This window comes from Frondihabitans sp. PhB161, assembly GCF_003814635.1.
In the GTDB taxonomy this organism is placed as follows: Bacteria; Actinomycetota; Actinomycetes; order Actinomycetales; family Microbacteriaceae; genus Frondihabitans.
The window spans coordinates 55,861-112,620 of the sequence record NZ_RKQW01000004.1 but is presented as its reverse complement, the minus strand read 5'-3'; the positions used below and the strand labels follow the sequence as shown (position 1 = coordinate 112,620).

Here is a 56,760-nt window from a genome sequence, read left to right as displayed (position 1 = left end):
GGCCTTCACGTAGAGGAAGTTCGCGTGGCCGCGGCCCGCGCCGCGACGGAGCTCACCGTAGGCGCCGAGCACGGCGTCGTTCTCGACCCGGACCGGCACGCCGAGGCGTCTCTGCAGTTCGTCGCGAGGTGCCAGCTCGACCCAGCTCGACAGGATCGTGGGTGATCTGACCCGGCCGGTGCGGGCGTCGAGGGGCCCGGGAATGCCAGCCACGACCGACCCGACGGCCTCGAGACCGGAGTCACGCACGATGCCGGCGAGCATCTCGGCGGCCAGGTCGAGGGCCTCGAAGGCGCGGAGGTCGACGTCGATCTCGCGCGACGCCTGACCGAGGAGCACGCCACGCTCATCGGCGACGGCGACGCGCACGTGATTGTGGCCGAAGTCGATGCCGGCGACCGGCGAGGACGAGGTGGTGGCCACGAGACGGGTGGCGGGGCGGCCGCTGCCGGATCCTGGGCCCTTCTCTCGCTGCACGGTCTCGTAGACCCGACCCTCGTCGAGAAGACGCCCCACGGCCTGATTGACGGTGCTGCGCGACATCTTCGTCACCGCCACCAGTTCGGGCCTGGTCGTGCCTCCCGACGAGCGGATGAGGCCGAGCAGATCGTCGCGCGTGCGATCGCGGACGGAGACGTGCTCACCCTGGCCGGACATGGCAGAACTCTAGAGCCAAAATGCCACGAACGGTTTTGTTCGCTCATCGATCAAAAAACGTGAATTATTCTTGAGTTTGTTCGTTGACAGGCCGAGAGCCTCGCGCATAGCGTCCTGAGTGTTCCGTCACAGGCGGACTCGTCAGATCACGCGGCAAGGACGCCGAGAGGCACGCACACAGGGGTGTTGCGCGGCTGTTCCGAGACGCGACGACTGTTGTCAGAGAGGACAACTCAATGCATCACGAAAGTTCTGTGCCTCAGGAGAGCGCGCCGCATCAGGCCGAACGGAGGCCCATCCGGGCCGCCTGCAAAGCCGCCATCGCTCTCGGCATCTCGGGAGCCCTCGTCATCGCCGGAGCGAATTTCGCTTCTGCGGCGACCACCAACCCGAACCAGGGGCCGCTCGAGAAGGCCAACGCCGCACTCAGCGAGAAGGCCGCCACGCAGGGCATGGTGCTTCTGCAGAACAACGACCAGGCGCTGCCGATGGCCAAGACCGGCACGGTTGCCGCGTTCGGTGTCGGAAGCTACGCCACCGTCAAGGGCGGGACGGGATCGGGCAACGTCAACAACCGCTACCAGATCTCGGTGCGTCAGGGGCTGGAGAACGCCGGGTACCAGGTCACGACCAGCCCGGCCTACTACGACGCCATGAAGTCGGCGTTCGATACGAAGTACGGAACCGCCAACGCCGGCGGCTTCGGCCCGTCGATCGACTATTCGTCGGTCGAGCAGCGTCTCACCCGCACCTCGGTTCAGCCGACCGCACCGACCGACACCGCGCTATTCGTCGTGTCGCGCAACTCGGGCGAGGGCTCGGACCGCTCGAAGGGGGCCGGCGACTACCAGCTGACCGACACCGAGAAGGACGACCTCCAGCTCATCGGGCAGACCTACAAGAAGGTCGTCGTCGTGCTCAACGTCGGCGGCATCGTCGACACGGCGTTCTTCGACGACATCAACAAAGCCGCAAACGACCCCGACGGCGGCAAGCCGCTCGACTCGATGCTGCTGATGAGCCAGGCCGGCCAGGAATCCGGCACCGCGCTCACCGAGGTGCTGAACGGAACGGTCACCCCGTCGGGAAAGCTCACCGACAGCTGGGCCTCGAAGTACTCGTACTACCCCGCGTCGGCGACGTTCGCCGGCAACGACGGCAACACCGCCGAGGAGCAGTACAGCGAGGGCATCTACGTCGGCTATCGCTACTTCGACTCGCAGTACAAGAAGGTCGACGCCACCGATCCGGCGAGCGTCGTCGAGTATCCCTTCGGCTACGGGCTGTCGTACACGCAGTTCCAGGTCGAGCCGAAGTCGGTCGCCGCCACGCCCACCTCGGTCACCGTCAAGGCCAAGGTGACCAACGTCGGCACGACCTACTCGGGCAAGGACGTCGTGCAGACGTACTTCTCGGCACCGCAGACGGGGCTCGACAAGCCCTACCAGCAGCTCTCCGGCTACGCGAAGACCGATTCTCTCGCGCCCGGCGCCTCGCAGACGGTGACCATTCGGTACAACACCACCGACATGGCCTCCTACGACGAGTCGAAGGCTGCCTACACGCTCGAAGCCGGCGACTACGCGATCCGCGTCGGCGACTCGTCGCGGAACACGCGCGTCGCAGCGAAGATCCGGCTCGACTCCACGGTCACCACCGAGCAGCTCGCCAACGAGCTGAACGATCAGAAGCCGACCTCGGAGCTCACCAGTGACCCGGCCGACTTCTACACCTACCCGGAGGAGAAGGCGCAGCTCGCCGACGCCCCCGTCGTCAATGTCGCTTCGTCGTCGTTCACCACCGTGAACAATGCGTCGGAGTTCGAACAGGACGTCCCGGTCGGAACCGACTCGCCGTACTACGCGATCGACAAAGACACCATCTCGTCGGTCACCGCCTACCTCAACAGGGCGACGACCGATTGGGAGGGCACCGGCGCACCGTATGCGGCAAAGACCGGTGAGACGACCGAAGCGGTCACCGTCGACCCCGCCGGAACCCTGTACGACGTCAAGTCGGGCAAGATCACGATGGAGCAGTTCGTCGCCGGTCTCAGCGCCACGCAGCTGGCGAACATCGTCGAAGGTGCCAGCGCCGCCGGAACGACGGCCACGGCCGTCGGAGCAGCGGGCTACACCACCGCGAAGTACGAGAACCTCGGCCTCCCCGGCTTGACACTCGCCGACGGCCCCGCAGGCCTGCGGATCACACAGAAGATCTCGTCCACTCCGGCGACCTACCAGTTCGGCACGGCGTGGCCGATCGGCACGCTCCTCGCCCAGACCTGGGATCCCGAGCTCGTCGCCCAGGTCGGCAACGCGGTCGGACAGGAGATGTCGGAGTACGGCGTCTCGCTTTGGCTCGCCCCCGGCATGAACATCCACCGCGACCCGCTGAACGGCCGCAACTTCGAGTACTACTCCGAGGACCCGCTGCTGAGCGGCCTGACCGCGGCGGCCATGACGGAGGGCGTGCAGAGCGTTCCCGGCGAGGGCGTCACGATCAAGCACTTCTACGGCAACAACCAAGAGAGCGCCCGCACGACGAGCAACGACGTCATCGGTGAGAGGGCCAGCCGCGAGATCTACCTGCGCGGCTTCGAGATCGCGGTCAAGAGTGCGCAGCCGATGGCGCTCATGACCTCGTACAACAAGATCAACGGCAGCTACGCATCGGGCGACTACGACCTCGACACCGACGTGCTCCGCGGTGAATGGGGCTTCAAAGGGCTCGTCATGACCGACTGGGGCGCAGGCCCCCGCACCGGAGCGACGGGTGTCATGTACGCCGGAAACGACCTGATCGAGCCCGGCGGAAACCCGAACGAGATCCTCAACGCCCTCAAGAAGATCACGCCGACGATCGACGTTTCGGGTCTCCCCGCCTACACCAAGACGGTCACCCCGACCCGCACCTCGTACTCGTGGCAGTTCGGCGGCCTCGTTCCGTCGGCCACGGGCACGCAGTCGATCCCGACGACTGTCAACGGCAGCACCGACCTCACGAAGGTGCCGGTGTCGGGCACGACGACCCGCGACGCGATCAACAACGAGACGTTCCAGGCCAACGCGCCCTACGCCTCGGTGCAGGCCGCGTACGCCGACGTGCAGTCGCTGCTCTCGGGCACGGCTCTGACGGCGGCCCAGAAGGCCGGCATCACCGTCACGGACGTCCTGCACCAGGATCCGTCCGACGCCGCTTCGGCCGTCGTCTCGTACACGGTCACCGTCAAGGGCGACTACCCGGCCACCGGCTACAACCTGCGTCTGGGAGACCTCCAGCGCAGCGCCAGCCGGGTGCTGTCCACCGCGATGCAGACGGCAGGCTTCGAGCAGCTCGCGGCAGCGCAGGGCGTCTCGGGCGTCAAAGTCGTTCCGTACACCGGCCAGTTCGACAACCTGACGAACTACCTCACGGCGACACGCGGCGCGGTTCTCTCGAACCAGACCGGCACGGGCCCCTCGGTCGCGATCGGCGCCACCACGGCTCCGAACGCGAAGGGTTGGTACTCGAAGGCGGTGGCGGTCACGGTGACCTCCACCGACGACGACGCACAGCTCTACGTGTCGGTCGACGACGGCGAACTGCTTCCTTACACGAAGCCGATCACCGTCACCGACGAGGGCGAGCACGCGATCCATGCCCTCGCCGTCGGAACCGACAGCTCGATCTCGAAGCTGGCCAAGGCCACGATCAAGATCGACACGACGGCTCCGACCACCTCGGTCACCAGCGCCGCGAAGGGCAAGCTCACGCTCGCCGCCACGGATGCGCTCTCCGGTGTCGCCTCGATCCAGTACTCGCTGGACGGGAAGACCTGGAAGACGTACTCCGGCACGGCAACGGTCTCGGGTGCGGTCAGCTACCGGGCCACCGATGTCGCGGGCAACGTCAGCGCGGTGAAGAAGGTGACGGTGGCGGCCGCTCCGGCGACCAAGCCCGTCATCACCAAGCAGCCGGCGGCGTCGGTCAAGGTGAAGTCGGGTGCCACGGCGACGATGTCGGCGGCGGCCTCCGGGTCACCGACCCCGACCGTCGTGTGGCAGCGGAGCACCAACGGCGGCAAGACGTGGGCGGCCATCGCGGGCGCCACATCGAAGACGTACTCCGTCAAGCCGACGTCGGTGTCGAACGGCCGCCTGTTCCGGGCCGTGTTCACCAACTCGGCCGGAAAGGCGACGACCACGTCGGTGAAGCTCACGGTCACTGCGGCGAAGTGATCTAGGGGTTTCTCCCCCAACGGCGAGACTCCAGGAGGTGCGGGTGCGACGGTTGTCGCCCCGCATCGACTGGAGTCTCGCCGTTTCGTGGTGGAGGCAGAGAGGGAGCGTGGGCGGCGGGCGGGTCAGCGCTTGGGCAGGCGCGGCACGGCAGCCAGCAGCTTCTGCGTGTACGGGTGCGCGGGCGCAGCCAGCAGCGACGCCGTCGGACCCTGCTCGACCACCCGGCCGCTCTCTAGCACGAGCGTCTCTTCGCAGAGCGCCGCCACCGTGCCGAGGTCGTGCGAGACGACGACGACAGTCAGCCCGTCGGCGGACAGCGACGACAGCAGGTCGACGATACGCACGCGCGTCGACAGGTCGAGGGCGCTGACCGGCTCGTCGGCGATGAGGAGGCGGGGCCGCGCCACGATGGCGCGGGCGATCGCGATGCGCTGGCGCTGACCCCCCGAGAACTCGTGGGGAAAGCGAGTCGCGGCATCGGCGGGAAGCCCGACCGACGTCAGAGCCGCGGCGACGCGCTCCCGGACGCCGGATGCCCGCGACTCCAACTTCAGCGACCGCAGGGGCTCGGAGACGATTCGCCCGACGTTCTGACGGGGGTCGAGCGACGAATACGGATCCTGAAAGACGGCCTGCGCGAACGTGCGGTGCGATCGAAGGGCTGCGCGATCGCCCGCATCGAACGGGACGCCGTTCGTCGACAGCGTGCCCGTCGTCGGCCGGGTCAGCCCGAGCAGCAATCGCAACAGCGTGGTCTTGCCCGCACCCGATTCTCCGACGATGCCGAGGTTGCGACCGGCCTCCACCGAGAAGCTGACGTCGGCGAGGGCAGGCGCGGCACCCCGGTACGAGAAGCCGAGATCGGTCGCCTGCACGAGAGGGGCGGTCATGACGGCCTCCCGGGCGCATCGAGGGCGTCGTCGAGCACGCGGGCGCCGGCGACGAGCTCGGCCGTGTAGTCGGAACCGGGGGCATCGATCAACACAGCGAGGGAGCCGCGGTCGACCACCCGGCCTTCCCGCAGCACCACGACGTCGTCGGCGACCCGCGAGACGACGGCGAGGTCGTGGCTGATGAACAGCAGCGCCATGCCCCGATCGGCGACGACGCGATCCAGCAGGGCGAGGATCTCCGCCTGGACGCTGACGTCGAGCGCCGTGGTGGGCTCGTCGGCGATCAGCAGCTTCGGTCGGGAGGCGAGAGCGAGGGCGATGGCCACCCGCTGGCGCTGACCGCCCGAGATCTCGTGGGGGTACGCCGATGCGATCCGATCAGGATCCGGGAGACTCATCTCCACGAGCGCCTCGCGTACGCGGTCGAGCACTTCTGCCCGGCTCAGCTTCTGGCCGCTTCGTGCGGCAGTCCGTCGCACCGGCTCGGCGAGCTGGCGTCCGACCCGCATCAGCGGGTCGAGCGACGTCAGCGGCTCCTGGAACACGATCGCGACCTCGCTCCCCCGCAGCGGCACGAGAGCGCGTTCGGCCGTGCCGATCACCTCATTGCCCGACAGCCTCACCGACCCGGTGCCGACGAGGGCCTCGGGCAGCAGGCCGAGCACGGCCAGCGCGGTGAGCGACTTGCCACTGCCCGACTCGCCGATGATGCCGAGTCGCCTGCCCGGAGCGATCGCGAACGACAGTTCGTCGACGAGCGCGACACCGGACGCCCCGCGGATGGTCAGGTCGGTCACGACCAGACCCGAAGGATCCGTCGCGGCCGTCGTTGACACAGCTGTAGCGCTCACGCGCGCCCCCTCCGAGTCGGGTCTCCGACGTCGCGCAACCCATCGGCCACGAGATTCACACCGATCACGAGCACGACGAGCAGGACGCCCGGTGCCACCGCTCCGATCGGAGCGACGAGAACGGTGCCCTGCGCCTCCTGCAGGATGCTCCCCCACGACGCATTGGGCGGCGGGCTACCGAGGCCGAGGTACGACAGGCTGGCCTCCGCGAGCACGGCGAGACCGAACTGCAGGGCGAGGTTCACCACGACCGTCGGCCAGATGTTCGGCAGAACGTGCTGGCGGATCAGGCCGGGCCAGCGGGTGCCCGACACTCGGGCGGCCGTGATGTAGTCGAGGGAGAGCACGCGTTTGGCCAGGATCCTCGTCAGTCGTGCCACGACCGCGCTCATCGCGAGGCCGATCGCGAGAATGGCCGAACCGAGCGACGCTCCACTCGCGGCGACCACGAGCATGGCGACGAGCAGTGTCGGAAAGGCGATCAGCACGTCGAGCACCGCCGACAGGCCGTCGTCGAGCCAGCGCTGGGCGAACGCTGTGGCAAGGCCCAGGGCGATGCCGAGCACGCCGCCGATCGCGACCGATCCGGCGCCGACCTGCAGGGCGATGCGGGCGCCGATCATCAGCTGCGTCAGCAGGTCGCGCCCGAGTTTGTCGGTGCCGGCCAGATGGGCGGCCGACGGAGGTGCGAGACGACCGCCGCCGATGTCGGACGGCGGGTACGGCAGCCAGAAGAACGAGACGACCGCGGTGGCGAGGATGATGCCGACGAGAACCGCACCGATCGCGAGGGTGATCGACCGGCGCCTCACGAGCGCACCACCCCGGGGTCGGTGGTACCCGGCAGGGCGGCGACCGGCACGGCTGTGCTCGCCGGGCCAATACCGCGACGGCGACCGCTACCGCCGCTGCCACCGCCGCGGTTACCACTCACGCTGGCACGTAGTCGCGGGTCGACGAGTCGCTGGGCGGTGTCGGCGAGGAACCCGACGATCAAGACGGCGAACGTGCTGACGAACAGCACACCCTGGATGTCGGGGTAGTCGTGCTGCGCGATCGACGTCAGGAGCATGCTGCCGAGCCCCGGCAGAGCGAACACGCTCTCGACGACGACCGCGCCGAGGAACGTCGTCGCCAGCTCGATGCCGAGGATCGAGATGACCGGCACCGACGCGTTACGGAGGCCGTGCCGCCACATCGCCTCGGCGAAGGAGGCGCCGAGAGCTCTCGACGACCGGAGGTAGTCGCTGCCGAGCACGTCGAGCACGGCGCTCCGCACATACCGGGTCACCGAGGCCGCCATGACGATCGCGACGGTGATGACCGGAAGGGCCAGGGAGCGAAGTGCTGCGGCAGGATCCTGCCAGTCGTCTTGCGGAAATCCGCCGGCGGGCAGGAGCTGCAGGCGAAGTGCGAAGAAGGTCACCAGGAGCACGCCGATCCAAAAGACCGGCACGGCGATTCCGAGCTGCGACACCGCCGACAGCGCGACGCCGTACCAGCGGTGCGACTTGTACGCCGCGACGAACCCGACCGGGACGGCGATGATCACCGCGAGCACGAAGGCCAGGAGTGTCAGCGGCACCGTGACGACGAGACGCTGGGCGATCTCGGGGCCCACCGGGAGCCCCGAGATGTACGACGTGCCGAGATCGAAGCGGGCGAGCTGCGAGAACCAGCGAACGAACTGCTCGATCACCGGCAGGTCGGCGCCGACGTCGGCCCGGGCCGACGCGATCTGCTCCTTGGTCGCCCCGACCGACAGCAACGCGTTCGCCGGGTCGCCCGGCAGCAGCCGGAGCAGCACGAACAGCACGATCGACGCCAGCACCAGGGTGACGACGAGGAACGCGAAGCGTCGGATGAGATACGAGACCATCGAGCGGGAAAGCCTACTTCTTCACGATGTCGTAGGCGTAGAACTGCGAGTTCAGCCCGTTGACCGGGTAGCCCGACAGCTTCGACGAGGCGACGACGATCTGCGGGTAGAGGTAGAGCCAGTCGGAGGCGGCGTCGTCGGCGATCTGCGTGTTGACCTTCTTCAGCAGAGCGGTCTGCTCGTCGGTCGTCGAGGCCTGCTCGGCCTGGTCGACCCAGCCGGTCACCTGCTTGTTGTCGTAGCCCCAGTAGAAGTCGGGGTTGCCGTAGAAGACGACGTCGCGGTCGTTGACGTGCTCCTGCATCGTCGCCTGGAAGTCGTGCTTCTGGTACACCTTCGAGTACCAGGTGTCAGGCGTGATGATGTTGATCTTCACGGTGATCCCGACCTTCGCCAGGTCGCTCTTGATGATCTGCGCCGCGGCGGGGTGCGGGTCGTAGTTCGGGGTGTCGAGCGTGAAGGTGAATCCGTCGGCGTAGCCGGCCGCGGCGAGCTCCTTCTTGGCGAGGGTGACGTCGTAGGGGTTCACGCCGGTGAGGTCTTCGTACCAGGGGTCGGTCGGCGGCACCATCGAGCCGATGAGGGTGCCGTAGTCACCCCAGATCGAGTTCAAAAGCTGCTTGTTGTCGATCGCCGAGGTGACGGCCTTGCGCACGCCGACCTTGTTGAACGGCGCCACCTTGTCGTTGAAGGCGAGCAGCAGCTTGGTGGTCGACTTGCCGTCGGTCACCTTGTACGACGAGTTGCCCGTGAACTGGGCGAGAGCATCGGGGCTCTGCTCGCTGGTGACGACGTCGACAGCGTTCGTCAGCAGCGCGTTGTTGAGCGCGGTCGCGTCGGAGTAGTAGTGGAACACGACTCCGGCGTTCTTCGCCGCGGTGCCCCAGTAGCCCTTGTACTTCGTGAGGCTGAGGGTGGAGCCGCGCTTCCAGGAGTCGAGCTGGTACGGGCCGGTGCCGTCTTCGCTGGTCTTCAGGTTCTTCGCCGCGCTGTCGATGATCCACACGTAGCTCAAGTTGTACGGGAGCGAGATGGAGCGGCTGGAGAGCTTGACGACGACGGTCGAGTCGTCGGGGGTCGACACGCTCGAGATCGGCGCGAGGCTCGACTTGCGGGCCGACTGCGAGTCATCGGCCAGCACCTTCTCGATGCTGTACTTCACGTCGGCGCTGGTCAGCTTCGCCCCCGAGTGGAAGGTCACCCCCGACTGCAGGTCGAACGTGTAGGTGAGGCCATCAGCCGACTTCTTGAAGCTCTTCGCGAGGAGGTTCTCGACCTTGCCGGTGTCGGTGAGGCGGAACAGGCCCTCATAGACGTTGCCGTTCAGCGCCTCGGTGACTCCCTGGCCACCGCCGGCGGTGTTGTCGAGGTTCTGCGGCTCGTAGACCGAGCCGATGTTGATGGTGGCGTCGGCGGGCTTGGTCGACGAGCTCGACGTGCCGGAGCACGCGGCCAGCGCCAAGGCCGAGACGAGCGCGATGCCGGTCGCGAGACCGAGTTTCTTCTTCACGGGAGGGACTCCTGGGTGGGGCTGTGGTGGGGGTGAGGACTGTGGGCTGTGCCGGGGTGCGTGCTGGTGAGGGTGTCAGTGCTGGTGGATGTCGAAGCCGTCGCGCAGCACGAGGTCGCGCTCACCGGCCAGCACGGGCCTGGCGAACCGGTTCTGCTTCGGCGGCAGCGGGCAGTTGTACTGCTCCGAGAAACCGCACGGCGGCACGAAGGCCTGGTTGAAGTCGAGCACGACCGGGCCGGCGTCGGCGAATCCGGCGTCGCCCGACGGGCGCTGCACGAACAGGAAGCGGCCTGACCCGTAGGTCGAGATCGACGAGTCGGAGCTGCCGTTCGTGGCGTCACCGAACACGAGCAGCAACACGCCGCCGTCGTCGAAGGCGCTCAGCCGGTAGTCGACGCCGTCACGGCGGAACGTGATGTCGCCGGGTACGACGAGGTCGCGCGACGAGCCGTTGTCACGGATGTGCTCGAAAGGGACGACTCGGTCGCCCGATACCGGCGTGAACTCGGCTTCGATCACCCAGTCGGGGTCGAACGGGAAGAGCGAGATCGTGTCGAAGTGCTCGATCGCGGGCGACGCGGAATCCCAGAGACGGATGCCGTGCTCGGGGCGTCCGGTGTCGAGGTCGGCTCGCGTGAGCCTGGTGACGGTGACCGTGCTCGGCTGACCGTCGAGAGCCTCGGCGTCGGTGATCTCGGTGCCCTCGCTGAGCCAGCGGGTCTCGATGAGCGCCAGGTTGCCCTGCGGCGACGTCACACCGGCGAGGCGACCTTCGCGCCAGGAGTCTCGTCCGCTCTCGGCGGTGGCTGCTGCGGTATCGAGGGTGTCGGGCACTGGTCGATCGTTCCGTTTCTCGCTCGGGGTGTCCAGTCACGGTTACTCCCCGTGACGGGCGGAGGCGCACCTGCGCCTCCCCTGCCAACAACCGGCCACCGCTCGGAAATTCCCCACGGGTGTCGCAAATCGCACTCGGGCCGTCTGCGGCGAGGAAGATGGGGAGGGTGACTGATCCGCGCACCCTCCACTACTCACACTTCTACGGCCTCGACGAGCCGGAAGACACGGGCCCGGTCGCCCTGGTGGTCGGTAACTGCCAGGCGGAATCGACCAGGATCCTGCTCTCCGGCCCCGACCTCACCACGATTCGCATGCCCGCCGTGCACGAGCTCACCGCATCCGACCTCCCGCACCTCGATCGGTGGGTCGCCCGCGCCTCGTTCCTGATCAGTCAGCCCGTTCGCGACGACTACCACGGCCTCCCCCTCGGCGTGCGTCAGCTCACAGCGCGCATGCCTCATGGCCGCACGGTGACCGTGCCGGTGATCCGCTTCGCCGGGCTGTACCCGACCCACGCGATCGTCCGCCCGCCGAGTGACGCGTCTCTCGTGCCGCCACTCGTGGAGTACCACGACCTGCTGCTGCTCGCCGAGGCGGCCGGGGCACCCGTCGCGCCCCCGTCTGTTGCGGTCGTCCGCGCGGTCGCCGCCCAGTCGATCGCGGAGCTCACGCGGCGCGAGGAGGCGCACGACACGATCACCGTCTCGGACCTCTTCGCAAACCCCTCGTCGTTCGACCTCATGCGGACCATCAACCACCCCGGCAACGCCGTGTTCGAGGCCCTCGCGGGCCGGGTGCGCGCGCGGCTCGGGCTGTCTGAGCGGGTCGCGGATCCTGGGCGGCCGCTCCTGAACCGCGTGCACGCGCCGCGCCTGCCCGTCGTCGTCGAGGCGTTCGGGCTGCCCGACGCGCCTCGAGACCACTGGGTCGTCGACGGTGCTGACGTCTCTGCCGATCTCGTTCGCCGGGAGCACCTCGAGTGGTACGCCGCGAACCCCGACATCGTCGCTGCCGGCGTTGCTCGTCACGCCCCGACGCTGGCGCTCTTCGCACGACGGTGAGTGGGCTGCCGGGTTGCTGCCGGCACGGGGCTGCCCTTCCGCCCCGTCAGGCTCGACGGCGAGACTCCAGTAGTTGCTGATGCGGGCGCCCGGCACCCGCAACTACTGGAGTCTCGCCGCCAGTCGGGGGCGAACCGGCTACGGGACGATCACAGCCCGGCCGCGAATCGTGCTCGCAGCCAGGTCGGCGTAAGCACGAGCGCCGTCGTCGAGGGAGTACTCCTGCACCTCGACGTCGATCTTGCCGGCGCGCGCTAGATCGAGCACCTCGATGAGCTCGCTCCGCGACCCCCAGTAAGGCACCCGCACGGCGGCGTCGTAGGCGATGGTGCCGAAGCCGAAGTTCACGTCGCCGCCTCCGATGCCGACGATCGTGACGTCGGAGTCGATCCCCGCGACCGACACAGCCAACGGGATGGTGGGCTTTGCGCCGACGAAGTCGAACACCGCGTTCGCACCGAGACCGCCGGTGATCTCGCGGATCTTCTCGACCGCAGAGGCGTCGCTGATCAGTGTGACGTCGGCACCGACGTGCTTGGCCAGCTCGAGCTTCTCGTCGCTGACGTCGAGCGCGATGACGGTCGCCCCGGACAGCGCCTTCAGGATCTGGATGCCCACGTGACCGAGACCGCCGGTTCCGATCACCACGGCGAATGTGCCGGCGCCGAGCTTCGGCAGGCTCCGCTTGATTGCGTGGTACGGCGTCAGACCGGCGTCGGTGAGCGAGACGTTCTTGATCGGGTCGAGGTCACCGAGCGGTACGAGGTGACGGGCATCGTCGACGAGCATGTACTCGGCCATCGAGCCGTCTGTTCCGAGCCCCGGAGGCGTGATGCCGAGTGCGGCGGCGTTGGTGCAGTAGTTCTCGTGACCCTGTGAGCAGTTGTGGCAGTAGCCGCAACCCCAGGGGCCGTACACGGCGACCGCGTCGCCGACCTTGACGGTTTCGACGCCCTCGCCGAGCTCGTGAACGACGCCCGCGCCCTCGTGACCGAGAGTCATCGGCAACGGGTAGCCCGCGCCGGTGTATTCCTCTTCGCTGAGTCCCATGACGTAGTCGTCGGAGTGGCAGACACCGCCCGCGGTGACCTTGAGCAGGATCTGCCCGGGGCCCGGTGTCGGAACGGGAATGTCGACGACCTCCGGAGCCTGGCCGATGGCGGTGTATCTAAGTGCCTTCATGAGTGGTTCTCCTCTTCCGCGAGAGCGCTGCCGGAGGTCGTTCTCCGACACCTGTCGCGGATCCTGCTCCCAGTATGCTCCGGCCGCCTGCGCGTTTCGGCGAGACTCCAGAAATGGCCCATCCGCGTCGGTGCGGATGGGCCATTCGGGGAGTCTCACCACTCGGCAGAGGGGTGAGAACGAGCCGTGCGAGCTAGTGCGCGCGGCGATCGCCGGGCTTGGGGTGACCGGGGATCGAATCGCCCGAGAGGTTGAGCTCCGACTCGTCGACTTCGATGTCGCCGCCGTCGTCGGGGCCGCCGGTGCCGGGCAGCGCCTTTACCGCGTCGACGTCGGTGTCGCCGTCCACGGCGGGCGAATCCGTGATGTCGGTGTTCTGCAGCTCCCCCGTGGCCTCCTCCGATCGGGGGCTGTCGAAGGTCGGGTCGTCGCTGTCGCGTCGGTCGGGTGCGCCGTTGATGGTGTCCATGAGGTTCTCCTATCGGTAGTGCTCCGTGAACGATAGGCACCGCGCCTGTACGCCGCGCAGGTTCGGGCCGGCGCCGCGCAGGTTCAGGCCCACATCGCGCAGGATCCGGCAATCGCCGCACAAAGACGACGAAGCCGGGCCGCTCCCAGTGGAGCGACCCGGCCTCGATGGCGTCTGCGAACTACTTGCGCAGCGCGAGGTACTTCTCGATGAGCGCCTTCGTCGACGAGTCTTGAGCCGCGAGGGCTTCGGCGTCGCCGCCGACGGCCGGCGTCACCTGGAGGGCGAGCTGCTTGCCGAGCTCGACGCCCCACTGGTCGAACGAGTCGATGCCCCAGATGGTGCCCTCGACGAACACGATGTGCTCGTACAGTGCGATCAGCTGGCCGACGACGCTCGGGGTAAGTGCCGGGGCGAGGATCGACGAGGTCGGACGGTTGCCGCTGAATTCGCGGGCCGGAACGACCGACTCGGCCGTGCCCTCGGCGCGCACCTCGTCAGCGGTCTTGCCGAATGCCAGCGCCTTCGTCTGAGCGAAGAAGTTCGCCATGAAGAGCTCGTGCACATCCTGGCCGGGCTCCACTCCGGCGCCGTCTCCGGTCTCGTCTTTCAGCGGGTGGCCGGGGTTGGCCACGGCGATGAAGTCGGCGGGGATCAGACGCGTGCCCTGGTGGATCAGCTGGTAGAACGCGTGCTGGCCATTGGTGCCGGGCTCACCCCAGAAGACCTCGCCGGTGTCGGTCGTGACGGGCGAGCCGTCCCAACGGACACTCTTGCCGTTCGACTCCATGGTGAGCTGCTGCAGGTAGGCCGGGAAGCGGCTGAGGTACTGCGCGTACGGAAGCACCGCGTGGCTCTGCGCGCCGAGGAAGTTCGAGTACCAGACGTTGAGCAGGCCCATGAGCACGGGCACGTTCTGCTCGAGCGGCGTGGTGCGCATGTGCTCGTCGAGGGCGTGGAAGCCGGCAAGGAACTCGCGCCAGTTGTCGGGGCCGATCGCGATGACGACGGAGGTGCCGATGGCCGAGTCGACCGAGTAACGGCCTCCCACCCAGTCCCAGAAGCCGAAGGCGTTCTCGGGGTCGATGCCGAACGCGGCGACCTTGTCGAGGGCGGTCGAGACGGCGACAAAGTGCTTCGCGACGGCGTCTTTGCGGGCGTCATCGCTGTCGGCGAGGACGCCGGCATCGGCCAGCTTCTTCCAGAGCCACTCGCGGGCGAGGCGGGCGTTGGTCAGGGTCTCGAGCGTGCCGAAGGTCTTCGACGCGACGATGAACAGCGTGGTCTCGGGGTCGAGGTCGGCGGTCTTCTCATACACGTCGGTCGGGTCGATGTTCGACACGAAGCGAGCCTCGAGTCCGGCCTGCACGTAGGGCTTGAGGGCCTCGTAGACCATGACGGGACCGAGGTCGGAGCCGCCGATGCCGATGTTGACGACCGTCTCGATGCGCTTGCCGGTGACGCCGACCCATTCGCCCGAGCGGACCTTGTCGGCGAACGCGAACACCTTGTCGAGGGTGGCGTGCACGTCTTTGTCGATGTCTTGGCCATCGACGACGAAGCCCTTCCCGGGAACGAGGCCGGCGCCGTCTTTCGGGCGGCGGAGGGCGGTGTGCAGCACGGCGCGGTCTTCGGTGGCGTTGATGTGCTCACCCGAGATCATGGCCTGGTAGCGGTCGGCGACGCCGGTGTCTTCGGCGAGCTTCAGCAGGTGGCCGAGGATCTCCTCCGTCACGAGGCCCTTCGACAGGTCGACGGTGAGATCGGCGGCCTGGAAGGTGTAGCGGTCGGCCCGGCTGGCGTCGGCGTCGAACCAGCCGCGGAGGTCGGGGGTGAAGCCGTCGGCGATGCCGGCGAGCTGCTTCCACGCGTCGGTCGAAGTGGGGTCGACGGGGGCGGATTCGGTCAAGGGGTCCTCCTGGATACCGGAACAGTACGTGGCCCGCGGCTCAGGCAGCATTGCGAGGCGGGCCGCCATCAACTCTATTGCCGCGGGGCGTTCGAGGTTCACCGGGCTTCGCCGAGCTCGCGTCAGCGCCTCGACCGCCAGAGCAGCCAGACGAAGTACGGAGTGCCGATGAGCGCCGTCAAGAGCCCGGCGCCGAGCTGCGCGGGCGCGATGACGGTGCGGCCGGCGACGTCGGCGAGACCGACGAGGATCGCCCCGAGGAGCACGGCGACGGGGATAACCCGCGTGTGGCGGCGCCCGACCAGTGCCCGCGCGGCGTGGGGCGCCACCAGGCCGACGAACCCGATGGCCCCGACCGAGGCGATGGAGGTGCCGGTGAGCAGCACGCTCACCGCGAGGAAGACCAGCCGGGTCGACGACAGCCGGAGCCCGAGCAGGCGCGGCGTGTCTTCGTCGAGCCCCACGAGGTCGAGCTCGCGGTGGCCGAGCCCCGAGACGACGAGACCGACCGCGAGTGCGATCGCGACCGGCGCGACATCGGGCAGAGTGCGTCCGTACGTCGATCCCGACAGCCAGGTCAGGGCTTTCGCGGCGTTATAGGGGTCGGTGAGGACGATGAGCAGACTGATGAGCGCGGTGGTGGCGGCCGAGACGCCGACGCCGACGAGCACGAGGCGGTTCTGCTGAAAACCACCGCGAGCCGACAGACCGAACACGATCAGCGCGGCGATCGCGGCGCCGACGAACGCGGCTCCCGCCACTCCCCAGGTGGCGGCCGCGGGCACGGTTGTGACCAGCAGAACAGCACCGAGGCCGGCTCCGCCGGAGACACCGAGGATCCCTGGCTCCGCCAGCGGATTGCGGGTGACGGCCTGGACCATCGTGCCGGCCAACGCGAGCGCGGCACCCGCCACCACGGCCGCCAGCACGCGTGGCGCCCGGGTGTCGAGAACGTAGGTCACGACCTGCCCCGATCGGCCCTGGATCCAGTTGGCGACGTCGCCGAGCAGCAGCTTCGCGTCACCCAGGAGGGCAGAGGCGATGACAACGGCAAGGAAGACCAGCGCGAGGATCGCGATCGTCGTGGCGACTCGGATCCTCGACCTGACCGGGTGACCGTCGGTCGCGACGACTCCCCCGGAGTCGCGGGACCGGAACGCCAGGACGACGAGGAAGACCGCGCCGACGAAAGCGGTGACGACCCCGGTCGGCACGCGCACAGACGCGTCGGCACCGATCACGAGCCGGAGCAGCACGTCGGAGGCGAGGACGACCACGGCACCGGCGAGCCCCGCGATGGGAAAGAAGGCTCGGGAGCGGACGAGACCCGGGACAACACGGATCAGGGGGCGGACGAGCGCGGGCGCGGCGAGCCCGACGAACCCGATCGGGCCGGCCAGAGTCACGGCAACCGCGGCGAGGAGCACGGCGAAGACGACAGCGGCGGTCCGGGTCGAGCGCACCCCGACGCCGAGGCTCCGTGCCGCGTCGTCGCCGAGGCCGAGCGCATCGATCCGGCGGCCGAGGGCGAGGAGGCCGAGCACTCCGACGACCGCCACCGGCAGCATTTGCAGCACGCCCTCCGGGCCGCTCTGGCCGATGCTGCCCTCGCCCCACTGATACAGACCGATCGTGCGCTCGGGGAACAGCAAGATCAGGGCGCTCGTCACCGAACCGACGCCGAGTGCCAGGGCACTGCCGGCGAGGACCAAGCGCACGGTGCCGCTTCCGAGACCGGACAGGGCGAGCACGACGGCTGCAGCCACGAGGCCGCCGACGAACGCGATGCCGCTCGACGCGAGCAGCGGCAGCGAGAAACCGGTGACCGCGGCGACAGCGAGGGCGCAGTACGCACCGGCATTGACCGCGAGCGTGTCGGGCGATGCCAGGACGTTGCGGCTGATGGCCTGGAGTGCGGCGCCCGAGATTCCCAGGGCGAGACCGACGAGGATCCCGGCCTCCATCCTCGGCAGCCGCGACGACAGGATCACGGCCGAACCACTCTCGCTCGCCCGTCCGGTGAGGGCCTGCCAGAGTTCCGCCGGTCCGACCGCGGCCGTGCCCTGCGCGATGTCGATCAGGCCGAGCACGACCACGAGCGCCAGGAGGAGGACCGCCACCGCGGTGAGTCGGAGGCGCGGGAGCGGCTGATCGCTCGGGGCGGCGGGCCGGATCCTCGTCGCTGTCGTCTCTGTCGTCTCAGCGGTCTTCTCGGCGGTGGCGGTCACGGTGCTACTTCACGAGGGCGGCGACGACCGCGTCAGCGTAGGCCTCCATCGACTCCGGGCCACCGAACATCCAGATGCCGTCGGGCAGGCGGTGCACCTGGTCGTCTTCGACGAACGGGAGCGACTTCCACACCGCGTTCGACGCGAGCGTCTTCGCGAAGGGATCGTCGCCGTCCACCTTGTTGGTCGCGTAGAGGAACTGAACGTCGCCGAGCTTCGTCAGACCCTCGACGTCGGTGGCGGCGAGACCGTAGTCGGCGTCGCCCTTCAGCTTCCAGGCGGTCTCGAGACCGAGCTCGCTGCTCACCTCGCCGATCAGCGACGTCGCCGTGTACGGGCGAATGCTCACCTGGTTGGCGTCGACGTAGCCATCGGCGAAGGTGTATTTCGCGCCGTCCAGGCCAGCGTCGGCGAGAGCCTTCTTGCTGTCGGCGATCGTGGTGTCGAACGACTTCTTGAGCTCGGCGGCCTTGTCTTCGGTGCCGGTGGCCTTGGCGATGAGGTCGACGTTCTCGAACATCTGGTCGATCTGGCCGGTGCCGTTCGCGCTGCGGACCTCCAGCACGGGAGCGATCTTGCGCAGCTGCTTCAGCGAGGCCGTGGTCAGATCGGTCGTCGCCACAATGAGATCGGGAGCGAGGGTGGCGATCGTGTCGAGACTGGGCTCGCCGCGGGTGCCGATGTCTTTCGTGTTGGCGGCCACCGGAACGGTGGAATCCCAGGCGTTGTAGCCCTTCACATCGGCGACCCCGACCGGAGCGACGCCGAGCGACTGCAGGCTCTCGACGACGTTCCACTCCGTTCCGACGACCTTCGTGGCCGGTCCATCGAGGGTGATCTTCGTGCCGCTCGCGTCGGTCAGAGAGATCTTCGCCGCGGCCGCCTTCGTCTCGGGGGCCGCAGCCTCGGTGGTGCCGCACGCGCTGAGCGCGAGCGCGGCGGAGGTGGCGAGGGCGGCGGTCAGTAGGAGTCGTCGTCTCATCATGAGGAGGTGTGGAGCCTTTCTCTGCGGGTGTGGTGGCGGCCGATGGCGCGGGTGCGCACACGGCCTGTGGCGGGGTCGGTGTCGACATCGATGCGGATGCCGTAGACCCGGGTCAGAAGGTCGGAGGTGAGCACGTCGGAGGGTGCGCCGGTCGCGACCACGCGGCCCGCGTCCAGGAGCACGACGCTGTCGGCGACCGCGGCCGCCTGGTCGAGGTCGTGGAGCACGACTCCGACTGCGATGCCCTTGTCGTCGGCGAGATCGCGGATGAGGTCGAGCAGTTCGACCTGGTAGCGGAGGTCGAGGTACGTCGTCGGCTCATCGAGCAGCACGACACCCGTCTCTTGTGCGAGACAGCTCGCCAGCCACACACGCTGCAGCTGACCGCCCGAGAGGTGCTCGACGCTTCGCTCGGCGAACGCCGTCATGCCGGTGACCTCGAGCGCGTGGTCGATCGCTGCCGTTCCCCCGGCATCAGACCGACCCCAGCGGCTGCGGTGCGGGTGACGACCGAAGTCGACCACGTCGCGAACGGTGAGCCCGCCCGGCGTGGGGCGCCCCTGAGTGAGCAGCGCGACCCGCTTCGCGAAGTCTCGAATCGAGAGCGAGAGGGCGTCGGAGTCGCGAAGACGGAGGTCGCCGGCCGCGGGCTTCTGCAGCCGCGCCATGGTGCGGAGCAGTGACGACTTGCCGCTGCCGTTGGGGCCGACGAGAGCCGTGACCCGGCCGGTCTCGAACGCAAGGTCGGCACCGCGGACAACGGGAACGCCGTCGTAGGCGACGTCTATCGACTGGGCCGAGAGGTCGTCGCCCACAGTCGGGAGGAGGGAGTTCGGATCCTGAAAGGTCACGTAGTTAGGTTAGCCTAACCAACCTTTCTCTAGCCACTGCCGTCGCCGAGGGCCGGCGAAAGTACGCAAATGAGCCTCCGTGCGAGGCAGCAGGGCCCATTTGCGGACTCTCGACCAACGCGACGAGCAGACACGCAGTAGCCAGCACCCGGCTAGCGCGCCTGCGCCACCAGCTCCGCCCGCGACCGCGCACCGGCCTTGCGCAGCAGGTTCGACACATGGAACTTGACCGTGTTGTCGCTGATGCCGAGCTTCTGAGCGACGTCGTGGTTGCGCGCACCCGACGCCACGAGCCGCAGCACCTCGCGCTCGCGCGGGCTCAACTCGACGGCCTCGAGCAGCGGATCGGGCTCGGCCGGCGGATCGAGCGGGAGGGCGACCGACAGCTCCGACCCCCAGCCCGGAGTCGACGACACCCGCAGTTCGCCGTCGAGAGCGGACACCCGCTCGGCGATCGGGCTGAGTGAATCGTCGTGCACGGTCAACTCGCCGAGCCCGTCGTCGCGGATTCCGATGAGCAGGTTGAGCCCGTCGCAGTCCCACTGGATGCGCACGCGACGACTCTCGCCCGTGTCGACGAAGGCCAGCACGGCGCTCCGGACGATCGCCCGCGCCGCATGGGCGACCTCGCCGGGCAGGGCTCGGCCGGTGACGGGAGGCTCGACGAACTGCACGTCGAGGTCACCGAACCGCACGAGCGGCCGGAGGTCGGCTCGAAGTCGGGCGAACGCGCCGACGACGGGTTCGAGCATCGCCTCGCGCTGCTGGTCGGTCGCCATCCGCGCCTCGACGAGCGAGGCCGCGGCCACGTCGATCGCCAGCGCTCGGGCTGCCCGGTCGTCGAGGCGCCCCGATCGGAGGATGGCGAGCATCGACTCCAGCGTCACCGCATGCCGGTCGGCCTGCTCGGAGACGGTGCGCGCGTGCTCGAGGAGGAGCTCGCGAGACGCATGGACATCAGGATCCGCGAGCTCGTTCACGGACCCACCCTACCCGCCGCCTCCCTACCCGATCGGGTAGCTCGCCACCGGGTCGGCCATGCTCACATGGCCTGGGTCTGCTGATCCCAGTCGCCGAGCGACAGCGCATCGCTCGTGGTGCGGAGCGACTCCTGGCGCAGCTCCAGTTGCGACGCCGCGAGAGCGGCCAGATCTGCGAGGTTCGCCAGCTCGCCCTCGGTGACGCTGCGCGCGACCACGTCGAGCACCGACAGCGTGCCGATGGTCTGACCGTCGTGCCGAGTGACGGGAACGCTGATGTAGAACCGGAGGCCCAGCGAGCCGGTGACGAGGGGGCTGTTGCGCATCTCGGGGTGGGCCGTGCCGTCGGGGATGACGACCGGAACGGTCGAGATCGGCGATGCGGGGTCGAAGGCGATGTTCCGGGCCGCGTCGTCGACGCCCTCGGCGAAGTAGGAGTGCGACCAGACGCGGTCGTCGTCGATCACGTTGAGAAGACCGATCGGCGCGTCGAAGAGTCGGGCCGCGAGCGTCGTGAGCCTCTCGAGGGCTTCGCCCGGCAGCGTGTCGAGAGCTGGCGGGTGTGCGCCGGTCGTGGCGGCGGCCGAAGTGGAAGGAGCGGCGGCGGCCGACGCGGCCTCGACACCGCCGACAAGCCCCTCGCTTGACGCGGCGGTTTCGGCGAGGACCATGTCGCGGAGCAGCGCCACGAGCGCGGGGCCCACTGGGCGGGCCGCCGGATCCTGCGCGGTCATGACGGTGAGAGCGTGCCGCCAGTGCGCCGGAAGCGGCTCGGGTACCACCGGGTCGCGCGAGAGCCGGGCGACCGCCGACTCGACGAGCGAGCCGGGGAACTCGCGGCGCCGCGTGAAGCACTGCAGCAGCACAAGACCGAGCGAGTAGACGTCACTGGCCGGGCCGACGTGGGCTCCGCGGGCCTGTTCGGGGCTGAGGTAAGCCGCCGTGCCGGTGGTCATGCCGTCAGCGGTCAGGCGTTCGACGTCGTCGGCGAGCGCGATGCCGAAGTCGGTCAGCTTGGCGCGGGCACGATCGGTCGGGTTGCCGTAGTCGACGAGGAGGATGTTCGACGGCTTCAGGTCGCGGTGGATGATGCCGTGCGCGGTGATGTAGTCGAGGGCTTCGGCGAGGTCGTAGCCGATCTCGGCGACGTGACGTGCCGCAAGGGGCCCGGCCGAGAGTCGCTCCTCGAGGTTCTGCCCGGCGACGAAGGGCATGACGATAAATCGCTCGGGCCGACCGTTGGTCTCGGTCACTCCGGCGTCGAGAAGGCTGACCAGGTTGTGGTGCTCGAGGGAGGCGAGCACTCCCTGCTCGGCCTCTTGGCGGGCGATGTCGACGAGCCCGGCGTGGAACACCTTGACGGCGACGGACCGGTCGAGGGTCTCGTCGTGACCGCGGTAGACGACGGCCATGCCGCCCTGACCGATGACCTTCTCGAGGCGGTAGCGCCCACCGAGAATGCGCACCGGGTCGCCGCTCTCCTGATCGGGGAGGGTCATCGTCGTCTCGTTTCCTGTCGCACGGGCGGCTCTACGGGTCCAGTATGCCGAGTCGCCGCGCTCGTCGCCCCCGGTTGCGCCCTGGGTACAGGCGCGCTAGCGGGGAACCCGCTCGGAGGTGGAGCGGGCAAGATGGTTTCATGACGACATCTCCGGGCACCGCTGCCTACCGAGCCGCCCGTGATTCACTGATCGGTTCGACCGACTCGGCCGCCAAGGCCGCCGCAGCAGTCGACTCGTTCGAATGGCCGGCCGTCGGCGACACGTTCAACTGGGCGACCGACTGGTTCGATGTGATCGCGCGGGGCAACTCCCGCGTGGCCCTCTGGATCGTCGAGGAAGACGGCCGCTCGTCGCAGACCACCTACGACGAGATGGCCACCCGCTCCGATCAGCTCGCCACCCACCTGTACCGGCTGGGTGTCGGCAAGGGCGACCACGTGCTGCTCATGCTCGGCAACCAATTCGAGCTGTGGGAGACCATGCTCGCGGTGATCAAGCTCGGCGCGGTCATCCTGCCGACCTCGACGATGCTCGAGTCGCACGACCTTCAAGATCGCATCGACCGCGGCGCCGTTCGCCACGTGATCACGAACGCCGACGAGACGCACAAGTTCGACACGGTCACCGGCGACTTCACCCGCATCGCTGTGGGCGGTGCGGCTGCGGCCTCCGACGACACCTGGGTCGACTACCCGGATTCCCTCGACCCCGAAGCGACAGAAGGATCCGCGCGCCCGTCGATCACCACCGGCCGCAACGACGCGTGCCTCGTGTACTTCACCTCCGGCACCACCTCCCGGCCGAAGATGGTCGTGCACACGCAGGTCTCGTATCCGGTCGGCCACCTGAGCACGATGTACTGGCTCGGCCTCCGACCCGGCGACGTCGAGCTGGCGATCAGCTCGCCCGGCTGGGGCAAGCACGCGTGGAGCTGCTTCTTCTCGCCGTGGATCGCCGAGGCGACCGTGTTCGTCTACAACTACGGCAGGTTCGACGCCGCGGCTCTGCGCGGGCAGCTCGAATTGGCCGGTGTGACGACCTTCTGTGCGCCGCCGACGGTGTGGCGTCTGCTGATCCAGGCCGATCTTGGCGCGCGCCCGAGCAGCCTCCGCGAGATCGTCTCGGCGGGCGAGCCCCTGAACCCCGAGGTCATCGCCCGCGTCGAGGAAGCCTGGGGTCTGACGATCCGCGACGGCTACGGCCAGACCGAGACGACGGCCATCATCGGCAACCGCCCGGGCGACGTCGTGAAGCCGGGCTCGATGGGCAAGCCCCTTCCCGGCGTCGCGGTCACCCTGATCGACCCGGTCACCGGCGAGGCAGGATCCGAGGGCGAGATCTGCCTCGATCTCTCGGCTGGCCCGGTCAATCTCATGTCGGGCTACTTCGGCGATGCCGACCGCACGGCCGCGGCCCTGCGGGACGGCGTCTTCCACACCGGCGATGTCGCCTCGCGCGACGAGGACGGTTTCATCACGTTCATCGGGCGCACCGACGACGTCTTCAAGTCGTCCGACTACAAGGTGTCGCCATTCGAGGTCGAGAGCGTCCTCCTCGAGCACCCTGCCGTCGCCGAGTCGGCCGTCGTGCCGGCGCCCGACGACATCAAGCTGAATGTCGTCAAGGCGTACGTCACGCTCGCCGCCGGGTGGGAGCCCACCGCCGAGACCGCCCTTGCCGTGCTCGGGCATGCCCGCTCAGCATTGCCCGCCTACGAGCGCGTCCGGCGCGTCGAGTTCGGTCCGCTGCCGAAGACGATCTCGGGCAAGATCCGCCGGGTCGAGCTCCGCGAGCGCGAAGACCGCGCCGTTCTGCCGGGTGCCGAGCCGCTCGACGGCGAGTGGCGCGACACCGATTTCCCCGAGTTGGGTGCGGGGCGCCGGTAGCCCGAGCCGGGCGCGGCACACTGCCGCCGCAGCCCTTCTCGCGGCCGGCCGCTCATTTGAGGCCGGAGCGCGCCAGACCTTCGACGAAGTACTTCTGGAACGCGACGAACAGCACAACAATGGGCAGGATCATCAGGAGGTTGATGGCCATGATCGCGCCGTAGTTCGAGGTGTACTGACCCTGAAGGTCGGCGACGATGCCGATGGGCAGGGTGAACTGATTCTGGTCGCCCGAGAGCGCGACGAGGGGCCAACCGAACGCGTTCCACTCCCCCATGAAGGTCAGCAGCACGAGAACCGCGAGCAGGGGCTTGCAGAGCGGCAGCACGACAGACCAGAAGGCCCGGAAGTGCCCCGCCCCGTCGACGCGTGCAGCCTCGACCAGCTCGTCAGGGATCGCGATGAAGAACTGCCGGGCGAGGAACACCCCGAAGATCACCGCCGCCTCGGGCAGAATCACGCTCCACAGCGACCCGTAGAGGCCCAGGCCGACTGAGAGCTTGAACTGCGGCACGATGATCGCCTGCGGCGGGATCATCATGGTCGACAGCAGCAGTAGGAAGAGGGCGTTGCGGCCACGGAACCGGAGCTTGGCAAAGGCGTAGCCCGCCAGCAGGTTGCAGACGACGGTGATGACCGTCACGATCACGGCGATGAACAGCGAGTTGCCGAACCATCGCCAGACGGGGAACGCCTCGAAGGGCTGCACGAAGTTGTCGAGCGTGAGGTGGCGCGGCCAGAGGTGGAGGCCGGGCGCATAGAGGTCGGCCCGGGTCGAGAACGCCGTGAGGAGCATCCAGTACAGCGGAAACGCCATGACGACGGTGATGACGATCGCCGCGGTCAGGCGGAGCCAGAGAAGTCTGCCGTGTTTGGGCTTGGGCGCCCGCTTCGGCGTCCGGGCGATCTCGGGGAGGTCGCCCGCGACCTCGAACACATCGGTGAGAGACGACATCTCAGATCCCCTGCTCGGCGCGCTCGCGCCTGGTATTGGCTCGCCACTGGATGGCGGTGATCGCCAGGGTGATGAGGTAGATGGCGACGCCGACCGCGGCCCCGTAGCCGAGCAACGACGGTCCGGATTCGTCGAAGGCGAGGCGGTAGGCGTACGAGACGATGGTGGTCGTCGAGTAGCCGGGTCCGCCCCGGGTCATCGCCCAGACGGTGTCGAACACCTGGAACGAGTAGATGAGGTTCATGATCAGCAGGAAGAAGGTCGACGGCCCGAGCAACGGGAGCGTGATGTAACGGAACGACTGCCACGCGGACGCCCCGTCGACCCGAGCGGCCTCCTGCACCCCGGGGTCGACTCCCTGGAGGCCGGCCAGGTAAATAAGCATGTCGAATCCGACCCGCTGCCACAGCGTGACGAGGATGATCGCCGTGAGCGCCCAGGCACCGTTTGACTGCCAGTCGATCGACGGCAGGCCGATCGCCTGGAGCATCTTGTCGATGAAGCCGTTGTTCTGGTCGAACATCCAGGCCCCTAGGACGCCGGTGGCGACGCCGGAGACGACGAGGGGCAGGAAGATGATCGAGCGGAACACAGTGCGCCCGGGGAGGACGCCGTTCAGCAGCACGGCGATGGCGAGCCCGATGGCCATGCCCACCGGGACGGTGAACAGGGTGAAAACGCCCGTGTTGGCCATAGAGCGCCAGAACACCGGGTCGGTCACCATCGTGACGTAGTTGCCGAAGCCCGCCCACGTCGTCCAGCCCAGCGAGTCGAGCGACTGGAAACTGATCACGAAGGCGTACACCAGCGGGAGGAGGGTGAACAGGGCGAGCATCAGCACGTTGGGCAGCAGGAAAGCACTGGCCGCGATGGAGGTCGTTGCCCGGATCCTGAACGGGGTCTTCTGTCTGGTATCGACCCGACCCGGGCGCAGCGTCGACGCCGTCGAGGAGGCGGACATCAGGCGACCGCCCCGCGGATTCCCGACGCGATGGCTCGGAGTGTCGTGTCGCTGTCGCCGCCGGTGAGGCCGAGCTCGAGCTGATCCTGCAGGGTGGTGCTGATGGTGGCGAAGCCGGGCACGGTGGTCTCCTTCACGACGACGTCGGTGATCGTGGTGGCCTGCTGGGTGAAGACCTTCATCGAGTCGGGCCGGGTCTGATAGTCGAGGGTCTCGGCGGCGAGAGACTGCAGCGTCGGCAGCTCGGTGGCGAGCTCGCAGAAGCGCTTCATCGCATCCTCGCTGACCAGGAACTTGAGGAACGCCGCCGCCAGGTCGGGGTTCTCGGTGCCCTTCCAGGCCACGACTGCGTTGCCGCCGAGGTCGGCGGCGGCCGTCTCGTCCTGCGGGAGGAACGTCGTCGCCCACTCGCCGCCCTGGTACCCGTTGGCCTTGTCGGCGATCTCGGGCACGAGGAAGTCGCCGATGAAGGTCATCGGGACGGTCTGGTTGAGGAAGAAGTTGTCGGAGTAGACGGTCGTCTTGATGGTGTTGTTGGCGGGCACCCACTTCTTCTCGAAGAAGCCCTTCGTGAACTCCAGCGCCTTCCGCGAGGCGGCGCTCGGAATGGCTGGTTTCGTCAGGTCGTCCCAGAGAAGAGAACCGCCGGCCTGGTAGACGAACGACGACCACCGGTAGGCGCCGGCGGCGGTCCAGTCGTAGGCGAACGGATACTTGGACTCCGGCAGCGATTTGCGCAGCTTGGCGGCCACCGCGCTGAACTCGTCCCACGACCACGCGTCGGCGAGGCGGTCGGGGACTGCGCCGATGCCCGCCTCAGCGAAGGCTTTGGTGTTGTAGACGACGGCGCTCGTATCGGTCTGATGCGGCACCCCCCACGCGCGCCCGTCGTACTGGACGGCGCTCCAGAACGCGGGCAGGAACGCCTCGGTCTCGGCGACGCTGAAGTACGGTGTCACGTCGAGCAGGACGCCGTGCGAGATGTACTTGCCGATCGACGTGTAGTCGACCCGGAACACGTCGGGAGCGGTGTTCGAGACGATGCCGCGATCGATACTCGAGAAGAACCCGGCGTAGGGCAGGGTCTTGAGTTCGATCGTCGTGCCGGGGTTCCTCGCCTCGAACTTCGCCTTGACCTCTTCGAAGCCGGCCGTCTCGCCGTCGCTGCCGCCCCAGAAGGCGAATGTCAGAGTGCCCGACACGGCACGGCTTCCCGCCTTCGACCCTGCCGCGCCTCCCGCGGCGACAGGCCCGGGGGTCGAGGTGCAGGCCGCCAGGGTGGCCGCAGCCGCAGTGGCGAACGCGCCTGTGAGCACTCCTCGCCGTGTGATCGCCTTCGACACCGTTGTTCTCCCCGCGTTCGTCTACGAGGAAAACTAGGCGCGAATGGTCGAGAGCGCCCGGGTCACAACGACCTTTAGGCGAGATCGAGCCGTCTGGCCTCGTCCGCACTCGATCGCGGGCGTGACTCGACGAGACCGGCCAGACCGTCGTCCGACAGAATCCCGTCGAAGAGATCGACCAACTCGTCGACGGTGGCGCGCGACTTGTGGGTGAGCAGCTCGCGTGCTGTCTCGACCAGGTCTTCAACGGCGCGAACGCAGCCGAACCGCACGAGGCGATCCTCGTCGACCCGGTATGGGCCGTAACCGAAACGAAATGCCTCCCGATCGCTGTCGGAGATGGCGACGGAGAAGAGCACGCCCAGCTCGACGAGCATCAGGTCGACCTCGCGTGGCGCGCGGACGGCATCGTCGAAGTCGATCAGCCAGGGCCGCCCGTCGGCGTCGAGCACGACGTTGCCGAGGTGCGGATCGCCGTGGCAGCTGACGCGGTTCGTCGGCTCTCGCGTGCTCCTCAGAGTCCGCGCCGTCTCGCGGAGTCGCTCGATCCGAGCGCGAGCGGCCGGCCACTGGCGTGCGAAGAGCGTCAGACGAGGATCCGCGTGGTCCGGCAGGGCGGAGACGAGGGCGTCGATCTCAGACAGCCGCCGGCGGACGTGGATGCCGGAGCGACGGATGCCGCGCCGAGCGGTCTCGGCCCGAGGCCCGATGATGTCGGCGGCGTCGGGGCCCGGATCCTTGTCGTCTGACGTGACCGGCCCGTGCTCGTGGATCCGGCGGAGCAGACGGCCGAAGGCCTGCCAGCCAGCCGTGTCGAGGCCGGCGTCGAATGCGTCGTCCCCCGAGATCCACTCGGTTAGCGAAAGGCGTCCGCCGAGTCGCTCGCTCCAGGGGTCACGGCCCGACAGGAGAGGTTTGGGAACCCCGACCGTGCCGGCCTCGGCGAGGGACCGCATGAGGCGCAGCCCGTAGCGCGTGTCGCGGCGGGTCCATTTCACGGCCCACTCTCGCCCGTCGTTACCCCGTGCCCACCAGACGGTGGCGTCGGGATCCCAACCGCCGTCGAGCCGTCGTCTCTCGACCACAGTGAGATCGAAGTCGGCCAGCACCCAGGCGGCGAGCGATGCGTCGAGATCGGGGGACATCGTTCGACCGTACCGGCGGACGGGAGCGCACGACCGGTCGACCGGGTACGCTTCCCGACCGCGCCGCCGACGGGGTACGAGTCGGCCAGGGAACAACTGACAGTGGTCGGCGTGTCGATTCGAGCGGGACTGAGCTAGACATCTGTTCCCGTTCGAAAGAGACGCCATGAGCACCGCCCGCACCCGCCGCAGCACGGCGACCCACAGCGACACCCGCACCACCGACACCGACACCGACACCGACACCGACACCGATCGCATCACCCGAGCCGCGGCCGACCTCTTCGGCTGGGACGATCTCCACCCGGCTCAGCTCGAAGCCATCGAGGCCGTTGTCGCCGGACGCGACACGCTCGCCATCATGCCGACGGGCTTCGGCAAGTCAGCGATCTACCAGGTCGCCGGGGCCGTCCTCGGCGCACCCGTGGTCGTCGTGTCACCGCTCATCGCCCTGCAGGCCGACCAGGTTGCCGGCCTCATCGGACGCCCGGACGCGCCCGCCGCCATCGCCGTCAACTCGGGCCGGACGGACGCCGAGAACGACGAGAGCTGGGACCGCCTCGCGGCGGGCGAGATCACGTACGTCTTCCTCGCCCCCGAGCAGCTCGCCCGCGACGAGACCGTGGATCGACTGCGGGACGTGGGAGTGGCGCTCGTCGTCGTCGACGAGGCGCACTGCGTGTCGTCGTGGGGGCACGACTTCCGGCCCGACTACCTGCACCTCGGCGAGATCGTGGAGCGTCTCGGACGGCCAGGAGTCCTCGCCCTCACGGCGACCGGGTCGGGCCCGGTCCGAGACGAGATCGTGGAGCGGCTGCGTCTCGACGACCCGCTAATCCTCAGCCGGGGCTTCGACCGGCCGAACCTCCGGCTCGAGGTCGTCCGCCACGAAGACGACGACGAGAAGATCCGGGCCGTCGTCGATCAGGTCGCGGACGAAGTCACCCCCGGCATCGTCTACGTCGCCACCCGCCGGGAGACCGAGAGCTACACCGCCGAGATCGCCGAACGATGCCCCGACCGGACGGTCGTCGGCTACCACGGCGGCCAGCGGTCCGCCGAGCGCGGAGAGCTGCACGAGCGCTTCCACGCCGGCCAGGTCGACGTTGTGGTCGCCACGAGCGCCTTCGGCATGGGCATCGACAAGCCCGACGTCCGTTTCGTGGTGCACGCCGATGTTCCCGACTCCCTCGACGCGCACTACCAGGAGATCGGCCGGGCTGGCCGCGACGGCGAGCCCGCGCGGGCGACTCTCCACTACCGGGCCGAGGATCTCTCGCTCCGCTCGTTCTTCGCGTCCGGGCTCCCCCGTCGCTCGGAGCTCCGCGCCGTGTTCACCGCCCTGGAGGCCGCCGGTCGGCCCGCCACGCGTCGGGAGGTCTCCGACCAGCTCGCTCTCGGCTCCCGCACGGTGTCGAGACTCATCGACCTATTGCTCGAAGCCGGCACCCTGGCCGAGAGCACCGACGGCTTCGAGGTCGTCGGTGACTTCGACGCGCGCGGTGCCGCCGAGGCGGCTCGCGCGATCGCGAAGACCCGCGAGCGCGTCGAGAAGTCGCGGATCGACATGATGCGTACCTTCGCCGAGGCTCCAGGATGCCGGCGACGGCGCCTGCTGGGCTACTTCGGCGAGGACTCGCCCGAGCGCTGCGGCAACTGCGATGACTGCGAGCGCGCGGAGAGCGAGCCGGGCAGCGACGGGGCGACCGGTTCGGCAGACGGCACGCCGGATCCTGCGGTCTTCCCCACAGACTCGCGGGTGACGCACGCGGCCTGGGGCGAGGGCACCGTGATGAGCACCGACGGCGACCGGGTGACCGTGTTCTTCGAGAGCGAGGGCTACAAAGTGCTCGGCGTAACCGACGTGGTCGAACACGATCTGCTCACGCTCGTCTGAGAAGCCCGCTAGCATCCACCCGTGGTTCCCCTGATCAGCCTGGGGCTCGTCATGGGCTTCAGCCCCGCCCTCACGGGCATAGCCCTCCGCGTGCTGACCCGCGGCGACCGACACCCCATCCTCCTCATCGGCAGCCTCTGCCTCGGCATGGTCGTGGCTGCGACGCTTCTCCTCGTCGCGTTCCGGAGCGTCGACCCGCAGACGTTCATCGACTCCTATCGCGGACGCGTCGAGGCGGCTCTCATCCGCCGATCGGTCGACTTCGTCGCCGCGGCCCTCCTTCTCCTGACGGCTTTCGTCGTCTTTCGTCTGAGCAGGAGACCCCGAAAGATCAGGCGGCCCCGAACCCGGCGAACTCGACCCGTCGACCTCGTCGCCCTCGGCTTCGCCAATACGCTCGTGAGCATCAGCGGCGTCGTGACCATGTACGTCACCGGCCGCGTCATCTCCGGGTTGAGCCCGGACTGGGGCCTGCGCATCGCGGCCTACGGCGTTTTCATCGCGGCCATGATCGGGCCGTACCTCGTGCTCGGCCTCCTGTGGGAGCGCCTGCCCGGGGTGGCCGGGCTCGCGGCTCGCGGATCCTCGTGGCTCGGTCGGCAGGATTTCCGCCGTCTGCTCGCCGCAGCGCTCGCAGTGACGGGCCTCGTCTTCGTGGGACTCGGAATCGCCGGCGCCTGAGCGACTGGTCGGCTTTTCGGAGCTACCGCTCGCGCGCCACCACGGTCGAGTCGGCGACGTTCAGCACGCAGGGCAGCAGCACGTGCGGCAGCTCGGTCGATCCGGTGTCGAGTCGGGCGACGAGCGCCTCGACGGCCAGGCCGCCGAGCTCGTGGCCGGGGGCGTTCATCGTCGAGAGCACCGGCTCGGTCGCGGCCCCCGATTCGTTCGACGAGGCGACGGCCAGGATCGAGACGTCGTCCGGCACGTTGAGCCCCGCCGACGTGAGGCCGCTCACGAGCCCGAACGTGGAGTCGTCTTTCATGATCATGACGGCCGTGAGTTTTGGATCCTGCTCGAGCAGCATCCGGGCCGCCTCCCGGCCGCCTCGCGCCGAGGGTCCGCACGCCACGACCACCGGGGTGAGTTCCCGGCGCAGCATTCCGCTCCGGAACGACCGCTCGACGCGGATGTGCGGGCCGTAGCCGTCCATCGAGGTGCCCTCGAGGTCTTCGATCACGAGACCGATTCGTCGGTGGCCGAGACCCTGCAGGTAGTCGAGGCCGTTCTCGACGGTCGTCTCGAAGTCCATGTCGACGAACGGCAGAGCCGAAGGATCCGACGTGCGCCCGATCGACAGAAAAGGCACGTCCATCTCGACCAGCTTCTCGATGCGCGGGTCGGTCATCTTGACCTCCATCACGAGCACGCCGTCGGCCAGACCGCCCGAGAGCAGCTCGGTGAGATCGTCGGCGGTGGTGCCGGCGGGCCAGAGCACGAGGTGGTAGCCGAGCTCGGAAGCGCGGGCAGCCGCGCTCGACACGAATTGCAGCGCGGTGCTGCCGAGGCGGTGCTCGAGCGCGGGAAACAGCAGAGCGAGGATCCGGGTGCGACGGCTGGCTAGCGCACGGGCCACCACGTTGTTGCGGAAGCCCAGGTCGGCCATGGCCGTCGTGACTTTCTCGCGCGTGCCCGGCGAGACGTTCTTGGTGCCGTTCACGACGAACGACACGGTCGCGATCGAGACGCCCGCGCGGATCGCCACCTCCTGCATGGTCGCCATGCCTGCCCCCTCGTGGTCCCGGTGGAGTCACTGTACTCGTGAATCACTCACAAAAAATCTGCGTTAAGCGCTTTACTGGCTAAGCGCTTTACTGCTACGGTCGTGCCCACTCGGGAACGCGACGAAGCGATCCGGCTGCGGCTCCCGATCGCGGCAGTCACGATGCCGTGCCCTGCACCCATCAAGAGAAGAGCTAAGCAATGAAGCCTAGATCCCGATTCGGAACCGCCCTTGGAGCAGTCGCCATGGCTGCCACCATCCCGCTCGTGCTCGCCGGCTGCTCCGGCAGCGGAGGTTCGACGTCGTCCGGCAAGGTCGACTCCATCACCGTCCTCGACTACTACAACCAGGGCAACGACAAGACCGTCATCGGCGACTACCTCGACAAATGCGGGGCCGCGAACGACGTGAAGATCAACCGGACTCTGGTGCCGGGATCCTCGTTGATCCAGAAGGTCCTCCAGCAGGCCTCCTCCAAGACGCTGCCCGACGTGCTGATGCTCGACAACCCCGACCTGCAGCAGATCGCGGCGACCGGCGCCCTGTCGCCGCTGACCGACTACGGCATCTCGACCGACGGGTACGCAAAGGGCGTGCTCGACGCCGGTACCTACAAAGACAAGGTCTACGGCCTCGCCCCCACCGTCAACACGATCGCGCTCTTCTACAACAAAGACATCCTCGACAAGGCCGGCATCACTCCCCCGACCACCTGGGACGAGCTGAAGACCGACGCGAAGAAGCTCACCAAGGGCAGCCAGTACGGCTTCGCGGTCGACGCGAACGCCACCTACGAGGGCACCTGGCAGTTCCTGCCGTTCATGTGGTCGAACGGCGGCGACGAGAAAGACATCAACACGCCCCAGACCGAGGAGGCCCTGTCGCTCTGGACCGACCTCGTGAAAGACGGCTCGATGTCGAAGAGCGTCGTCAACTGGACGCAGGCCGACGTGAACGACCAGTTCATCGCCGGCAAGACCGCGATGATGATCAACGGCCCGTGGCAGATCCCCGGCCTGAAAGACAGCAAGGTCGATTACGGGATCGCCCAGATCCCCGTGCAGTCGGCCAGCGACACCGCGGTCGCCCCGCTCGGCGGCGAGGTCTGGACGGTGCCGAACACCGGCGACAAGGCCAAGCAGAAGGTCGCGGCGAAGATCGTCGACTGCATGAACTCCGAGAAGAACCAGCTCGGCATGGCGAAACTCCGCTACACGATCCCTTCGAAGACCGCCGCGGCCGAGCAGTTCGGAAAAGACGTTCCCGCAGAGCAGGTGTTCGTCGACCTGGTCGCCAGCGCTCGTGCCCGGACGGGCGAGCTCGGCGAAGACTGGCCCAAGGCCGCGACGAAGATCTACACCGCCGTGCAGTCGTCGCTCACCGGTCAGTCGTCGCCCGCCGACGCACTGAAGAACGCCCAGTCGAGCAACTGACGATGACCTCCACCGCACAGGCGCGCACCACGCGCCGGGCCGCGGCCGACGAGACTCGCGTCTCGTCGCCGCGGCCCCGGCGGAGGCCGGGCGGGATGAAGCTGGAGCGACTGTTCCAACTCCTGTTCCTGGTGCCGGCCGCCGTCTACCTCCTCCTCTTCTTCGGCTTCCCCGTCGTGAAGAACGTCATCATGAGCTTCCAGGCCTATACGACGACGACCTTCTACACCGGCGAAGCCCCCTGGGTCGGCCTGCAGAACTACGTCAAGGTGCTCGGCTCGCAGCTCTTCGGCACCGCGCTGCTCAACACCGCCCTCTTCACAATCGGCTCGATCGTCGGGCAGTTCGCGATCGGTCTCCTCTTCGCCCTGTTCTTCCGCCGCAACTTCCCGCTGTCGGGCGTGCTCCGCTCGCTACTGCTGCTGCCCTGGCTGCTGCCGCTCATCGTCTCGAGCGCGGTCTGGAAGTGGATCCTCGACCAAGACTCCGGCGTTCTCAACCAGTTCCTCGGCGGAGTCGGCATCGGCCCCGTGCCCTGGCTGACAAGCCCGAGCGTGGCCCTGATCACCGTGATCCTGGTCAATATCTGGATCGGGATCCCGTTCAACACGACGATCCTGTACGGCGGGCTGCAAGACATCCCCGAAGAGCTCTACGAGGCGGGCTCGCTCGACGGCGCGACCGGGTGGAAGGCGTTCCGCCACATCACCTGGCCGATGCTGCGACCGGTGGTCAGCGTCGTGCTCGTCCTCGGAGTCGTCTACACGGTCAAGGTGCTCGACATCATCCTCGGCCTGACGAACGGCGGCCCGGCGAATGCCACGCAGACCATCGCGACCCAGTCGTACGACCTGTCGTTCAAACAGTTCGACTTCGGGTCGGGAGCCGCTCTCAGCAACATCCTCATCGTGATCTCGGCCCTGTTCGCGATCGTCTATCTCCGCCTCAACAGGAAGGCCGTCGATGACTGACACCGCACTCCCCCTCCGGCGCCCCTCCGGCCGCGGGGCAACGCTCAAACCCCGCGTCCGCGGGAACGCGAAGAAGTACCTCCTCACCGCCGTCGGCGTGCTCATCCTGGCGGTCATGCTCTTCCCGGTCTACTGGATGATCAACATCTCGCTGCAGCCCGCCGGGCCGGCTATCGAGGCCGCCTGGTTCCCGATCCACGCGCAGTTCAACGGCTACGTGCAGGCGTTCCAGGATCAAGCGGGCAACCTCGTCACCAGCCTGCTCGTCGCTCTCGGGAGCGTGATCATCAGCCTGGTGATCGCGACGCCCGCTGCCTACGCGCTGGCCCAGTTCAAGGTGCGGGGCGTGAACGCCCTCCTGTTCGGGATCCTTATCTCGCAGATGATCCCGGGCATCGTGGTCGCGAACGCGCTCTACGCCGCGTACAACGACCTCGGTCTGCTCAACTCGATCCCGGGGCTGATCCTCGCCGACTCGACCGCGGGCATCCCGTTCGCGATCCTGATCATGCGGGCCTTCATGCTGAACATCCCCACCTCGATCATCGAGGCGGCGAAGGTCGACGGGGCCGGCAACTTCCGGGCCTTCCGCTCCATCGTGCTGCCGATCAGCGTCAACTCGCTGATCACCGCCGGGCTGTTCACGTTCCTCTTCACCTGGAGCGACTTCCTCTTCGCCCTCACCCTGACGACGACGCAGGACGTCCAGCCGATCACCCTCGGCATCTACCAGTACATCGGCACGTTCACCTCCGACTGGTCGACCGTCATGGCCGCCGCCGTGATGGCCTCCATCCCCGCCATCGTGCTGCTTCTCGCAGCCCAGAAATTCATCGCCGCCGGTGCCACCGGTGGCGCGGTCAAGTAAAGGACTCCCCATGACTGACACCACGTCACCCCTCCGCGCTGCGCCCCTTCGAATCACCGTCTGGGGCGAGAACGTCCACGAGAAGGTGGAAGCTCACGTCGCCGAGCGCTACCCCGACGGCATGCACGGGGCCATTGCCGCCGGCATCCAAGAGAACCTCCCCGACGCCGTCATCACCGTCGTGACGATGGACATGCCCGAGCACGGCCTCACCGACGAGCTGCTCGAGAACACCGACGTCCTCACTTGGTGGGGGCACGCGGCCCACGCCGACGTCGACGACCTCATCGTGGATCGTGTGCACCGCCACGTGCTCTCGGGCATGGGCCTGCTCGTGCTGCACTCGGGCCACTGGTCGAAGATCTTCGGCAAGCTCATGGGCACCACCTGCACCCTGCGCTGGCGTAGCGAGCACGACCAGGAGCTCGTGTGGACGGTCAACCCGCAGCACCCCATCACCCGCGGCGTGCCGAACCCCATCGTGATCCCCGAGCAAGAGATGTACGGCGAGTACTTCGACGTGCCGACGCCCGATGAGCTCATCTTCATCTCGGGCTTTACCGGCGGCGAGGTGTTCCGCTCCGGAATGACCTACCGTCGCGGGCTCGGCAAGATCTTCTACTTCTCGCCCGGCGACCAAGATTTCCCCGTCTACTTCCACAAAGACGTCCGTCGCGTGCTCGCCAACGGTTGCGAGTGGGCACGCCCCGAGCGCCCGCGCGAGATGCCGACGCTCCGTCGCTACGACCTCGGCGAATACTTCGACGGGCAGCACTACGCCGGGCCGTTCGACCACCCGCTCGAGGCCCCTGCCTCTCCGGCGGAGGATTCCGCTTCGGGGTCGGACGTCGCGGCGTCGGCCGGATCCTCGGTCTCCGCGTGAGCGCCTTCCGCCGGGTCGACTCCGCTGACCGGCCACTCCGGGTGATCCAGGTCGGCGCCGGAGGCATGGGTCGGGCGTGGCTCGAGGTGGTCGCTGCCTCCCCCGACGTCGAACTCGTCGGCATCGTCGATCTCGATCTCGACACGGCGCGTGCCGGTGCCGCCCACTACGGCGACCCGGCACTCCCGGTAGACGTCGCTCTCGAAGCCCTCGTCCAGTCGACCCGACCCGACGCGATCCTCGATATCACCGTGCCGGTCGCGCACCACCCGGTGACGACCCAGGCGCTCTTCCTCGGGTTGCCCGTGCTCGGCGAGAAGCCCGTCGCACCGACCGTCGCGCAGTCGCTCTCGCTGGTCGCTGCGGCCGAGATCACCGGCGAGCTGTTCATGGTGTCGCAGTCGCGCCGCTACAACGACCAGCTCGTCGCCTTCAAGCAGCACGCCCGTCTACTCGGACGGCTCGGCCTGCTCAGCACGCAGTTCGCCAAGGCCCCGCACTTCGGTGGGTTCCGCGACGAGATGGACGACGTCCTCCTCCTCGACATGGCGATCCACGCCTTCGACTCGGCCCGCTACCTGCTCGACGCCGAACCGGTCGCCGTCTACTGCGAATCGTTCAACCCGTCGTGGTCGTGGTACCGGGGCGATGCGGCGGCGTCGGCGATCTTCGAATTCGAGGGCGGCCTACGCTACACGTACGACGGCTCGTGGTGCAGCCCCGGCCTCGAGACGTCGTGGAACGGCTCCTGGCGGGTCTCGGGCGAGGCCGGTGCCGCGATCTGGAGCGGTGACGACGCTCCCGTGAGCGAGATCGACGGCCAGCCGGGCAACCCCGACGCTCTCGGATCGGTCGGAGTGGAAATCGCAGGATCCCTCGCGGCGTTCGTCAGTGCCCTCCGCACGGGCGAGAGCCCCGACGGCGAGGTACACGGCAACGTCCTGAGCCTGGCCATGGTCGAGGCGGCCATCGCCTCGAAAAACGAGGGCCGACGGATCCTGATCGACGATGTGCTCGACGCGTCGCTCGCTTCGGCGCTGGAGGTCGAGCAGCGTGACGACGTGCGCGAGAGGTTGGCGTCGTGGGGTTCGGCGCGGGCGGCGGTGGGGCAGGTCGAGTCTGCCGCCTAGCCCCTACTTCCAAATTTGAAGGAGAAACCGCGCTCGGCCGACGAAGACATCGCGATCGGCCGGGGTCGAGTGGCGGTTTCTCCTTCGAATTTGCAGCGCGGCCCGCGGCACCCGCAGCCGACCCGCGATAGTGCACACCGCGCAATATTGTTCACCTGCGTGACCCCAGTTCGTGGGGTGCCGGTCAACTCCGTGTCTTAGCGTCAGCCCCTCACCACCCCCTCGGTGCCGCTCTGCCCGCGACACTGGCGAACCGGAGAAGGACCCATGCCCACACCCACACACCCCCGAGCACTGACTCGCGCCGGCTTCGGCATCGCTGCCGCGGTCGCCGTCGCGGCTCTTGTCGCGACCCCGCTGTCCGCTACCGCGGCGACCGCGGCGACGACCTACCCGAGCGACTCCACCGCGCCCGACCTCATCCCGCTGCTCACCGGCTACAACCAGTTCTGGACGTCGACCGGTAAGAACGACCTGCACGGCACGGTTGAGGACGGCCCCACTCTCGCCGCCAACGACAAGCTCGCCGTCTGGATCAACAATCACGCCACCACGGCACAGAAGTTCCGGGCGCTGCAAGACTCCGAGTACCAGAACGCAACCGGCACGGCGTACGACCAGTCGATGACGATCGCCGATGCACTCGGCTCGAAGCTCGCTGCGATCTACATTAAGGGCCGCAACTCGGGGGCGCTTCCCCTGACGTCGGCTCTCATCAACAGCTCGAACGGCACCTCGGGCGCGTATGTCGGCACGAGCGCCGCAAAAGCGAACTTCAGCTACCCGCGCCCCTTCGTTCCCACCGATCCCACTTCGACTCCGGTCGCCGGTGACGCCGCGGGCTGCTCTCCCACCGTCGTCAACGCCTCGTCACTCCTGACGAACCGGGTCGGCCACAGCTACGCCGACGCCGCCGGCAACCTCAAGATCAGGCGCGTTGCCGACGCGGTCGACTCGAGCCACCGCTTCTCGTCGAGCGATGTCGCCCTGTCGCCGAGCTACAGCACGACAGGCATCTGCACGGGAGGGTCGTTCCCGAGCGGCCACACGACGACGGCCTACCAGGCCGGAATCACGCTCGCGACGCTCCTGCCTCAGCTCGCGCCTGAGATCCTGACCCGGGCTTCCGAGGCCGGCAACAACCGCATCGTCCTCGGGGTGCACTACCCGCTCGACATCATCGGCGGTCGCATCGACGGCGAGGCTGCGCTGGCTGCCCGCTGGTCGGACAAGGCGTACGTCGACGGTGTTCTAACACCTGCCCGCAAAGAGCTCACGAGCTACCTCTCGAAGCAGTGCGGAGCTTCCCTTGCGAAGTGCATCGCCTCGGAGAAGACCTACACGAACAACCCCTACGCCGGAAAAAAGCTGCCCGGCGGAACGGCTCAGGTCGTCACCGATCGGAAGTCGGCCGTGAAGGTCTACACGAGCCGACTCACGTACGGAATTCCGAAGGTCGGCACGAGCGGCCTCAAAGCCTCCGTGCCCACCGGCGCCGGCAACCTGCTCCAGACCGCGTTCCCGACCCTCACTGCGGCCCAGCGCACCTCGGTGCTCGTTCAGACCGAGATCTCATCCGGCTACCCGCTCGACCAGACCCGCAAGGCGACCGGATCATGGCAGCGCCTCAACCTCGCGGCCGCCACGAGCGCGACCGTGCAGCTGAACAAGAACAAGACGGTCACCGTGCTGAGCACCGGCGGCAAGGCCAAGGTCGTCAAGGTCGTTTCACACCGCCGCTGAGCGGTTCGAAGCCGGCGAGGCGGCCCCGAGTGGACTCGGGGCCGCCCTATAACCAGGGCAGGAGGCTCGCGGTCTGTGCACCCCTACCGGACGGAAAGGGATACACGTATACTCGGATAGTCAGTTATCCGAGTTTACGTGCAACTCAGACCACTGGCCTCTCACGAGGCGAGATTAACCCCTGTTGCTGCAGGGGTTTTTCTCTTTTATCCTTCGAGTCCGGCCTGGGCTTGCCTGGATTCCCAGACCGATATTCGTATTCTGCCGCACAAGACCACGAACGAGGGAACGACCCGCACAGGCTGCAAATTCGAAGGAGAATGCACGGGCACCCCACGCATTCATCGCGATCGGCGGCGGTCGACCGGCGGTTTCTCCTTCAAATTTGCAAACGACCCACAGACCTGCAGGCGGCAGGGCTGAGCGCAGTTCGAGGCGTGACGGGCTCAGGATCCGAGCGACGTGTGCCGGATCCTGCGTTCCCGGCCCTGACCGCACAGCTAGGCTCGTCGGATGGTCACCGTCGTGCTCCCCTGGCGCCCTCAGCCCTCTCGTGTGGACGCCTTCGAGCGCGTCGTCGCCTGGTATCGCGAGCATCTTCCGGAGGCCGAGATCGTCACCGTCGACTCGGGTGACGAGGTCTTCAACCTGGCCCGCTGCCGCAACATCGGCGTGACCGACGCCGCACGCAACGCCGACTCGGCACGCGTAGCCGACGCCGCACGCGACGCCGACGCACACGACACCGATGCCGCACGCAACGCCGATGAGGTCGTCGTGATCGGCGACGCCGACACGCTCCCCGAGATCGGCCCGCTGCGATCCGCGATCGCCGCCGCCCGCACGTCGCCGCTCGTGCAACTCCCGTACACCGAGTACCACTGGCTCGGGCGCGACGGCACCGAGCAGTTCCACGCCGGAACACCGCTCGCCGAGTGCGAGTTCGAACTTGTGCGCGGCGCCTGCTCGGGCGTCTACGTCACGACGCCCGCGACCTGGTGGAGCCACGGCGGGCAAGACGAGCGCTTCCGCGGCTGGGGTTTCGAAGACGCCGCCTGGTTCGTCGCTCACGAGACGCTGCTCGGCGCCCCGCCCCAGCGTCACAAGGGGACCGTCTATGCGTTGCACCACACGGCTGAGGTGCGCGAAGGGCCGCACTACGACGCCAACGCCAGCCTCATGGAGAGCTACCGCGAGGCGTCTGGCAGCTCCGACGACATGGCCAGGTTCGTGTTCGACACGAGCGCATCGAACGCTCGCGTGCGCCCGGGCGTCTGACCGAGCGAGGCCGACAACGCGTCGAGTTTCTCGCGGGGCAAGTCCAACACCGCTTGGAGAGCCGCGCCGAGCTGCGGCACGGTAGCCGTATTCGGAGCCAGAGCGATGCCGAACCCCGCACGCTCGATGGCCTCGGCACTGGCGAACTGGTCGGTCGAGAACGGCAGCACGAGCAGGGGCACGCCCGCGGTCATCGCCTCGGTCACGCTGTTGTTGCCCCCGTGCGTGACCGCGGCCGAAGCGGCTCGAAGAAGTCGCACCTGCGGCAAGAACTCCCGGACCAACCAGTCACCCGGGAGGGAACCGAGATCGGAGCGATCGGCCGAGCCGACCGCGACCGCCGCCCGAAGGCCGAGCGACTTGAGAGCGTCCACGACCCGAGCCACCACGTCCGAGCGCACCGACAGGAACGACCCGAAGCTCACGTAGACGAACGGCGAATCGGACGAAGCGAGCCACTCTTCGACCTCGGCATCGACCGGCTCGTCGCGCACGGCCGAGCCTAAGAACGCATGAGGCGGCAGCGCCCTTGCGGGGTCGTTCAGCTCAGCCGGGTAGTTGTAGAGAAGCAGGTCGCCATGCTCCGCGAACGCCGAGTCGCTCGGTGGCGCCTGCAGGTCGAGCTCGGCGAGAGCGGTGTTCCACTCGCGGGTGAAGGAGTCGCTGACGCGGTCGCAGAGCTCGCGCAAAGCGGTCAAAGACGCAGGATCCGGCTCGAACGCCCCCGGCCACGCCGGCGGGTAGCCGTAGACCTCTCCCGCTACCGGCAGTGCACTGGGGTGACCGAGCACGACGTCGGCGAAGGGGATGCGCGCCGCGGTCAGCGCCAGCCTGGCGCTGAACGCAAGGTGGTCGACGATGATCTGGTCGGGCTGCACCTCGGCGACGACGCGCTGCACCTGCCGGGCCGTGTCGACCGGCATCCACATGAGGTCGGTGAGGCGCTCTGCGGCCTGATACGAGAGGGTCTCGACCATGCCCTCGCGGGTGGCGTCGAAGAAGCCACGGAGCGAGTCGTCTTCGCCTTCGGGCTGCTCCTCCGCCCGGATGACACCCGGGTTCGACCCGCGGGCGAGCTGCAGATTGACGCGCTCGAATCCGAACGACTCGACGATGGCGGCCGTCGCAGGGCCAGAGGCGACGACGACGCGGTCACCGCGGTCGCGCCATTCGGTGCCCAGAGTTGCCAGCGGAAGAAGGTGCGAGGCGTAGTCGGGGCTGATGATCAAGAGGGTCATCGGGTAGCAAGGCTCCAGTCGTGAATGACGACCTCGTCGTCGTGAACGTCTCCGTAGACCTCCGAGAGCGACCGGGCCATGGCCTGGATGGTGAAGCTGTCTTCCACCGTCGCGCGCGACCGGTCGGCCCGCTCGTCGCAGTCTTCGCGTGCGGCAGCGTCGAGCGCCGACAGCATCGCGTCGTGCAACAGTGCGGCATCCCAGGTGCGGGTGAGGAACCCGGTGTCACCGTCGTGCACATAGGTGGCGGGGCCACCACCGTTCGGAGCGACGACGAGCAGCCCGGAGCCCATCGCCTCCAGGAGCGCGATGCCGAACTCCTCCTTCAGGCTTCCGCAGACGTAGACGCCCTGGGCGGCGCTCAGCCCGGGCAGACCGAAGCGGGCCGCGGCGACCCAGCGAGCGACCGTGTCGTTCGGCTGGTGCCCCGGCAGCAGGAGACCGGCTGCGGCTCGGTCGTCCGACGGCACGACGAGATCCATCAGTCCGAGCTGCTCGCGCTCGTCGGGGCTCGGCTGGTCGAGGTTTCCGCCGATCAGGAGGAGGTTGGCGCGGTCTTTCAGATCGCTCGACGCCCATGCCGCGACGATCGTGGCCATGCCCTTCACCCGGTGGAAGCGACCGACGCTGACGATGAGCGGGAGCCCCCGACGCTCCTCCGGAAGGGCCTCGACGAGGCCGCGGAGTTCGATGAGAGCCCCGGAGGGCGCCTCCCCCGCCGCGTAGGAGCGCGCCTCGGCGACGGCCCGATCGACGACCTCGAGGTCGATGCCCTCGGGCACGATCGTGTGTCGCTCGGGGTGCGCGGTGACGTCGATGCCGACGAGCTCGCGCATGTCGGTCTCGAGATTCGGCCGCGGAAAGAGCACGGTGTGGGCGGCATCCGCCGCGAGCTCCTGCACCAGACGGCTGCGGAACCAGAAGTGCTCGCGCTCGTCGAGGTCGCCGAAGTTCCAGCGCGTCAGCGAGCCGGCCAGGTCGAGCGACTGGATGACGGCGTGCGGATCCGGCGCCACGGTGAACACCACGGGAATGTCGAGCTCGCGCGCCACATCGGCGGCGGCCAGGCTGCCCACATCGGCCATGCGCAGGTGCAGCATGTCGACGCCACCCGAGGCGCGAAGGATCCGGCGGATGCCGCGACGCGCAGCCACCCGCAGCGGCCAGGCCTCAGCCGACGGAACCGGGTCGCTCAGAAGCGGGATGCGCCCGTAGAGGTGCCCCGTGTCGGATCCTGCGATCGCTGCGACGCTTTCGAGCGCCCCGGCGACCGAGCCTCGCGACAGAGTAAGGACGCGGTCGACGGTGTCGCCGGTGACGAGCTCGTCGCCGAGACGCACCAGGAGGGTCGCGATGCCTCCGTTGTCGCCGCTACCCGCCTGGGTCAGCCCCGCATCGATGTCGGCGTGGAGGAAGAGCTGAGCCACGGTGAGGCCGCCGGTCTCGCGCTCGCGAGGCTCGTCGTCGCGGCCGTCGTCGGGGCGGCCGGTCTGGTCGCTTCCCGCGGCCAGGTCGACCAGGGCCATGCGTGCCGCCTGCGCGAGGAATCCGTCGCCGACCGCCAACTGCTCGACGACGCCGGCGATGCTGCGGTGTCCGCGCCGCTGGCCGAGGGCCGCGACTGCGGCGACCCGCACCCGCTCTTCTTCGGCGGCGTCCGCGGCGATTGCGAGGAGCGGACGCGTCGCGACGCGTCCGCGCACGAGCCCGAGGGTCTCGACGAGGCGGTAGCGCGCGGCGGGCTCGCGCACGCCGAGCAAAGCGCCCTCGAGGCCGACTGCCACGAGGTCGGGAACCTGCGGCGACCACTGCTCGAGAGTGCGCTGGGCGACCATGCCGCCGAACCCGCCGCCGCTGATCAGGCCGATGAGGCGCCCCACCGTGTCGGGCAGGGGCAACCGGGAGCCGAGAGCGCTGGCGGCGTGTTCGCGCAGGAATCCCCGCTCACTCGACAGCAGAGCCGAGAGGATGCCGTCGACCTGCTCGTCGATGACCTCGGCGAGAGCATGGGTGGCGGCGATGGCCGTCAGCTGGTCATCTGAGGCAATGGCCGCGGCCAGGATCCTGATGGTGCGGACGCCACCGGTTCGCCCGGCCTCGAAGGCGAGGTCGTCGGCGAGGCGCATCGCGTCGATCAGACGGTCGGCGGTGTGCAGGGCGTCGAGGGAGGTCTGGATTCCCATGGCGATTCCCCTTTCGTTCGGGGCAGTTCTGGTGGAGCGCGACAGGACGGAGACGCCTCAGACGGGGTACGGGGCGGGGTACAGGGCGACGCGGATCCTGCGACCGAACTCTAAGCCTTCCAGGTGTCGTTCAGCCGAATGCGAAGTCAGTACGATCGGGAGGCCCTGTTCTGCAACCCCACGAGTCACGGAGACCGCTGTGCGCATTGTCCTTCTCGGAGACGTCGGAGTGCTCTCCGACATGATCCACATCGGCGACGAAGCGATGTTCGAGGAGTTCGTACGGCAGCTGCGGCGACGTGACGCCGGGGTCGAGATCGTCTCGCTCTCGTCGAACCCGGCCGAAACCCGCCAGCGCTACGGCGTCGAGGCGATCCGCAACGTCGACTTCGCCCCGTCGAGCTTTGCGGTCACCGGCGAGGCGCTCCGAACCGCGCAGGAGGATCGGATGCGGCGGGTTCTCGCCGCGGCGGACGGCGACGACGAAGCCCTGCCGGCTGACGACTGGGCGTGGGCCGTCATCGAGGCCGTCCGCACCGCCGACGGCGTCGCCGTCTCGGGCGGCGGCAACATGGCCTCCATCTGGCCGATGCACATCTTCGAGCGCGCCACCCTCGCCGCTCTCGCCGCCCACTTCGACAAGCCGTTCGTCGTCAGCGGGCAGACCATCGGCCCCGAGCTGACCGGCGACGACCGCGATCTGGTCGCCCGCCTCCTCGACTCGGCGAAGCTTGTCGGGCTCCGCGAGACCGCGTCGCTGGCACTCGTGCACGAGCTCGGCGTGACCGGCGATCGGGTGACGGGCACGATCGACGACGCGAGCTTCCTTGGGGCAGAAGCGGCAGGATCCGTCGCGGCCTCCCCTGCGCCGGTCTCTGACGTCGCGCCCGCCGAGCCCGCTCGGCCGTACTGCGCCGTGACGATCGCCGCCCACGTCGGCGGCCTCGACCGCGACGCCTTCGCCGAAGGCATGGCGAAGCTGCTCGACCGGGTGGCCGAGGAGGCCGGACTCGAGATCGTCTTCTTCGCCCACTTCGCGGCTCTCGGCGGGGGTGTCGCGGATCCTGCTGGGTCTGCTTCTTCTGGGTCTGCTTCTTCTGGGTCTGCTTCTTCTGGGCCTGTTTCTTCCGACTCTGCTTCTTCCGTGTCTGCGCCGGAGGCGGGCGACTCGCTCGTGCACCGCCGCGTGATCGACCGCATGACGCAGCCGAGCCGCATCGAGCCGACCACCGACAGCATCGCCGCGGCCCGATTCGCTCGCGGTGCGTCGCTCGCGGTATCGAGCCGCTACCACCCGGCGATCTTCGCCGTGTCGGCCGGCGTACCGACCGTGGGCATCGCCGTCGACGACTACACAACCGTGAAGCTGACCGGAGCCCTCGGCAACTTCGGGCAGACCGGTGTGCTCACCGCCTCCGACGTGATCGACGGGTCGGCGGTGGCCGGCGTGCTCGACGTGTGGTCGTCGGCGGACGGGATCCGCTCGGCGTGGGAGTCGCGGGTCGACGAGATCCGCGCGGCCTCCGACGCGTGGTGGGATCGGGTCGCTCGCGCCCTCGGCCTGTAGCGCCCCTGCTGCTGCACCTCCGCCCCCCTTGCAAATTTGAAGGAGAAACGCGCTCCCGGCGACGAGAACATCGCGATCGGCGGGGGCCCGTCGGCCGTTTCTCCTTCAAATTTGCAGGCGCCGGGGTACACCCTCCCGGGGCTCCGCCCGACCGCTCCCACTATGTTGAGCGCATGCCCTCCGCCTCCGGCTCCTCATCAGCCGCCCGCCGTGCCGCTGTCGTTTATAACCCGATCAAGATCGACGTCGGTGCCGTGAGAGCGGCCGTCGCCACCGCCGAGCGCGAGGCCGGCTGGCAGACGACCCTGTGGTTCGAGACCTCGAAAGAGGACGCCGGCCAGGAGGTAACCAAGAAGGCGCTCGAGCAGGGCGCCGACATGATCATCGCTGCCGGCGGCGACGGCACGGTGCGCGGGGTGGCCGAAGCGATGCACGACAGCGAGGCGTCGCTCGCGCTCCTGCCGTCCGGTACCGGCAACCTGTTGGCGCGCAACCTCAAGCTGACCCTCGAGAATCTCGACAACTCGCTCCACACCGCCTTTAGCGGCGATGATCGCGCCATCGACCTCGGCCTGATCGATATCCGCCGCGAAGACGACTCGGTCACGAAGCACGTCTACGTCGTCATGGCGGGCCTCGGAATCGACGCCCGCATGCTGGCCAACACCGACGCCGACCTCAAGAAGCGCGTCGGATGGCTCGCCTACGCGAAGGCGCTCGTCACCACCCTGCTCGAGAAGAACTCGCTGAACTTCCGCTACAGCTTCGACGAGAAGCCAGCTCGCTCCATGCGGGCGAACACGATCATCATCGGCAATTGCGGCGCTCTGCCCGCGAACATCCTGCTGCTGCCCGATGCGGCGATCGACGACGGCCTGTTCGACGTTCTCCTGCTGCGCCCGGAGAGCGTGCTCGGCTGGCTCAAGATTCTGTACAAGGTGTTCTGGGAGAACGGGGTCATCCGCCGGCTGCCCTTCGCCGACAAGCTCAAGGGCACCGAGAACGAAGAGCTGCGCTACGTGAAGGTCAAGTCGGTGACCGTCAAGCTGCGTGACGCCGAAGACATCGAGATCGACGGCGACGGATTCGGCAAGGCCGTCGGATTCCGCACACGCGTCAAGCCCGGTGGTCTGACCGTGCGGGTGCCGAAGGGCTGATCCGCTCTCGCCGTCTGGTCGCGCTGACGTGGGGTGGGTGCCGCGAGAGCGCGGAAAGTGCCCTCAGCCCACCGGCGAGCGGCCGTTTGTGCGCATTCGGCGAGCGACCAGGCGACGAGGATCCGGGGGCACCGCCGACCCGGCCGACGTCGGCGACCCACCCGCGGTTGTGACCTCGAGGTCGGCCTGGATCCTGCGCTTTAGTCGACCGTCAGAGCCCGAGCGCCGCGCTCCCGACGCGTGACGGCGATGTTGTGGATCGCGGTGGACAGAAGCCCGGGAACAATCACGCTGAGGCCGGCCACGGCTCCCGACACCAGGGGCGAGAACTCGATCTGCAGCTGGACCATGACGACCGATAACAACATCGCCGCCGTGGCTGCCGTGTCGATCCAGCGCTCGAGTCGGGGCTGGCCCTTGTCGATGCCCCAGTTCCACTTCCACCGGCCCGGCTCGCGGCGTGCTCGGAGCAGGGGCGTGAGGCTCACGACAGCAAAGCCGGTGAGGTAGAGAGCGCACCACCAGGGGGTCATGGGAAGATCATGGCAGATTGGCCGGCCGCAGTCATGCGCCGTTACGGGCAGCCTGCGGCACCGGCGAAGCCGAACCAGCCGTGGCTTGCGACGACGTCGCCCGTCATCCCCCGGGAGGTGACTCGCACGACCGGCCGGAAGTCCGACGTGCTGCTTCCGGCGCTGAGCGAGCAGCCGGAACCCTTCTTGCTGTACTTCACTTCGACCGAGAGCACCTTGGCGGTGTCGGGGTCGACCGTCAGGCCGCCGGCGATATCGAAGCGGGCGTCGAGGTCGTCACCCGCAGTCCGCACCGGGAAAGCCGTCGAGAAGTCGCCGTCGAGCTGCGTTGCGACGATGTCGACGCGGCTGCCCGGGCCGAAGAGCGGCAGCGTGAGACGGTCGATCGAGACCGCGCGTCCGCCGGTGTTATCGACGATGATGCGCAGTCGGCAGTCGAGCGCTTTCGTGACAGTGACGAGCGAGTCGAACTGCTGCTGACCGTCGTCGAGCGAGTCGTCAACGGACTGCGTGGTGATCGCGCCCGAGGCGCAGGCCCACGGGCGGGCGTCCTGACGGATGACGACGCCGTCGCGGGCGACCGCCGCGCTCACGGGCCAGGCAACGACCGCGGCCACGGCCACCGCGACCAGCAGTGCCGCGATGGCAATGGCTGCGATCAGGCGTGGACGCCGTCGCTTGGCCGACCTCGAGGGCTCGGGTGCGGGAGCGGAAGCGGGGGCCAGGACGACCCGAGAATCACTCATACCCGGATCCTAGGGGCCCTTTTGCTCGCGAACCAAGCACTTTCTGCCCCTCGGCGCGCCCGCGTCTCCCTCGTGAGAAGGATGCCGCCGTGCGGCCCCACGCCGTAGGTTCGACCCATGAACGGAGAGCACGATGCCATGGCGGCCGGCCGTCAGCCGATCGGTTACGCCGGTATCTAGGCCGGCCTCGGGGTGCTCGGCTCCAGCATCATGGCGGCCCTCGCATGGCAGTTCTTCGAGGTCTACTTCGCCATTGGCGGGACGGTCCCCACCGCGGCGCCTAGCGACGGCCTGCGCTACCTCGTCACGGCCGGGCTCGGCGTCGCGGTGGTTGCTGCCAGCCTGGTGCTGGCTCTCTTGCGCCGGAAAGTGCTCGCGGTCGTTTGCTCGTTAGCTCTGGCCATAGGCATGTTCGGATTCGCGTACGTCCTGGCCGTCCCGCAGAACCGGTGGAACCAGGATCCGGTCCACGAGCCTCTCCCCGCCGACTATCGCCCCTGCTTCTCCGGCAGTAACGATTGCCCCGGGGGCTGAGTCGCCCCTAGGCTCGGGCCCAACAAGGGGGAACCATGTCTTATCGCCGTACCATTCTCTGCTCCGTCGCCGTCGTCGCTGCAGCGCTCGCCACCGCGGGCTGTACCGCTTTCGCGCCGCCCACGGTGCAGCCGTCCTCGCACAAGACCGTCGCCGCGGTAGCGCACGAGGCCAATGCCGAAGACCGGTTCGCGATCCTGCACCGTGCCTTCACCTCGACCGATGCACTCCCCGATGACACCGCCGCCGTCGAGGACGACGAGGTCGTTCTGAACAGCCAGCGTCGCGCGGGATCCGACCACGGCACGACCTTCTGGATCGCCGAGACAAAGTCGGGCGGTGCCTGCCTCATTGCGCACAACCCCGACCCGAAGAGCGCAAACACCTGGACCATCTGCTCCAGCGACCACATGGACAAGGGCGCCCAGGTGACCGGGATGTCCGATGAGACCCAGCACGGTTACCTTTTCATGACCGACGGCTACGCGCCCGTCGGGGCGAACCCCCCGCGCAAGATCACCGCGAACGTCTGGGCTGACTGAGGGCCCGGCCGCGTCGCGGTCAGCGATAGACAGCGAAGTTGACGACTAAGAGCACGACAATGACGGCGATGACTATCGCAGACCCGACGGCCGGAATCCACCACACGGGCTTTCTTGCTCTTCCTCGGAGCACGATCCAGAAGATCGTCCCGATAGCGATGAGACCGCACGCGACCCAGTAGGTAGGCAGTGTGAGATCGGCCACTCGGTAGCCGCAGGTGTCGGGACGAGCCTGGCTGCACGTCGTCGTAGACCCGATGAGCTCGAAAACCACCACCAGTGTTCCGAGCGCGCAAGCGAAGACCTCGACGAGAAATAGGCAGACCGCCAGGACCCAGTCCCCCACCCCGCCAGACCGCGCTACTCGCATCGGTGGCCCCGCCGGTGCCGGCGGCGCTGCCGGCAACGGCGGCCTCTCGCCTGTCACGCGTCGAGCAGCAGCCGCATAGCCGCCTTGAGAGCGTTGTTGCCTCGGCGCAGATCGGCTGCTTCCGCCTCGAGGGCGGTGACCTTTGTGTCGGCCGGGGCCGGATCCTTGTCCGGTGTCATCGCGGAACGAGACACGGGAACTTCAGGATCCGCGACCGCCTCGATCTCGTCGGACGCCGCGGCCGGTTCGTCGTCTGCGGCCACCTTCGTCGTGACCACGGCCGAGAAACGCGGTCGCTGCTTCTTTCGTGCTGGCTTGTCGGATTCCGGCGTCGCAGCAGCGACCCAGGCGCGGAGCGACTGCTGCCCGACACCGAATTCATCGGCGACGACCATGAACACGTGCCGGTCTTTCGGATTCGTGGCGCGGCGTTCGAGAACGCGGGCTGTCGCCGCCTCACGAGTCGCGGCGTCGTACTTCTGCTCAAAGGCCATGCCGAAAATCTAGGGCACCGGTGCTCCGATGTCTGCGGGGATGGGACATCTCGGTTGTCGGGTGCGTCGACTCGAGGGGTTGTGAGCGAGCCTGCGCGCGGGTTGGTGCGCGAGCCCGCGACCGGGTTGCGACCGCACTTGCACCCCCGTGAGGTCTGGCGACCCACCCTGCGCCAGCCCGCTCTGGCCGTGCGGGGGTTCATCTGCCGGGGCCGGAGCCGTGCGGGGGTTCAGCCCACGTCGCTCGCCCCGCACCCACCAGTTGTCACACGGGCGACGCGCTGGGCGTGACTGTCGCGAAGCTTCCGTCGAGGGCGGCCATGAATGCTGCGTGCACGCTCGCGCCGGGAACGGTGGTCTCGCCGAGGGTCAGATCGGGGGCGGCACACGCATCCGAGACGACCGTGCAGACGAAGCCGAGCTCGTGCGCGGCCCGGGTGGTGGAGTCGATGCACATGCTGCTCATCATCCCTACGATGACCAGCTCGGTGACCCCGGCCTCGCGAAGCACCCCCTCCAGCCCGGTGTCGATGAAGCTATTCGGCTGGTGCTTCTCGAGAACTGTCTCCCCGTCGAGCGGCGCGACCGCTGGGTGAAAGCCAATGCCGGGGGTCTCGGGCACGAAGAACGTCGCGTCGGGGGCGGTCGCCACATGGAAGATGTGCACGACGAGCTCACCCGACTCGCGGAACGAGTCGAGAACGGTGTGTGCGGCGGCCGCTGCCGCTTCAGGTTCCACGAGAGGGAAGGCACCGCCCGGGAAGTAATCGAGCTGGATGTCAACGAGGAGGAGTGCGCGGGTCATGGTTCGAGTATGGCCTCACCCGCGACGCCGACCCGGCCGCATCGACCTGGCTACATCGACCAGACCTCTCGCCGTCTCGCCAACCGACACCCTCGATCCCGCCTAGGCTTATTGCGCGTCGAGGCGCCAAGACCTTAACGCTGCCGGGGCGATTACCCGCCGACAAGATGAACGACTACGGCGAGAGTCACCGAGTGGAGAACCAATGGCCGAGAAGCCGACAGTACTGTTCGTGTGTGTCCACAACGCGGGCCGGTCTCAGATGGCGGCCGGTTTCATGAGAGAGGTGTCGGGCGGTCGCGTCGAGGTGCTGTCCGGTGGATCCGAACCGGGCAGCGCAATCAACCCCGTAGCCGTCGCCGCGATGGCCGAGGTGGGCATCGATATCACCGGCAACGTTCCCCAGCGCCTGACGACCGATCAGGTTCGCGAATCCGACGCCGTCATCACGATGGGCTGCGGCGACGCCTGCCCGATCTTTCCCGGCAAGCGCTACGACGACTGGGAGCTCGTCGACCCGGCGGGCAAGGCGATCGACGAGGTACGCCCCATCCGCGACGACATCCGCTCGCGCGTCGAGGCGCTCCTGGCTGACCTCCTCCCGCCTAATTCGCCGTCGGCACCGTGAGACCTCAAATTTGACTGCTCGCCGCGCCTGAAATACGTCGTTTATGAGGTCTCGCGAGCGCGTAGCCCTACAAAAGGCGCTCGAATGTGCGCATCGGGCGCTTCAGCAGGGAGTGCTCGTACTCCTCCCCCACAGCGACCCACCCCTCGCTCTCGTAGAGCCGGACCGCCGGGGTGTTTTCGAGCAGCGCGTGCAGCACGGCCCGCCGGTACCCCCGGCGTGAAAGCTCGTCCGTGGCAGCTCCCAGCAGAGCTCTCCCGAGTCCCCGCGTCTGCTGACCCGGTGCGACCGCAAGGAGCCCCACGATCGCAGCATCCTCAGGATCCGACGGCTCACCACTCCCCGGAGCAGTCGCCAGCACAAATCCCTCGACGTCGTCAGTGGGCCCGGCGACGAACCACGCGGCGTTGCCGTCGAACTTTGGGCGCGCCCGCTCAGCCACCCCCGGGAACGCCGCGCCGTCGCGTGCGGCGCAGGCGTCGACCCAGATCGCGATGCACTGGTCGATATCGGCAGCGGCGGCCGGTCGAATGGCGCGCTGGGCAGTGGCGGTGTCGTGCATACCCCCATTATTCCGACGGCTGAGAAGGGTGGCTCTGGAAGACTCGTCGGATGCACGCTGATCAGAAGTTGTTCGACCGAGCCGTCGAGCAGATGAACCTCCGCTGGCCCGATGCTCCCGAAGCGGTCGCGGCGGCGGTGTATCTGGAGGATGGTTCGATCCTCACCGGGGTGGCGCTCGACAATTTCAACGCCTCCATGAACCTCTGCGCCGAAACCGGTCCGATCTGTGCGGCCTACACCCAGGGTGCGCGAATCGTCGCGTCGATCTGCGTGAGCCGCGAGCCCGGCAGGACTGGCTTCACCGTGTTGTCTCCGTGCGGCGCCTGCCAGGAGAGGCTCGCCGTCTGGGGCCCGAGTGTGGAGGTCGGCGTAAACGACCCGGCGAGTTCGACGGGCTGGTCGAGCCGCACGCTCCTCGACGTGAATCCGTACTACTGGGCCACAGCGTTCGCCGACGACGACGTCTGGCCCTCGGCGGCACAGCACGCCGGGTGATGTTCCCCGAGCCGGACTGCTAAGCGACGCCCATCGGCCATTCCGACCCGGCGCGCCGAGTCGGTTTGGCCGATCCTCGTCACTTTGGCCCGCGACTTCGATCAGGACGGACGATAAGCGAGAATCGACGCATGCCGTCGATCAGCCCAGAAGGATCCGTCGTGGCCGTGAGTCGGGATCCTGACCATCGTTTCAGCAAGCCCGTCGTCGACGAGATCACGCTGGTCGCCGGCTGGGGTATCGAGGGAGACACCCACGCGGGCGTGACGGTCCAGCACCGGTCGCGAGTGGCCCGCGATCCGAACCAGCCCAACCTGCGGCAGGTGCACCTCATCCATGCCGAGCTGTTCGATGAGGTGGCTGCTTCCGGCTACCGGGTTGAGGCTGGCCAGCTCGGCGAAAACGTGACGACGCGGGGTGTCGATCTTCTCGCGCTCCCGGCTGACACTCTCCTTCGCCTCGGCGGGGAGGCCGTCGTCCGCGTCACCGGGCTGCGCAACCCCTGCCAGCAGATCAACGGCTTCGAGCCCGGGTTGCTCCGGGAAGTCCTCGGCCGCTCCGAAGACGGAGCCGTCGAACGCAAGGGCGGGGTGATGGCCGTGGTCGTTGCGGGTGGCACTGTTCGCGCCGGCGACGAGATTCGGGTCGAGCTACCGGCCGGCGAAGCCGTGCCTCTCCAGCCCGTGTGAGCTCTCCGAAGCACTAGCCCTCAGCGAGCGCGACGACGCCCGAGAGCAATTGCCGCAGCAATCAGCAGAACCACGAGGCCGCACACGCCGATGAACGTACCGACCAACGCCAGCACCCCGGCGCCGATATTCGCGCCGCCACCGTCGTTGCTGGTGCTGTGGTTGAAAAGAAGGGCCGCCCCCAACACCACGAGCCCGAAGATGGCTACTGCCAGGCCCGTGACGGTAAGAGTCATATTTGCGCGGCGGCGGCCTTGAGGCGCGGGGGCAGCGGGTGATTTGGACACGACCGAAGCCTACCGAGCGGCACACGAGCCCCTCGCCGCTACAGCCCGCGCATCATCTGCAGCGCGAAGTAGTACGCCGCGACCACTCCGCGCTCGACACCTGTGAAGAAGACGAGGCCCGCGAGCGTGAAACCCACCGCCAGCACGAGCATCGCGCCGGTCGCCGGTCGCCACCCGCGGGTCGAACGTCAGCCGAGCCGGGTGTAAGCGATTCCGCCGTCGACGTCGATGACCGATCCGTGCAGGAAGGCCGCTTCATCTGAGACGGCGAAGCGCACCGCGTAGGCGACATCGACCGGTCGCACCGGATGGCCGGTCACCGTGCCGGCCGTCATCGCAGCGAGGACGTCGGCGCTCTTGGCGTTGCCGGGCGTGCTCGTCGCACCCGGCGATACCGTGTTGACGCTGACCCCACGAGGGCCGAACTCCGCCGACCACGTGCGCGTCATCTGCTCGAGTGCCGCCTTCGAGGCCGTGTATATCGCCCCGAAGGGCACGCCAACGCGGGCCATCCACGAACCGATGTTGACGATGGATCCGCTCCCCCGCTCGGCCATGGCGGGCGCGAGGGCAGCTACGAGTACGTGCGGCGCACGGACGTTGGTCGCGAGCACGGCGTCGAGGTCGTCGTCGGCGAGATCGGCGGTCGGCGTAGCGGGATAGATGCCGGCGTTGTTGACGAGGATGTCGATGCGGCCACCACCGAGAGAGACGGCCTCGGCGGCGAACCGGCGGATGTCGGCGGTCGACGACCCGAGGTCGGCCACGAGTGCCGAGGCGCTGCCGCCGGCCCGTTCGATTGTCGAGACGACGCCCTGTGTGCGGGCCGTGTCGCGACCGCTGACGATGACGTGGGCACCGGAGGCGGCGAGCACGCGAGCTATGGCTTCGCCGATGCCGCTGCTCGATCCGGTGACGAGGGCGGTTCGGCCGACAAGGCGGGCGTCGGGCGTGATGGAGGCGAGTTCTTCTTCGTTGGACTTCATGGTCCATTACTAGCATGGATTGGACCGGTGAGTCCATAGAGATAGTCTTGAGCAATGCAGGAGGCGAACATCACTGAGCGCGGCCGGGCCACTCGGCAACGCATCATCGAGGCGACCGGGCGCGAGATCCTTGCGTCCGGCATCGGCGGAACGACCCTCGACACCGTTCGAGCAGCGACGCTCACCAGCAAAAGCCAGCTGTTCCATTACTTCCCCGGCGGCAAGGCCGAACTGGTGCGCGAGGTCGCCGTCTGGGAGGGCGGTGAACTCTTCGCGGCGCAGAAGCCGCACATCGACGATCTCTCGAGCTGGGAGTCGTGGCACGCCTGGCGTGACGCCCTCGTCGACTACTACATCGGGCTCGGACGCTGGGCCTGCCCGATCGGTTCGATGGCGACGCAGGCCGCCATGACGGATCCTGAGTTGGCTCGAATCATCACCGAGAGCATGACGACCTGGAGGCTGCTGCTGGCGTCGGGGGTCACGAAAATGCAAGACGCCGGCTGGGTCGACGTCGCTGCCGACCCTCAGCGAATCGCGGTGGCCATTCTCGCGGCGCTCCAGGGTGGACTCGTGTTGAGTCAGCCCGAGAAAGCGTCATGGCCTCTGGAGGCTGCGATCGACTCCGCCTTGGACGTGCTGCACAAGGTCGGCAACGAGGGCTGATTCGGTCACTGACCGGCGCTGACGGTGACCGAGCCGGAGGGGCTCGCGCAGCTTCCATTGTCGTTGCAGAGCGAGTAATCCCAGCCCACGATCTCGGCATAGGCCTCTCCTGCCGGGAACGAGGCGGGAACGGTCATCTTCACCGAGAACCCGTCGACGAGCTGAGCATCTGAGGTCGACGTCACCGCAAGCTCGGGTTTGCCAATTGGGCTGGCAGCGACGCTCCAACCACCTCGAGGCCGGGGACGATCGCAGCCCCTGTCTACGACCACGGTGATCGAGTCTCCGGGTGAGACTGCCGTCGGTGTCACGTTAACAAGAGGAATGCATGCCGCCGGATCATCCCCCGATGATGCACAGCCACTCAGCGAAGACAACGCGATCAATACCGCCGAGAGCGGAAGCAGAATGAGCGGACCGTGTCGCATATAGCCGAGTCTTACCCACCACGCGTCGTGGCACGAGGGCCAGATGTATCCATCCGGTATCGGTCTGCAGGCTGGTTCGGCGTCAGGCGCGACCACTCGGCGCACGACGGAGTCCGAGCCACACGAGAATGAGGCCTACCACGACCATCACGGCGCCGACGTAGAGCCACGTCCGGTCGCCCGTCATCGTGCTCCCCGGAATCAGGTTGAGACCCTGCCCCGCGAAGACCACGCCGACGATTGCGACGACGAGCCCGACTGCCACGAGGGCGATGCGCCCGATTCTGCTCTGCATGATGCTCACCGTACGCGCCTGAAGCGCCGGCGCGGGCGTTCAGCGAGTGCGAGGTGACGCGAATCGGCCAACATCACAGCGCCGCGGCGCGCGAGGTCGGCCGAATCGCGCGATGTCGCCGGTTGGCACGACGTCGCCGATTCGCACAAGGCGGCCGATTCGCGTCAGGCCACCGCTGCCCCCACCGACCGCCCGACTCAGGCGCGATCGTGCAGCGTGATCTGGTATCCGTCACGGTCGGCGAAGGTGAAGGTGCGACCGAACGGACCGTCGATCGGCGCGGCGACGATCGTGTGCCCGTCGGCGACGAGCGCGTCGTGAATCGCCTGCACGTCGGTCGCGTGAAGCCAGATCGCCGCGCCGATGCCGGGCTGGTCAATCGACTCGAGGTCGGTACCGGCGACGATGTCGCGCAGCGCGAAGGCGATCGGCGTGGTCTCGAAGACGACCGCGTGAGGCGGACCTGCCTCAGAGCGGACAAGGCCGAGGTAGTTCTCGTAGAACGCCTGCGACGCATCGAGATCACGAACCTGGAGCGAGAGGAAGTCGGGGCCGGTGACGGGCATGTGGTTCTCCTTATTTTTGTGTCAGCTTTCTGACACAGTTCAACCTATGTCAGAATACTGACATGAGTCAATACGGAGACGCGATCGACCTCGACACCTCGCTCGGGTACCTGCTGAAAGAGGCCTCGAGCGCCCTCCGCGCCGCCATGGAGGAGGTGCTGCGCCCCCTCGGCATGACCATCACTCACTACTCGTGCCTCGAGCTCCTCGCGCAGCGGCCGGGCCTGTCGAACTCCGACCTCGCGCGAGGCGCATTCGTCACCCGCCAGTCGATGAACGTGCTGCTGCAGGCCCTCGAGCGCGACGGCTTCGTTACGCGACCGGCTCAGGCCCCGGTCGGCAAGACCCTGCCCACTCGGCTCACTCCCCGGGGTCGGCAGCACCTGTCGGCGGCGACGGCGGCCGTGCGCTCCGTGGAGGTGAGGATGCTCGCAGGCATGTCGGGCGATGAGCAGGCAAAGGCGTTCAGGATCCTGCGCTCCATGATCAGCTCCCTGCGCGACGGCAACCCGGCCGGGTAGGTGGGCGGGGCGCCGCTCCGGGTGGTGCGCGTGGCTCGCGACCTGACGCGAATCGGCCAACGTCACAGCGCCGCGGCGCGCGAGGTCGGCCACTTCACGCGACGTCAGCGTCGGGCGGCGCAGGCCCGCGAGATGGCCTCACCTGCAGCCGCGGCGCCGGCGGGACGCAGACACGGCCATCTCGCGAGCACGCGCGACACGACACAGCACAAGGATCCGGCCCCACCACC

54 protein-coding genes (1 of these 54 only partly in view) are annotated in these 56,760 nt (G+C 68.1%); 21 read left to right on the top strand and 33 right to left on the bottom strand.

Translation table 11 applies throughout. From position 1 onward, the window contains the following. A protein-coding gene (locus EDF39_RS15245) for an ROK family transcriptional regulator (protein ID WP_123944439.1) crosses the window boundary here: on the bottom strand, positions 1-657 show its 5' portion. It extends 507 nt beyond the left edge of the window; only the first 657 of its 1,164 coding nucleotides appear in the window; it begins with the start codon at positions 655-657; its stop codon lies beyond the left edge, outside the window. Between the two features lie 254 nt (positions 658-911). Between EDF39_RS15245 and EDF39_RS15240 the strand changes: the two genes are divergently transcribed. Next, entirely contained in the window at positions 912-4,877 is a 3,966-nt protein-coding gene (locus EDF39_RS15240) for a glycoside hydrolase family 3 N-terminal domain-containing protein (protein WP_158613248.1), read from the top strand. A gap of 125 nt (positions 4,878-5,002) precedes the next feature. Here EDF39_RS15240 and EDF39_RS15235 read toward each other — a convergent pair whose 3' ends face one another. From EDF39_RS15235 to EDF39_RS15210, 6 genes are all read right to left on the bottom strand, one after another. Continuing rightward, complete coding sequence (locus EDF39_RS15235) at positions 5,003-5,770, bottom strand: ABC transporter ATP-binding protein (RefSeq protein WP_123944435.1); 768 nt, start codon at positions 5,768-5,770, stop codon at positions 5,003-5,005. Continuing rightward, a complete protein-coding gene (locus tag EDF39_RS15230; RefSeq protein ID WP_233573160.1) occupies positions 5,767-6,624 on the bottom strand; it encodes an ABC transporter ATP-binding protein in 858 nt (285 codons plus the stop codon). Before EDF39_RS15230 ends, EDF39_RS15235 begins: the two co-directional genes overlap by 4 nt. Next, complete coding sequence (locus EDF39_RS15225; protein ID WP_123944433.1) at positions 6,621-7,436, bottom strand: ABC transporter permease; 816 nt, start codon at positions 7,434-7,436, stop codon at positions 6,621-6,623. Before EDF39_RS15225 ends, EDF39_RS15230 begins: the two co-directional genes overlap by 4 nt. Then, positions 7,433-8,503 (bottom strand): ABC transporter permease, encoded by a 1,071-nt coding sequence (locus EDF39_RS15220; RefSeq protein ID WP_123944428.1) that lies wholly within the window; start codon positions 8,501-8,503, stop codon positions 7,433-7,435. The genes EDF39_RS15225 and EDF39_RS15220 overlap by 4 nt, the downstream gene beginning before the upstream one ends. 13 nt (positions 8,504-8,516) lie before the next feature. Next, positions 8,517-10,013, bottom strand: coding sequence for an ABC transporter substrate-binding protein (locus EDF39_RS15215; protein WP_123944426.1), 1,497 nt, complete (start codon positions 10,011-10,013; stop codon positions 8,517-8,519). Positions 10,014-10,088: 75 nt separating this feature from the next. After that, complete coding sequence (locus EDF39_RS15210) at positions 10,089-10,850, bottom strand: DUF1684 domain-containing protein (RefSeq protein ID WP_123944424.1); 762 nt, start codon at positions 10,848-10,850, stop codon at positions 10,089-10,091. Positions 10,851-11,008: 158 nt separating this feature from the next. Between EDF39_RS15210 and EDF39_RS15205 the strand changes: the two genes are divergently transcribed. Beyond that, positions 11,009-11,914 carry a WcbI family polysaccharide biosynthesis putative acetyltransferase gene (locus tag EDF39_RS15205; protein WP_370275197.1) on the top strand — a complete coding sequence of 302 codons (906 nt, stop codon included), beginning with the start codon at positions 11,009-11,011 and terminating at the stop codon, positions 11,912-11,914. A gap of 138 nt (positions 11,915-12,052) precedes the next feature. Here the strand turns inward: EDF39_RS15205 and EDF39_RS15200 are convergent, their stop codons facing one another. The 8 genes from EDF39_RS15200 to EDF39_RS15165 all read right to left on the bottom strand — a co-directional run bounded on the left by EDF39_RS15200 (position 12,053) and on the right by EDF39_RS15165 (position 22,017). Then, positions 12,053-13,096, bottom strand: a complete 1,044-nt coding sequence (locus EDF39_RS15200; protein WP_123944420.1) for an NAD(P)-dependent alcohol dehydrogenase — start codon at positions 13,094-13,096, stop codon at positions 12,053-12,055. A gap of 193 nt (positions 13,097-13,289) precedes the next feature. After that, a complete protein-coding gene (locus tag EDF39_RS15195; RefSeq protein ID WP_123944418.1) occupies positions 13,290-13,565 on the bottom strand; it encodes a hypothetical protein in 276 nt (91 codons plus the stop codon). A 181-nt stretch (positions 13,566-13,746) separates the two neighbouring features. Beyond that, on the bottom strand, positions 13,747-15,474 hold the full coding sequence (gene pgi / locus EDF39_RS15190) for a glucose-6-phosphate isomerase (RefSeq protein ID WP_370275196.1): 1,728 nt from the start codon (positions 15,472-15,474) through the stop codon (positions 13,747-13,749). A 122-nt stretch (positions 15,475-15,596) separates the two neighbouring features. Further along, positions 15,597-17,702 carry an iron ABC transporter permease gene (locus EDF39_RS15185; RefSeq protein ID WP_123944416.1) on the bottom strand — a complete coding sequence of 702 codons (2,106 nt, stop codon included), beginning with the start codon at positions 17,700-17,702 and terminating at the stop codon, positions 15,597-15,599. Positions 17,703-17,706: 4 nt separating this feature from the next. Then, the gene (locus EDF39_RS15180) at positions 17,707-18,687 is read right to left on the bottom strand and encodes an iron-siderophore ABC transporter substrate-binding protein (protein ID WP_199726228.1); all 981 of its coding nucleotides are present in this window, start codon (positions 18,685-18,687) and stop codon (positions 17,707-17,709) included. Beyond that, positions 18,684-19,538 (bottom strand): ABC transporter ATP-binding protein, encoded by an 855-nt coding sequence (locus EDF39_RS15175; RefSeq protein ID WP_199726227.1) that lies wholly within the window; start codon positions 19,536-19,538, stop codon positions 18,684-18,686. Before EDF39_RS15175 ends, EDF39_RS15180 begins: the two co-directional genes overlap by 4 nt. 152 nt (positions 19,539-19,690) lie before the next feature. Further along, entirely contained in the window at positions 19,691-20,518 is an 828-nt protein-coding gene (locus tag EDF39_RS15170) for a LuxR C-terminal-related transcriptional regulator (protein WP_055959120.1), read from the bottom strand. 62 nt (positions 20,519-20,580) lie between these two features. After that, positions 20,581-22,017 (bottom strand): protein kinase, encoded by a 1,437-nt coding sequence (locus EDF39_RS15165; RefSeq protein ID WP_123944414.1) that lies wholly within the window; start codon positions 22,015-22,017, stop codon positions 20,581-20,583. Positions 22,018-22,157: 140 nt separating this feature from the next. On the opposite strand from EDF39_RS15165, the gene EDF39_RS15160 reads away from it, so the two are divergent. After that, positions 22,158-23,906, top strand: coding sequence for an AMP-binding protein (locus tag EDF39_RS15160; RefSeq protein WP_123944412.1), 1,749 nt, complete (start codon positions 22,158-22,160; stop codon positions 23,904-23,906). 52 nt (positions 23,907-23,958) lie between these two features. Here EDF39_RS15160 and EDF39_RS15155 read toward each other — a convergent pair whose 3' ends face one another. From EDF39_RS15155 to EDF39_RS15140, 4 genes are all read right to left on the bottom strand, one after another. Further along, positions 23,959-24,861, bottom strand: a complete 903-nt coding sequence (locus EDF39_RS15155) for a carbohydrate ABC transporter permease (protein ID WP_084815931.1) — start codon at positions 24,859-24,861, stop codon at positions 23,959-23,961. A 1-nt stretch (position 24,862) separates the two neighbouring features. Continuing rightward, complete coding sequence (locus tag EDF39_RS15150; RefSeq protein WP_123944410.1) at positions 24,863-25,822, bottom strand: carbohydrate ABC transporter permease; 960 nt, start codon at positions 25,820-25,822, stop codon at positions 24,863-24,865. Continuing rightward, on the bottom strand, positions 25,822-27,138 hold the full coding sequence (locus EDF39_RS15145) for a sugar ABC transporter substrate-binding protein (RefSeq protein ID WP_158613247.1): 1,317 nt from the start codon (positions 27,136-27,138) through the stop codon (positions 25,822-25,824). The genes EDF39_RS15150 and EDF39_RS15145 overlap by 1 nt, the downstream gene beginning before the upstream one ends. A gap of 101 nt (positions 27,139-27,239) precedes the next feature. Beyond that, a complete protein-coding gene (locus EDF39_RS15140) occupies positions 27,240-28,310 on the bottom strand; it encodes an aminoglycoside phosphotransferase family protein (protein ID WP_158613246.1) in 1,071 nt (356 codons plus the stop codon). Between the two features lie 166 nt (positions 28,311-28,476). Here EDF39_RS15140 and EDF39_RS15135 point away from each other — a divergent pair, with 166 nt between their 5' ends. Then, the gene (locus EDF39_RS15135) at positions 28,477-30,207 is read left to right on the top strand and encodes a RecQ family ATP-dependent DNA helicase (RefSeq protein WP_123944404.1); all 1,731 of its coding nucleotides are present in this window, start codon (positions 28,477-28,479) and stop codon (positions 30,205-30,207) included. A gap of 21 nt (positions 30,208-30,228) precedes the next feature. Continuing rightward, positions 30,229-30,888, top strand: a complete 660-nt coding sequence (locus EDF39_RS15130; protein WP_123944402.1) for a hypothetical protein — start codon at positions 30,229-30,231, stop codon at positions 30,886-30,888. 22 nt (positions 30,889-30,910) lie between these two features. On the opposite strand, the gene EDF39_RS15125 is transcribed toward EDF39_RS15130, so the two are convergent. Then, positions 30,911-31,930 carry a LacI family DNA-binding transcriptional regulator gene (locus EDF39_RS15125; protein ID WP_233573159.1) on the bottom strand — a complete coding sequence of 340 codons (1,020 nt, stop codon included), beginning with the start codon at positions 31,928-31,930 and terminating at the stop codon, positions 30,911-30,913. Between the two features lie 200 nt (positions 31,931-32,130). Between EDF39_RS15125 and EDF39_RS15120 the strand changes: the two genes are divergently transcribed. The 7 genes from EDF39_RS15120 (at position 32,131) to EDF39_RS15090 (ending at position 40,236) form a co-directional block, all read left to right on the top strand. Then, complete coding sequence (locus tag EDF39_RS15120; protein ID WP_055959136.1) at positions 32,131-33,363, top strand: ABC transporter substrate-binding protein; 1,233 nt, start codon at positions 32,131-32,133, stop codon at positions 33,361-33,363. A gap of 95 nt (positions 33,364-33,458) precedes the next feature. Further along, entirely contained in the window at positions 33,459-34,334 is an 876-nt protein-coding gene (locus EDF39_RS15115) for a carbohydrate ABC transporter permease (protein WP_233573182.1), read from the top strand. Next, complete coding sequence (locus tag EDF39_RS15110; RefSeq protein WP_123944400.1) at positions 34,327-35,202, top strand: carbohydrate ABC transporter permease; 876 nt, start codon at positions 34,327-34,329, stop codon at positions 35,200-35,202. Before EDF39_RS15115 ends, EDF39_RS15110 begins: the two co-directional genes overlap by 8 nt. 10 nt (positions 35,203-35,212) lie before the next feature. After that, positions 35,213-36,085: a ThuA domain-containing protein gene (locus EDF39_RS15105; RefSeq protein ID WP_123944398.1), complete on the top strand. Its 873-nt coding sequence runs from the start codon at positions 35,213-35,215 to the stop codon at positions 36,083-36,085. Continuing rightward, the gene (locus EDF39_RS15100) at positions 36,082-37,215 is read left to right on the top strand and encodes a Gfo/Idh/MocA family protein (RefSeq protein WP_233573157.1); all 1,134 of its coding nucleotides are present in this window, start codon (positions 36,082-36,084) and stop codon (positions 37,213-37,215) included. The genes EDF39_RS15105 and EDF39_RS15100 overlap by 4 nt, the downstream gene beginning before the upstream one ends. Positions 37,216-37,482: 267 nt before the next feature. Then, a complete protein-coding gene (locus tag EDF39_RS15095) occupies positions 37,483-38,958 on the top strand; it encodes a phosphatase PAP2 family protein (protein WP_123944396.1) in 1,476 nt (491 codons plus the stop codon). Between the two features lie 513 nt (positions 38,959-39,471). Continuing rightward, entirely contained in the window at positions 39,472-40,236 is a 765-nt protein-coding gene (locus tag EDF39_RS15090; RefSeq protein WP_123944394.1) for a hypothetical protein, read from the top strand. Here the strand turns inward: EDF39_RS15090 and EDF39_RS15085 are convergent. Both EDF39_RS15085 and EDF39_RS15080 read right to left on the bottom strand, forming a co-directional pair. After that, positions 40,146-41,474 carry a glycosyltransferase gene (locus EDF39_RS15085; RefSeq protein WP_123944392.1) on the bottom strand — a complete coding sequence of 443 codons (1,329 nt, stop codon included), beginning with the start codon at positions 41,472-41,474 and terminating at the stop codon, positions 40,146-40,148. The two genes, EDF39_RS15090 and EDF39_RS15085, sit on opposite strands and share 91 nt — an antisense overlap. Then, positions 41,471-43,657 carry a glycosyltransferase gene (locus EDF39_RS15080; RefSeq protein ID WP_123944390.1) on the bottom strand — a complete coding sequence of 729 codons (2,187 nt, stop codon included), beginning with the start codon at positions 43,655-43,657 and terminating at the stop codon, positions 41,471-41,473. Before EDF39_RS15080 ends, EDF39_RS15085 begins: the two co-directional genes overlap by 4 nt. Positions 43,658-43,856: 199 nt before the next feature. On the opposite strand from EDF39_RS15080, the gene EDF39_RS15075 reads away from it, so the two are divergent. Both EDF39_RS15075 and EDF39_RS15070 read left to right on the top strand, forming a co-directional pair. Next, the gene (locus EDF39_RS15075; RefSeq protein WP_158613245.1) at positions 43,857-45,224 is read left to right on the top strand and encodes a polysaccharide pyruvyl transferase family protein; all 1,368 of its coding nucleotides are present in this window, start codon (positions 43,857-43,859) and stop codon (positions 45,222-45,224) included. 173 nt (positions 45,225-45,397) lie between these two features. Continuing rightward, positions 45,398-46,381, top strand: a complete 984-nt coding sequence (locus EDF39_RS15070) for a diacylglycerol kinase family protein (protein ID WP_123944386.1) — start codon at positions 45,398-45,400, stop codon at positions 46,379-46,381. 200 nt (positions 46,382-46,581) lie between these two features. Here EDF39_RS15070 and EDF39_RS15065 read toward each other — a convergent pair whose 3' ends face one another. Together EDF39_RS15065 and EDF39_RS15060 are read right to left on the bottom strand one after the other, a co-directional pair. After that, a complete protein-coding gene (locus EDF39_RS15065) occupies positions 46,582-46,914 on the bottom strand; it encodes a hypothetical protein (protein ID WP_123944384.1) in 333 nt (110 codons plus the stop codon). A gap of 41 nt (positions 46,915-46,955) precedes the next feature. Continuing rightward, complete coding sequence (locus tag EDF39_RS15060; protein ID WP_123944382.1) at positions 46,956-47,660, bottom strand: hypothetical protein; 705 nt, start codon at positions 47,658-47,660, stop codon at positions 46,956-46,958. Between the two features lie 192 nt (positions 47,661-47,852). On the opposite strand from EDF39_RS15060, the gene EDF39_RS15055 reads away from it, so the two are divergent. Together EDF39_RS15055 and EDF39_RS15050 are read left to right on the top strand one after the other, a co-directional pair. After that, positions 47,853-48,194, top strand: a complete 342-nt coding sequence (locus EDF39_RS15055; protein WP_123944380.1) for a DUF6234 family protein — start codon at positions 47,853-47,855, stop codon at positions 48,192-48,194. 35 nt (positions 48,195-48,229) lie between these two features. Continuing rightward, the gene (locus tag EDF39_RS15050; protein ID WP_123944378.1) at positions 48,230-48,736 is read left to right on the top strand and encodes a hypothetical protein; all 507 of its coding nucleotides are present in this window, start codon (positions 48,230-48,232) and stop codon (positions 48,734-48,736) included. A 19-nt stretch (positions 48,737-48,755) separates the two neighbouring features. On the opposite strand, the gene EDF39_RS17740 is transcribed toward EDF39_RS15050, so the two are convergent. The 3 genes from EDF39_RS17740 to EDF39_RS15035 form a co-directional block, all read right to left on the bottom strand. Further along, positions 48,756-49,163 (bottom strand): hypothetical protein, encoded by a 408-nt coding sequence (locus EDF39_RS17740; protein ID WP_233573156.1) that lies wholly within the window; start codon positions 49,161-49,163, stop codon positions 48,756-48,758. Then, complete coding sequence (locus EDF39_RS15040; protein WP_123944374.1) at positions 49,160-49,600, bottom strand: hypothetical protein; 441 nt, start codon at positions 49,598-49,600, stop codon at positions 49,160-49,162. Before EDF39_RS15040 ends, EDF39_RS17740 begins: the two co-directional genes overlap by 4 nt. Before the next feature lie 265 nt (positions 49,601-49,865). Next, positions 49,866-50,405, bottom strand: coding sequence for a cysteine hydrolase family protein (locus EDF39_RS15035; protein WP_123944372.1), 540 nt, complete (start codon positions 50,403-50,405; stop codon positions 49,866-49,868). A gap of 205 nt (positions 50,406-50,610) precedes the next feature. On the opposite strand from EDF39_RS15035, the gene EDF39_RS15030 reads away from it, so the two are divergent. After that, positions 50,611-51,033, top strand: coding sequence for an arsenate reductase ArsC (locus tag EDF39_RS15030; protein WP_123944370.1), 423 nt, complete (start codon positions 50,611-50,613; stop codon positions 51,031-51,033). Positions 51,034-51,100: 67 nt separating this feature from the next. Here EDF39_RS15030 and EDF39_RS15025 read toward each other — a convergent pair whose 3' ends face one another. Beyond that, positions 51,101-51,595, bottom strand: coding sequence for a GNAT family N-acetyltransferase (locus EDF39_RS15025; protein ID WP_123944368.1), 495 nt, complete (start codon positions 51,593-51,595; stop codon positions 51,101-51,103). Positions 51,596-51,645: 50 nt separating this feature from the next. On the opposite strand from EDF39_RS15025, the gene EDF39_RS15020 reads away from it, so the two are divergent. Together EDF39_RS15020 and EDF39_RS15015 are read left to right on the top strand one after the other, a co-directional pair. Next, positions 51,646-52,092 carry a cytidine deaminase gene (locus EDF39_RS15020; protein ID WP_123944366.1) on the top strand — a complete coding sequence of 149 codons (447 nt, stop codon included), beginning with the start codon at positions 51,646-51,648 and terminating at the stop codon, positions 52,090-52,092. A 131-nt stretch (positions 52,093-52,223) separates the two neighbouring features. Further along, entirely contained in the window at positions 52,224-52,781 is a 558-nt protein-coding gene (locus EDF39_RS15015; RefSeq protein WP_055962047.1) for an MOSC domain-containing protein, read from the top strand. Between the two features lie 20 nt (positions 52,782-52,801). On the opposite strand, the gene EDF39_RS15010 is transcribed toward EDF39_RS15015, so the two are convergent. Together EDF39_RS15010 and EDF39_RS15005 are read right to left on the bottom strand one after the other, a co-directional pair. Then, positions 52,802-53,068, bottom strand: coding sequence for a hypothetical protein (locus tag EDF39_RS15010; protein ID WP_123944364.1), 267 nt, complete (start codon positions 53,066-53,068; stop codon positions 52,802-52,804). A gap of 188 nt (positions 53,069-53,256) precedes the next feature. Beyond that, positions 53,257-54,054: an SDR family NAD(P)-dependent oxidoreductase gene (locus EDF39_RS15005; protein WP_123944362.1), complete on the bottom strand. Its 798-nt coding sequence runs from the start codon at positions 54,052-54,054 to the stop codon at positions 53,257-53,259. Between the two features lie 54 nt (positions 54,055-54,108). Between EDF39_RS15005 and EDF39_RS15000 the strand changes: the two genes are divergently transcribed. Continuing rightward, the gene (locus tag EDF39_RS15000; RefSeq protein ID WP_123944360.1) at positions 54,109-54,720 is read left to right on the top strand and encodes a TetR/AcrR family transcriptional regulator; all 612 of its coding nucleotides are present in this window, start codon (positions 54,109-54,111) and stop codon (positions 54,718-54,720) included. A gap of 5 nt (positions 54,721-54,725) precedes the next feature. On the opposite strand, the gene EDF39_RS14995 is transcribed toward EDF39_RS15000, so the two are convergent. From EDF39_RS14995 to EDF39_RS14985, 3 genes are all read right to left on the bottom strand, one after another. Then, complete coding sequence (locus EDF39_RS14995) at positions 54,726-54,905, bottom strand: hypothetical protein (RefSeq protein ID WP_123944358.1); 180 nt, start codon at positions 54,903-54,905, stop codon at positions 54,726-54,728. A gap of 325 nt (positions 54,906-55,230) precedes the next feature. Beyond that, positions 55,231-55,443: a hypothetical protein gene (locus EDF39_RS14990; RefSeq protein WP_123944356.1), complete on the bottom strand. Its 213-nt coding sequence runs from the start codon at positions 55,441-55,443 to the stop codon at positions 55,231-55,233. A 197-nt stretch (positions 55,444-55,640) separates the two neighbouring features. After that, on the bottom strand, positions 55,641-56,009 hold the full coding sequence (locus tag EDF39_RS14985; RefSeq protein WP_123944354.1) for a VOC family protein: 369 nt from the start codon (positions 56,007-56,009) through the stop codon (positions 55,641-55,643). Between the two features lie 62 nt (positions 56,010-56,071). Between EDF39_RS14985 and EDF39_RS14980 the strand changes: the two genes are divergently transcribed. Continuing rightward, positions 56,072-56,530, top strand: coding sequence for a MarR family winged helix-turn-helix transcriptional regulator (locus EDF39_RS14980; protein WP_123944352.1), 459 nt, complete (start codon positions 56,072-56,074; stop codon positions 56,528-56,530). Positions 56,531-56,760 lie beyond the last annotated feature (230 nt).

What these genes read in the sequence shown, in the direction of transcription:
- EDF39_RS15235 (WP_123944435.1), bottom strand. Translation starts at nt 5,770, where the DNA reads ATGACCGCCCCTCTCGTGCAGGCGACCGATCTCGGCTTCTCGTACCGG.
- EDF39_RS15220 (WP_123944428.1), bottom strand. Translation starts at nt 8,503, where the DNA reads ATGGTCTCGTATCTCATCCGACGCTTCGCGTTCCTCGTCGTCACCCTG.
- EDF39_RS15205 (WP_370275197.1), top strand. Translation starts at nt 11,009, where the DNA reads ATGGGGAGGGTGACTGATCCGCGCACCCTCCACTACTCACACTTCTAC.
- EDF39_RS15200 (WP_123944420.1), bottom strand. Translation starts at nt 13,096, where the DNA reads ATGAAGGCACTTAGATACACCGCCATCGGCCAGGCTCCGGAGGTCGTC.
- EDF39_RS15195 (WP_123944418.1), bottom strand. Translation starts at nt 13,565, where the DNA reads ATGGACACCATCAACGGCGCACCCGACCGACGCGACAGCGACGACCCG.
- EDF39_RS15180 (WP_199726228.1), bottom strand. Translation starts at nt 18,687, where the DNA reads ATGATGAGACGACGACTCCTACTGACCGCCGCCCTCGCCACCTCCGCC.
- EDF39_RS15165 (WP_123944414.1), bottom strand. Translation starts at nt 22,017, where the DNA reads ATGACCCTCCCCGATCAGGAGAGCGGCGACCCGGTGCGCATTCTCGGT.
- EDF39_RS15160 (WP_123944412.1), top strand. Translation starts at nt 22,158, where the DNA reads ATGACGACATCTCCGGGCACCGCTGCCTACCGAGCCGCCCGTGATTCA.
- EDF39_RS15155 (WP_084815931.1), bottom strand. Translation starts at nt 24,861, where the DNA reads ATGTCGTCTCTCACCGATGTGTTCGAGGTCGCGGGCGACCTCCCCGAG.
- EDF39_RS15150 (WP_123944410.1), bottom strand. Translation starts at nt 25,822, where the DNA reads ATGTCCGCCTCCTCGACGGCGTCGACGCTGCGCCCGGGTCGGGTCGAT.
- EDF39_RS15140 (WP_158613246.1), bottom strand. Translation starts at nt 28,310, where the DNA reads ATGTCCCCCGATCTCGACGCATCGCTCGCCGCCTGGGTGCTGGCCGAC.
- EDF39_RS15135 (WP_123944404.1), top strand. Translation starts at nt 28,477, where the DNA reads ATGAGCACCGCCCGCACCCGCCGCAGCACGGCGACCCACAGCGACACC.
- EDF39_RS15125 (WP_233573159.1), bottom strand. Translation starts at nt 31,930, where the DNA reads ATGGCGACCATGCAGGAGGTGGCGATCCGCGCGGGCGTCTCGATCGCG.
- EDF39_RS15120 (WP_055959136.1), top strand. Translation starts at nt 32,131, where the DNA reads ATGAAGCCTAGATCCCGATTCGGAACCGCCCTTGGAGCAGTCGCCATG.
- EDF39_RS15115 (WP_233573182.1), top strand. Translation starts at nt 33,459, where the DNA reads ATGAAGCTGGAGCGACTGTTCCAACTCCTGTTCCTGGTGCCGGCCGCC.
- EDF39_RS15110 (WP_123944400.1), top strand. Translation starts at nt 34,327, where the DNA reads ATGACTGACACCGCACTCCCCCTCCGGCGCCCCTCCGGCCGCGGGGCA.
- EDF39_RS15105 (WP_123944398.1), top strand. Translation starts at nt 35,213, where the DNA reads ATGACTGACACCACGTCACCCCTCCGCGCTGCGCCCCTTCGAATCACC.
- EDF39_RS15095 (WP_123944396.1), top strand. Translation starts at nt 37,483, where the DNA reads ATGCCCACACCCACACACCCCCGAGCACTGACTCGCGCCGGCTTCGGC.
- EDF39_RS15090 (WP_123944394.1), top strand. Translation starts at nt 39,472, where the DNA reads ATGGTCACCGTCGTGCTCCCCTGGCGCCCTCAGCCCTCTCGTGTGGAC.
- EDF39_RS15085 (WP_123944392.1), bottom strand. Translation starts at nt 41,474, where the DNA reads ATGACCCTCTTGATCATCAGCCCCGACTACGCCTCGCACCTTCTTCCG.
- EDF39_RS15080 (WP_123944390.1), bottom strand. Translation starts at nt 43,657, where the DNA reads ATGGGAATCCAGACCTCCCTCGACGCCCTGCACACCGCCGACCGTCTG.
- EDF39_RS15070 (WP_123944386.1), top strand. Translation starts at nt 45,398, where the DNA reads ATGCCCTCCGCCTCCGGCTCCTCATCAGCCGCCCGCCGTGCCGCTGTC.
- EDF39_RS15065 (WP_123944384.1), bottom strand. Translation starts at nt 46,914, where the DNA reads ATGACCCCCTGGTGGTGCGCTCTCTACCTCACCGGCTTTGCTGTCGTG.
- EDF39_RS15060 (WP_123944382.1), bottom strand. Translation starts at nt 47,660, where the DNA reads ATGAGTGATTCTCGGGTCGTCCTGGCCCCCGCTTCCGCTCCCGCACCC.
- EDF39_RS15050 (WP_123944378.1), top strand. Translation starts at nt 48,230, where the DNA reads ATGTCTTATCGCCGTACCATTCTCTGCTCCGTCGCCGTCGTCGCTGCA.
- EDF39_RS15040 (WP_123944374.1), bottom strand. Translation starts at nt 49,600, where the DNA reads ATGGCCTTTGAGCAGAAGTACGACGCCGCGACTCGTGAGGCGGCGACA.
- EDF39_RS15035 (WP_123944372.1), bottom strand. Translation starts at nt 50,405, where the DNA reads ATGACCCGCGCACTCCTCCTCGTTGACATCCAGCTCGATTACTTCCCG.
- EDF39_RS15030 (WP_123944370.1), top strand. Translation starts at nt 50,611, where the DNA reads ATGGCCGAGAAGCCGACAGTACTGTTCGTGTGTGTCCACAACGCGGGC.
- EDF39_RS15025 (WP_123944368.1), bottom strand. Translation starts at nt 51,595, where the DNA reads ATGCACGACACCGCCACTGCCCAGCGCGCCATTCGACCGGCCGCCGCT.
- EDF39_RS15020 (WP_123944366.1), top strand. Translation starts at nt 51,646, where the DNA reads ATGCACGCTGATCAGAAGTTGTTCGACCGAGCCGTCGAGCAGATGAAC.
- EDF39_RS15015 (WP_055962047.1), top strand. Translation starts at nt 52,224, where the DNA reads ATGCCGTCGATCAGCCCAGAAGGATCCGTCGTGGCCGTGAGTCGGGAT.
- EDF39_RS15005 (WP_123944362.1), bottom strand. Translation starts at nt 54,054, where the DNA reads ATGAAGTCCAACGAAGAAGAACTCGCCTCCATCACGCCCGACGCCCGC.
- EDF39_RS15000 (WP_123944360.1), top strand. Translation starts at nt 54,109, where the DNA reads ATGCAGGAGGCGAACATCACTGAGCGCGGCCGGGCCACTCGGCAACGC.
- EDF39_RS14990 (WP_123944356.1), bottom strand. Translation starts at nt 55,443, where the DNA reads ATGCAGAGCAGAATCGGGCGCATCGCCCTCGTGGCAGTCGGGCTCGTC.
- EDF39_RS14985 (WP_123944354.1), bottom strand. Translation starts at nt 56,009, where the DNA reads ATGCCCGTCACCGGCCCCGACTTCCTCTCGCTCCAGGTTCGTGATCTC.
- EDF39_RS14980 (WP_123944352.1), top strand. Translation starts at nt 56,072, where the DNA reads ATGAGTCAATACGGAGACGCGATCGACCTCGACACCTCGCTCGGGTAC.